This window comes from Nocardia coffeae (assembly GCF_019890715.1).
Taxonomy (GTDB): Bacteria; Actinomycetota; Actinomycetes; order Mycobacteriales; family Mycobacteriaceae; genus Nocardia; species Nocardia jiangxiensis.
Map to the genome: position 1 here is coordinate 342451 of NZ_JAINZY010000003.1, position 57671 is coordinate 400121.

Annotated in this window: 26 protein-coding genes (2 of these 26 only partly in view); 9 read left to right on the forward strand and 17 right to left on the reverse strand. The window is 68.6% G+C overall.

Going from position 1 to position 57671, the window contains the following annotated elements; all coding sequences use genetic code 11:
* From K7711_RS15125 to K7711_RS15135, 3 genes are all read left to right on the forward strand, one after another.
* On the forward strand, nucleotides 1–37122 hold the 3' portion of the coding sequence (locus tag K7711_RS15125) for a non-ribosomal peptide synthase/polyketide synthase (protein ID WP_222969903.1). 13236 nt of this gene lie to the left of the window's left edge; only the last 37122 of its 50358 coding nucleotides appear in the window; the start codon falls outside the window, past its left edge; the stop codon is at nucleotides 37120–37122.
* 143 nt (nucleotides 37123–37265) lie between these two features.
* Nucleotides 37266–37865 (forward strand): Uma2 family endonuclease, encoded by a 600-nt coding sequence (locus K7711_RS15130; RefSeq protein ID WP_235747200.1) that lies wholly within the window; start codon nucleotides 37266–37268, stop codon nucleotides 37863–37865.
* 325 nt (nucleotides 37866–38190) lie between these two features.
* A complete protein-coding gene (locus K7711_RS15135) occupies nucleotides 38191–38589 on the forward strand; it encodes a hypothetical protein (RefSeq protein ID WP_222969905.1) in 399 nt (132 codons plus the stop codon).
* Nucleotide 38590: 1 nt separating this feature from the next.
* On the opposite strand, the gene K7711_RS15140 is transcribed toward K7711_RS15135, so the two are convergent.
* A complete protein-coding gene (locus tag K7711_RS15140) occupies nucleotides 38591–38908 on the reverse strand; it encodes a YbjQ family protein (RefSeq protein WP_222970361.1) in 318 nt (105 codons plus the stop codon).
* Nucleotides 38909–39213: 305 nt separating this feature from the next.
* Here K7711_RS15140 and K7711_RS15145 point away from each other — a divergent pair, with 305 nt between their 5' ends.
* The gene (locus K7711_RS15145; protein ID WP_222969906.1) at nucleotides 39214–40989 is read left to right on the forward strand and encodes an MFS transporter; all 1776 of its coding nucleotides are present in this window, start codon (nucleotides 39214–39216) and stop codon (nucleotides 40987–40989) included.
* Nucleotides 40990–41014: 25 nt separating this feature from the next.
* Here the strand turns inward: K7711_RS15145 and K7711_RS15150 are convergent, their stop codons facing one another.
* The 8 genes from K7711_RS15150 to K7711_RS15185 form a co-directional block, all read right to left on the reverse strand.
* Complete coding sequence (locus tag K7711_RS15150) at nucleotides 41015–41377, reverse strand: MerR family transcriptional regulator (protein ID WP_040819000.1); 363 nt, start codon at nucleotides 41375–41377, stop codon at nucleotides 41015–41017.
* Nucleotides 41378–41479: 102 nt separating this feature from the next.
* Nucleotides 41480–41878 (reverse strand): NUDIX hydrolase, encoded by a 399-nt coding sequence (locus K7711_RS15155; RefSeq protein WP_222969907.1) that lies wholly within the window; start codon nucleotides 41876–41878, stop codon nucleotides 41480–41482.
* A gap of 25 nt (nucleotides 41879–41903) precedes the next feature.
* Nucleotides 41904–42431, reverse strand: a complete 528-nt coding sequence (locus K7711_RS15160; RefSeq protein WP_222969908.1) for a hypothetical protein — start codon at nucleotides 42429–42431, stop codon at nucleotides 41904–41906.
* Nucleotides 42432–42495: 64 nt separating this feature from the next.
* Nucleotides 42496–43296 carry a family 1 encapsulin nanocompartment shell protein gene (locus tag K7711_RS15165; RefSeq protein ID WP_222970362.1) on the reverse strand — a complete coding sequence of 267 codons (801 nt, stop codon included), beginning with the start codon at nucleotides 43294–43296 and terminating at the stop codon, nucleotides 42496–42498.
* A 47-nt stretch (nucleotides 43297–43343) separates the two neighbouring features.
* Nucleotides 43344–44363 (reverse strand): Dyp-type peroxidase, encoded by a 1020-nt coding sequence (locus K7711_RS15170; protein WP_222969909.1) that lies wholly within the window; start codon nucleotides 44361–44363, stop codon nucleotides 43344–43346.
* A 56-nt stretch (nucleotides 44364–44419) separates the two neighbouring features.
* Entirely contained in the window at nucleotides 44420–44746 is a 327-nt protein-coding gene (locus tag K7711_RS15175; protein ID WP_222969910.1) for a cupin domain-containing protein, read from the reverse strand.
* 121 nt (nucleotides 44747–44867) lie between these two features.
* Entirely contained in the window at nucleotides 44868–45359 is a 492-nt protein-coding gene (locus tag K7711_RS15180; protein WP_222969911.1) for a dihydrofolate reductase, read from the reverse strand.
* Complete coding sequence (locus K7711_RS15185; RefSeq protein ID WP_222969912.1) at nucleotides 45356–46201, reverse strand: thymidylate synthase; 846 nt, start codon at nucleotides 46199–46201, stop codon at nucleotides 45356–45358. Before K7711_RS15185 ends, K7711_RS15180 begins: the two co-directional genes overlap by 4 nt.
* Nucleotides 46202–46369: 168 nt before the next feature.
* Between K7711_RS15185 and cobF the strand changes: the two genes are divergently transcribed.
* Together cobF and K7711_RS15195 are read left to right on the forward strand one after the other, a co-directional pair.
* Nucleotides 46370–47119, forward strand: coding sequence for a precorrin-6A synthase (deacetylating) (cobF, locus tag K7711_RS15190; RefSeq protein WP_222969913.1), 750 nt, complete (start codon nucleotides 46370–46372; stop codon nucleotides 47117–47119).
* A gap of 159 nt (nucleotides 47120–47278) precedes the next feature.
* Nucleotides 47279–48145 carry an Fpg/Nei family DNA glycosylase gene (locus K7711_RS15195; protein WP_222969914.1) on the forward strand — a complete coding sequence of 289 codons (867 nt, stop codon included), beginning with the start codon at nucleotides 47279–47281 and terminating at the stop codon, nucleotides 48143–48145.
* A 6-nt stretch (nucleotides 48146–48151) separates the two neighbouring features.
* On the opposite strand, the gene K7711_RS15200 is transcribed toward K7711_RS15195, so the two are convergent.
* Together K7711_RS15200 and K7711_RS15205 are read right to left on the reverse strand one after the other, a co-directional pair.
* Nucleotides 48152–49000: a glycoside hydrolase domain-containing protein gene (locus K7711_RS15200; protein WP_222969915.1), complete on the reverse strand. Its 849-nt coding sequence runs from the start codon at nucleotides 48998–49000 to the stop codon at nucleotides 48152–48154.
* Between the two features lie 262 nt (nucleotides 49001–49262).
* Entirely contained in the window at nucleotides 49263–50111 is an 849-nt protein-coding gene (locus K7711_RS15205; protein ID WP_235747202.1) for a class I SAM-dependent methyltransferase, read from the reverse strand.
* Between the two features lie 82 nt (nucleotides 50112–50193).
* Between K7711_RS15205 and K7711_RS15210 the strand changes: the two genes are divergently transcribed.
* Complete coding sequence (locus tag K7711_RS15210) at nucleotides 50194–50781, forward strand: TetR/AcrR family transcriptional regulator (RefSeq protein WP_222969916.1); 588 nt, start codon at nucleotides 50194–50196, stop codon at nucleotides 50779–50781.
* A 4-nt stretch (nucleotides 50782–50785) separates the two neighbouring features.
* Here K7711_RS15210 and K7711_RS15215 read toward each other — a convergent pair whose 3' ends face one another.
* The 6 genes from K7711_RS15215 to K7711_RS15240 form a co-directional block, all read right to left on the reverse strand.
* Nucleotides 50786–52285: a carboxylesterase/lipase family protein gene (locus K7711_RS15215; RefSeq protein WP_222969917.1), complete on the reverse strand. Its 1500-nt coding sequence runs from the start codon at nucleotides 52283–52285 to the stop codon at nucleotides 50786–50788.
* A gap of 17 nt (nucleotides 52286–52302) precedes the next feature.
* Nucleotides 52303–52548: a DUF2630 family protein gene (locus tag K7711_RS15220; RefSeq protein WP_222969918.1), complete on the reverse strand. Its 246-nt coding sequence runs from the start codon at nucleotides 52546–52548 to the stop codon at nucleotides 52303–52305.
* Nucleotides 52549–52558: 10 nt separating this feature from the next.
* The gene (locus tag K7711_RS15225; RefSeq protein WP_222969919.1) at nucleotides 52559–52945 is read right to left on the reverse strand and encodes an ArsR/SmtB family transcription factor; all 387 of its coding nucleotides are present in this window, start codon (nucleotides 52943–52945) and stop codon (nucleotides 52559–52561) included.
* Nucleotides 52946–53046: 101 nt separating this feature from the next.
* Entirely contained in the window at nucleotides 53047–53826 is a 780-nt protein-coding gene (locus tag K7711_RS15230) for an ABC transporter ATP-binding protein (protein WP_235747203.1), read from the reverse strand.
* Entirely contained in the window at nucleotides 53823–54902 is a 1080-nt protein-coding gene (locus tag K7711_RS15235; RefSeq protein ID WP_372460140.1) for a FecCD family ABC transporter permease, read from the reverse strand. Before K7711_RS15235 ends, K7711_RS15230 begins: the two co-directional genes overlap by 4 nt.
* Nucleotides 54899–56122: an ABC transporter substrate-binding protein gene (locus K7711_RS15240; protein ID WP_235747204.1), complete on the reverse strand. Its 1224-nt coding sequence runs from the start codon at nucleotides 56120–56122 to the stop codon at nucleotides 54899–54901. Before K7711_RS15240 ends, K7711_RS15235 begins: the two co-directional genes overlap by 4 nt.
* Nucleotides 56123–56318: 196 nt before the next feature.
* Between K7711_RS15240 and K7711_RS15245 the strand changes: the two genes are divergently transcribed.
* Together K7711_RS15245 and K7711_RS15250 are read left to right on the forward strand one after the other, a co-directional pair.
* Entirely contained in the window at nucleotides 56319–57281 is a 963-nt protein-coding gene (locus K7711_RS15245) for an ornithine cyclodeaminase (RefSeq protein ID WP_222969921.1), read from the forward strand.
* Nucleotides 57278–57671 carry the start of an alanine racemase gene (locus tag K7711_RS15250; RefSeq protein WP_222969922.1) on the forward strand. 944 nt of this gene lie beyond the right edge of the window, so 394 of the gene's 1338 nt are visible here — the first part of the coding sequence; the start codon lies at nucleotides 57278–57280; the stop codon falls past the right edge of the window. Before K7711_RS15245 ends, K7711_RS15250 begins: the two co-directional genes overlap by 4 nt.

Genomic DNA, 57671 nt, shown 5'->3' on the forward strand with positions numbered 1-57671 from the left:
GAGTTCGAACTCACCGCCGAACCGGTGACCGAGGCGGAACTGCCCGCGCGCATCCTGGAACTGGCGAGCGTGCACTTCGACGTCACCGCCGAGATCCCGTTCCGTGCGAGTCTGCTGAAGGTGACCAGCGCGGGCGCGCCGAACCGCAACGGCGACCGGCGTCGGCAGCTGCCCGACGAGCACGTCGTGGTGCTGGTGATGCACCACATCAGCGGTGACGGCTTCTCGCTGCGGCCGCTGCTGCGTGACGTGGTGGCCGCCTACTCCGAGCGTTCCCGCGGTGAGGCTCCCGCCTGGACGCCGCTGCCGGTGCAGTACGCGGACTACGCGCTGTGGCAGCACGAGGTGCTGGGCGCGCCGGAGGATTCCGCCTCGGCGGCCTCGCGCCAGATCGCCTACTGGTCCGAGCAACTGCGCGATCTGCCCGAGCAGATCGATCTGCCCGCGGATCGGCCGCGTCCGGAGGTGGCCACCAATTCCGGTGGTACACATAACTTCTCGATCGACGCCGAACTGCACGGCGCGCTGACCGAACTGGCCCGCGCGCACGGGGTCACGCTGTTCATGCTGATGCACGCGGTGCTGGCGACCTGGGCGGCGCGGCTGTCCGGCAGCCGGGACATCGCCATCGGCACGCCGATCGCGGGCCGTGGCGAACGCGCGCTCGACGACATGGTCGGCATGTTCGTCAATACCCTCGTGCTGCGCACCGACGTCCGCCCGGACGCGCGGTTCGCCGAACTGCTCGATGCGGTGCGTCGCACGGATCTGGCCGCGTTCGGCCATGCCGACGTGCCGTTCGAACATCTGGTGGACGTGCTGAGCCCGGTCCGCTCCCAGGCGCACCACCCGCTGTTCCAGGTCGTGCTGACCTTCGAGGCGACCGGTCAGCGGGACGCGGCCGCGGTGAGCCTGCCCGGCCTCGACCTCGAGGTCGTCGAATTCGACGCGGCCACAGCGAAGTTCGACATCCAGCTGACCGTCGGCGAGGCCGTTCCGGAGGATCCGGCCACGGCCGCCGGTGGGTTGTCGCTGTCCTGGAACTACGCCACCGATCTGTTCGACCCCGCGACGGTCGCCGCCTTCTCGGACCGGTTGCTGCGCATCCTGCACGCCGTGGTCGAGGATCCGGCGGCGGTGCTCGGCGATATCGATCTGCTCGGCGAGGCCGAGCGGCTCGACGTCACCAACCGCTGGGTGAGTTCCGGCGCCGACGACTCCGCGACCGCGCGTTTCGCCGATCGCGACCGCACCCTGTCGGACCTGTTCGACGAGATGGTCGTGGCGAATCCGGACCGGATCGCGGTGAAGTTCGGCGACGACCGGCTCACCTACGCCTCCCTGGATCAGCGCGCGAATCAGTTGGCGCGCAGGCTGATCGAGCAGGGGGCCCGACCCGGCTCGCTGGTCGCGGTGATCCTGCCGCGTTCGGCCGATCTGGTGGTGGCCCTGCTCGCGGTGGTCAAGTCCGGCGCCGGGTACGTGCCGGTCGATCCGAGCTATCCGGCCGAGCGGATCGCCTATGTGCTGGGTGATTCGGATCCGGCGGTGGCGATCATCGACAGCACCGTCGAGATCGACCTGGGCATGCGCGCGGACGGGACCACGCTGCCGATCGTGCTGATGGACCACTACGGCATCGATGTGCCCGATCTGCTGGACTCCGGCGAACATCCGGTCACCGACGTCGACCGTCTCGCGCCGCTGCGCGCCGAGGACGTCGCGTACGTCATCTACACCTCCGGGTCGACCGGGCGGCCCAAGGGCGTCGCGGTCGAGCACCGCAACGTGGTGCGGCTGTTCGCCAACACCGATCGGGACTTCGGTTTCGGCTCGGACGACGTGTGGACGCTGTTCCACTCCTTCGCCTTCGACTTCTCGGTGTGGGAGCTGTGGGGTCCGCTGCTGTTCGGCGGCACCCTGATCGTGGTCGACTACTACACCTCGCGTTCGCCCGAACAGTTCCTGGAACTGCTGCGGCGCGAACGGGTCACGGTGCTCAACCAGACGCCCTCGGCGTTCTACCAACTCGCCGAGGCGGACCGCAACGCGGTCTCCGATCCGCGGACCGCGGCGCGGCCGCTGTCGCTGCGGTACATCGTCTTCGGTGGTGAGGCGCTGGAACTGCGCCGCTTGGCGGACTGGGTCGCGCGGTACGGCGCGGGTGCGGACGGCAGCACGCCGGGTAATCCGCAGCTGGTCAACATGTACGGCATCACCGAGACCACGGTGCACGTGTCGTATCGGCCGATCGACGCCGAAACCGTCTCCGCCGCAACGGGTTCGGTGGTCGGCCGGGCGATCGCCGGGCTGAGCGTGCGGGTGCTGGACGACCGCCTGCACCCGGTGCCGGTCGGTGTGGCCGGTGAGATGTACGTCTCGGGGCCGCAGCTCTCCCGCGGATATCTGGGCCGCCCGGATCTGACCGCGGCGCGGTTCGTTCCGGATCCCTTCGGGGACGAGGCCGGGGCCGGTGCCCGGATGTACCGCACCGGTGACGTGGCCCGCTGGAATCGGCACGGCGAGCTGGAGTATCTGGGCCGCGCCGACGATCAGGTCAAGGTGCGCGGTTTCCGCATCGAACTCGGCGAGATCGAGTCCGCGGTGCTGGCCCAGCCGGGTATCGCGCAGACCGCCGTGATCGTGCGCGAGGACCAGCCCGGGGATCAGCGCATCGTCGCCTATGTGGTGCCCGAACCGGGTACCGCGCCGGCGCTGGACGTCGTGCGGGACGGCGCGGCCGAGCGGCTGCCCTCCTACATGGTGCCCGCGGCCTTCGTGGTGCTGGACCGAATCCCGTTGACCGTCAACGGAAAATTGGATCGCCGCGCGCTGCCCGCACCCGCGGTGCAGGCACGTGCCTACCGTGCGCCGGAGACACCGGTGCAGGAAGCGGTGGCCGCGGTCTTCGCCGAGGTGCTGGGCATCGAGCGGTCCGCCGGACGCGGCGTCGGCCTGGACGACGACTTCTTCGAACTGGGCGGCAACTCGCTGATCGCGACCCGCGTGGTGGCGCGGATCGGCGCGGCGCTGGGCACCACGGTGGCCGTGCGCGCGCTGTTCGAGGCGCCGACGGTGGAAGCCCTGGCCGCCCGGGTGGAATCGCACACCGGTGACGACGCCGGGCCGCGGCTGGCCCCGCGCCCGCGCACCGGCACCGATCTGGTGCCGCTGTCGTTCGCGCAGCAGCGGATGTGGTTCCTGAACCAGTACGACAAGTCCTCGGCGGCCTACAACCTGCCGCTGGCCATCCGCTTGTCCGGCGAACTCGACACCGCCGCACTGCAATTGGCGATCTTCGACGTGGTGCGGCGGCACGAGTCGCTGCGCACCCGCTATCCCGAGCACGGCGGCGCGCCGACCCAGCTGGTGGTGGCGGCCGAGCAGATCGCACTGGACCTGCGCGCCTACCCGATCGGCGCGGACGAGCTGGCCGCCGCGCTCGCGGAGTTCGCGTCCATCGGATTCGATGTGGCCGAACAGGTTCCCCTGCGCGCCCGGCTGTTCCGGGTGCAGCCCGACGAGCACGTGCTGGTCGTGGTGGTGCACCACATCGCCGGTGACGCCATCTCGATGACGCCGCTGGCCCGCGACCTGATGACCGCCTATACCGCGCGCACCCAGGGCAGCGCCCCCGGCTGGGCGCCGCTGCCGGTGCAGTACGCCGATTTCGCGATCTGGCAGCGCGAGGCGCTGGGCACCGAGGACGATCCGGACTCGCTGCTGTCGCGTCAGCTCGGCTACTGGCAGGGCGCGTTGGCCGGTATTCCGGACGAGCTGACCCTGCCCGCGGATCGCCCGCGGCCCGCGGTCGCCTCGCATCGCGGCGCGACGCTGTGGCGCACGCTGTCCCCGGAGCTGGTCTCGAAGCTGGAGGAGGTTGCCCGCCAGCGCGGTTCGTCACTGTTCATGGTGATGCACGGCGCGCTGTCGGTGCTGCTGGCCCGGCTGTCCGGCGGCGACGACATCGCCGTGGGCACCCCGGTCGCCGGACGCGGTGAGGCCGCGCTCGACGATCTGGTCGGCATGTTCGTCAACACCCTGGTGCTGCGCACCGAGGTCGATCGCGCCGAATCGTTCGGCACACTGCTCGAGCGGGTGCGGCACACCGATCTGGAGGCGTTCGGCAACGCCGACGTCCCGTTCGAGCGGCTGGTCGAGCTGCTCGCGCCGGAGCGGTCGCAGGCCCGCAATCCGCTGTTCCAGGTGGCGCTGTCGTTCCAGAACATGGAACGCGCCGGACTCGAGCTGCCGGGCCTGACGGTCTCGGCGCTGGATCTTGACGAGAACATCGCCCGCTTCGATCTGCAGTTCACGCTGTCCGAGCGGGATGCGTCCGGGATGTCCCTGGCGCTGACCTACGCGACCGAACTGTTCGACGAGGCCACGGCCGCCCAGGTCGTCACCCGCTGGCAGTGGGTGCTCGAGGCGATCGCCGCCGATCCGGAGGTGGTCGTCGGGACCATCGAGATCATGGAGCCGGCCGAGCGCACCGAGATCGTCTCCCGCACAGGGGGTCCCGCGCTCGCGCCGAGCACGCTGCCCGAGCTGCTGGCCGCGGCCGTCTCGCGTGATCCGGCCGCGCCCGCGGTGGTGTTCCGGGACATCCGGCTGACCTACGGTGAACTCGACGAACGCTCGAATCGCCTGGCGCGCTTGCTGATCGATCGCGGCCTGGGCACCGAGGACCTGATCGCGATCGCGATTCCGCGTTCGGCGGACTCGTATTTCGCGGAATGGGGCGTGACCAAGTCGGGTGCGGCCTTCGTGCCGATCGACCCGTCCTATCCGGCCGACCGCATCGAGCACATGATCACCGATTCGGGCACCCCGATCGGCCTGACCGTGGCCTCGGTGCGCGCGGATCTGCCGGATTCGGTGCAGTGGCTCGTGCTGGACGAGCTGGACCTCGACGCGTTCGACGGCGCGGCGGTCACCGATGCGGACCGGGTGCGCCCGCTGCGGCCGTACAACCTCGCGTACGTCATCTACACCTCCGGTTCCACCGGTGTGCCCAAGGGCGTGGTGGTGCCGCACGCGGGTCTGGCCAACTTCAGCGCCGAGCAGGTCGCGCGCTACCGGCTCGACTCCGATTCGCGCACACTGCATTTCTCCTCGCCGAGCTTCGACGCCTCGCTGATGGAGCTGCTGTTCGCGGTCGGTCCCTCCGGCACACTGGTGATCGTGCCCACCGGCGTGTTCGGTGGTGAGGAGCTGTACGAGCTGATCCGGCGCGAGCAGGTCAGCCATCTGTTCATCACTCCGGCGGCGCTGGCGACATTGGATCCGGCCGGACTGGACAGCCTGCGGGTGCTGGCGGTCGGTGGTGAGGCGTATTCACCGGAACTGCTGGCCAAGTGGGCGATTCCGCTGGGCGGCCCGGACGGGCCGATCCGCAGCTTCCACAACATCTACGGCCCGACCGAGACCCAGATCGTGGTCAACATCGGTGAGCCGCTGCTGCCCGGCGACGCGCTCACCATGGGCGGGCCGAACCGCGGCGTGGGTTCGCTGGTGCTGGACAACCGGCTGCAGCCGGTGCCCGACGGCGTCGCCGGTGAGCTGTACGTCTCGGGTATCCAGGTCACCCGTGGTTATCACGAGCGGGCGAGCCTGACCGCGGACAAGTTCGTGGCGAACCCGTTCGCGCCGGGGCAGCGGATGTACCGCACCGGTGACGTGGTGCGCTGGACCTCGCGGCAGCTGCCGGACGGCGCGCAGGAGCACCGTCTGGAATATGTGGGCCGCTCGGACTTCCAGGTGAAGGTCCGCGGTTTCCGCATCGAACTCGGTGAGATCGACGCCGCGCTGACCTCGCACGAGGCCGTCGACTTCGCCGCGACGATCGGCCATCGCAGTGCGGCGGGCGCGACCTCGCTGGTGTCCTATGTCGTTGCGGCACAGGGACATGCGATCGACGTCGCGGCGCTGACCGAGCACATCGGCAAGCGGCTGCCCGCCTACATGGTGCCCGCGTCGGTGATGGTGCTGGATCACATCCCGCTGACTCCGGTCGGCAAGCTGGACCGCCGGGCGCTGCCCGAGCCGGTCTTCGCCTCCGAGGCCGCCTTCACCGCACCGCGCACTCCGCTCGAGCACACCCTCGCCGAGGTCTTCGCCGAGGTGCTGGGCATCGAGCGGGTCGGCATCGAGGATTCGTTCTTCGCGCTGGGCGGCGACAGCATCGTGTCCATCCAGCTGGTCGCGCGGGCCAAGGCGCGCGGGGTGGTGTTCTCCCCGCGCGATGTCTTCGAACAGCGCACCGTGGCCGCCCTCGCCGAGGTCGCCACCACCACCGACGCCCAGGGCGACATGGTGGCGCGACTGGCCGAACTGCCCGGCGGCGGCGTCGGCACGATGCCGCTGACTCCGGTGGTGCGGTTCATGGTGGAGCGGTCCGGCGGTATCGGGCGCTTCAATCAGACGCTGGGGCTGGAACTTCCGATCGGCATCGACCGCGCGGGCATCGCCGCGACCGTGGCCGCGGTCATCGACCGGCACGACATGCTGCGCGCACGGCTGCGGCGGCACGCGGGCGCGGAATGGATCATCGAGACTGCCGAACCCGGCACGGTCGATGCGGACGCGCTGATCGACCGGGTGGAATTCGACGCCTCGGCCGACGAGGACGCGATCTTCGAGATCGCCCGCACCGCACTGGATGCCACGCTGGACCGGCTGGATCCCGAAGCGGGCGTGGTGATCCGGTTCGTCTGGCTCGAACCGGTCTCCGACTCGGGCGCCGAGCGCGCCGGACGACTCGTCGTCGCCGCGCACCACATGATCATCGACGGTGTGTCCTGGCGAATCCTGGTGCCGGACTTCGTCACCGCCTGGGGACAGCTGTCCGCCGGACAGACTCCGGAGCTGGCCGAACCGGGTACCAGCATGCGCACCTGGGCTCATGCTCTCGAACAGGTCGCGACCGAGCGCACCGGTGAACTGGAGCGCTGGCGTGCCGCGGTCGAGGGGCCGGACCCGCTGCTGACCGCGCGTCCGATGGATCCGGCCATCGACGTGTCCGGGGTCATCGCCCGGCATCACGTGGAGGTCTCCGCCGAGGTCACCCGCGCTCTGCTGACCACGGTTCCGGCGCTGTTCCACGGTGGCGTCAACGATGCCCTGGTGACCGCCCTGGTGCTGGCGACGGCCGCGTGGCGCGCCGAACGTCTCGGCGAGGCCGGCGCGGAGGGCACCGATTCGCTGCTGATCCGGTTGGAAGGCCATGGGCGCGAAGAGGATCTGGTGCCGGGCGCGGATCTGTCCCGGACCGTCGGCTGGTTCACCGCGATCTACCCGGTTCGGGTGGATCTGTCCGACATCGATCTTGCGGCCGCGCTGACCGGCGGTCCCGCCATGGGCCGCGCGATCAAGGCGGTCAAGGAACAGCTGCGCGAGGTCCCGGACAAGGGCGTGGGCTACGGCCTGCTGCGCTACATGAACGCGGACACCGCCGCACAGCTTCCGGCGCAGTTGCCGGGCCAGGTGAGCTTCAACTACCTGGGCCGGGTCTCCGAGGGCGGCGTGCCCGAGGCGCTGCGCGGCTTCGGCTGGGTTCCCGCACCCGAACTGGGTGCCCTCGGCGGCGACTACGACGCCGATATGCCCGCGATGGCGCCCCTGGACATCAATGCCATCGTGGTCGGCGATCAGCTCACCGCCAACATCGGCTATCCGACCACGCTGCTCGGCGACGAGGCGGTCGCGGGCTTCGGTAAGTTGTGGATCGAGGCCGTGGAAGCGGTTGCGCGCCACGCGGATTCCGCGCAGGCGGGTGGGCACACCCCGTCCGACTTCGCCCTCGTGCACAGCACCCAGCAGGACGTGGACGACTGGGAACGCCGGTTCCCGGCGCTGACCCAAACGGGTGAGCGCCGCTCCCCGGTACTCATCGAGGTGTGGCCGCTCTCGGCCCTGCAGGCCGGTCTGCTGTTCCACGCTCAGCTCGCCGCCACCTCCGTCGACGTGTACACCGCGCAGGCGGTGCTCACGCTGACCGGCCGGGTGAACGCGGATCGCCTGCGCGCGGCCGCGCAGGCGCTGGTGGATCGCTACGAGAATCTGCGCACCGCCTTCGTCACCGACGCCCAGGGCAATCCGGTGCAGCTGGTTCTGGACGGTGTGCGGGTGGCCTGGGCCGAACACGACGGCCGTCCGGCGCACGCGCGTCCGGGCGCGACGGCGAGCGAGATCATCGAAGCCGACCGGACGCAGCGGTTCGATCTCACCGAGCCGCCGCTGATCCGGTTCACGCTGATCCGGGTGGGCGAGGCCGAATGGCAGCTCGCGGTGTCCAACCACCACATCCTGCTGGACGGCTGGTCGATGCCGCTGCTCATGCGGGATCTGCTGGTGCTGTACGCGACGCACGCCGACACCGCCGCGATGCCCACCGTGCGCTCCTACCGGCACTTCCTGGAATGGGTTGCGCAGCAGGATCATTCGGCGTCGGTCGCGGCCTGGGCCGCGGCGCTGTCCGGGGTGTCCGAGCCGACCCTGCTGACCCGTCCCGACTCCGGTCGCGAGATCACCTCGCTGTCCGGTGAATACCTGTTCGAGCTGGACCAGGCCGCCACCGCGCGGCTCACCGAGCTGGCGACCCGGCTGGGCGTCACCCCGAACACGGTGCTGCAGGTCGCGTGGGGAATCCTGCTGGGCCGCACCACCGGTCGCGACGACGTGCTGTTCGGCACCACGGTCTCGGGACGTCCGGCGCAGCTGCCGGGCGTGGAGTCCATGGTGGGTCTGTTCATCAACACCGTTCCGGTGCGGGTGGACATCGACCCGACCGAATCGGTGCGCGCACTGCTCACCCGGACCCAGGGCGAGCAGGCCGACCTGCTCGATCACCACTACGTCGGCCTGGCCGACATCCAGCAGGCCGCCGGAATGGGCGGGCTGTTCGACACCCTCGTCGTGTTCGAGTCCTATCCGATGGACTCCGAGGGGATCCGGGCGCAGGCCGCCGATATCGACGGTATGGCCGTCACCGGGCTCGAGGCCGCCGATGCCACGCACTACCCGCTGACGCTGATCGCGCAGCTGGACACCCGGGCCGGCGACGCCGGGCAGAGCCTGCGGATCCGTGCCGGATATCTGCAGGATCTGTTCTCCGAGACCGCCGTTCGCCGCATCGCGGCCCGGTTGATTCGCGTGCTGACCGCGATCACCGACGCTCCGGAGGCGCCGGTGGGCGATATCGCCCTGCTGGACGACGCCGAACGCGATCTGGTGGTCACGCGGTGGAACGACACCGCGTACCCGCTGCCCGATCCGGCCGCGACGCTGGTGTCGATGTTCGAGGCACAGGCCGCCCGCACGCCGGAGGAGCCCGCGCTCACGTTCGAGGAGACAACTCTTTCCTACGCCGAGTTCACCGCCCGCGTGCACCGCTTGGCGCGCTGGCTGGTGGAACGCGGTGTGGGTGCGGAATCCTTCGTCGCCCTGGGCATGCGCCGCTCGATCGATCTGGTCGTCGGCATGTACGCCGTCGCCGCGGCCGGTGGTGCGTATGTGCCGCTGGATCCGGATCATCCCGCCGAGCGCACCGAATACATCCTGCGCACCGCGGATCCGGTCTGCGTGCTCACCTCGGGTGACGACCTGGAGATCGACACCGCGCAGGTGCGCATCGATCTGCTGGATCTGTCCGGCTACGCGATCGAGCCGCTCACCGACGACGACCGCCGTTACCCGTTGCGCGCGGCCGACACCGCGTACGTCATCTTCACCTCCGGCTCGACCGGGCGCCCGAAGGGTGTCGCGGTGCCGCATTCGGCGATCGTGAACCGCCTGGTGTGGATGCAGTCCGAGTACGGTCTCACCGCCGACGACGTGGTGTTGCAGAAGACGCCGTCGACGTTCGACGTGTCGGTGTGGGAGTTCTTCTGGCCGTTGCAGATCGGTGCGCGCTTGGTGGTGGCCAAGCCCGACGGTCATCGCGATCCGGCGTATCTGGCGGAGCTGATCGCGGCCGAGGGCGTGACGGTGGCGCACTTCGTGCCGTCCATGCTGTCCGTCTTCGTCGCCGAATCCGCTGTGGCGCAGTGCCGTTCGCTGCGGATGGTGTTCTCCTCGGGTGAGGCGCTGGCGCCCCGGTCCGCGCATCGGTTGCGTGAGCTGACCGGTTCCGCCGTGCACAACCTGTACGGCCCGACCGAGGCCGCGGTCGACGTGACCTACCACCAGGTCACCGCGGCCGATCAGGAATCGGTGCCGATCGGCCGTCCGGTGTTCAACACCCGTGCGTACGTGCTGGATTCGCGATTGCAGCCGACTCCGGTGGGTGTCGCGGGTGAGCTGTATCTGGCGGGCACGCAGCTGGCGCACGGTTACGTCCGCCGGTCCGATCTGTCCGCGGATCGGTTCGTGGCCAACCCGTTCGGTGACGGTGAGCGGATGTACCGCACCGGCGACCTGGTCTACTGGACCGGCGACGGTGAACTGGAATACCTGGGCCGCACCGACTTCCAGGTGAAACTGCGCGGTCTGCGCATCGAACTCGGCGAGATCGAATCCGCGCTGACCGCCCTGCCCGAGATCGGCCAGGCCGTGGCCGTGGTCCGCCACGACGTGCACACCGGCGATCAGCTGGTGGCGTATGTCGTTGCGGCCGGGTCGATCCTGGACACCGACGAGGTGCGCGAGGAACTCGGCCGCCGCCTGCCCGCCTACATGGTGCCCGCGCTGGTGATGGTGCTGGACGAGCTGCCGCTCAACGCCTCGGGCAAATTGGACCGCAAGGCGCTGCCCGCGCCGGTGTTCGAGGCCGCGGTGTTCCGCGCGCCGACCACGCCGGTGGAGGAGATCGTCGCCGAGATCTTCGCCGAGACACTGGGTGTCGCGCGCGTCGGCCTGGACGACGACTTCTTCGCCCTGGGCGGCAACTCGCTGATCGCCACCCAGGTCGCGGCCCGGCTGTCGGCCGCGCTCGACACCGACCTGAGCGTCCGCGAGATCTTCGAGGCGTCAACGGTGTCCGCGCTGGCCGCGCGCGCCGAATCCGGGACCGGTGGCTCCACCCGCAAACCGCTTGTGCCGCAATCGCGTCCGGAGCGAATTCCGCTGTCACTGGCGCAGCAGCGGATGTGGTTCCTGAACCGCTTCGACCCGGAGTCCGCGGTCGACAACATCCCGGTCGTGGTCCGGATGTCCGGTCTGCTGGACCGGCAGGCGCTGCATATCGCGGTCGCCGACGTGCTGGCGCGGCACGAATCGCTGCGCACCCGGTATCCCGAGGCGGCGCTGGACTCCCGCGAGCCGGCGCTGGCGGCGTACCAGGAGATCGTGCCGACCAGCCGGGTGATCCCGGATCTGACGCCGATCGAGATCACCGAGGCCGAACTGCCGGGCCAGCTGTCCGAGCTGGTGCTCACCGGTTTCGACGTCACCGCCGAGGTGCCGCTGCGGGCCCGCCTGTTCGAGGTGAGCCCGACCGAACACGTGCTGGCCGTGGTGGTGCACCACATCTCCGGTGACGGTTTCTCCATGGGCCCGTTCGCTCGCGACGTGATGACCGCCTACGGCGCCCGCGTCGACGGCGGCGAGCCCGCCTGGCAGCCGTTGACGGTGCAGTACGCGGACTACGCACTGTGGCAGCGCGAGGTGCTCGGTTCCGAGGGCGACTCGGAATCGCTGATCGCCCAGCAGATCTCGTACTGGACCGAGACGCTGCGCGGTCTGCCCGAGCAGCTGGACCTGCCGTCCGACCGGCCGCGTCCCGCGGTGGCCTCGGGCCGCGGCACGATCCACACCTTCGAGATCGACGCCGAAACCCAGGCCCGTCTGGCCGAGCTGGGCCGTCCGCACGGCGCGACCATGTTCATGGTCGTGCACGCGGCCCTGGCGGTGCTGCTGTCCCGGTTGAGCGGTGAAACCGATATCGCGATCGGTACGCCGGTCGCGGGCCGCGGTGAACGCGCGCTCGACGACATGATCGGCATGTTCGTCAACACGCTGGTGCTGCGCACGGAGGTCGAGGCGCAGTCGAGCTTCGCCGACGTGCTGCGCGCGGTCCGCAGTGGCGATATCGCCGCCTTCGGACATGCGGACCTGCCGTTCGAGCGGTTGGTGGAAATCCTCAATCCGACGCGTTCGCAGGCCCGGCATCCGCTGTTCCAGGTGATGCTGTCGCTGCAGAACACCGGCCGGACCACGCTGGAGTTGCCCGGCCTGACCATCCACGGCGTCGAATTGCCCATCGAGACGGCCAAATTCGATCTGCAGCTGGAGCTGACCGAACGGATGCAGGCCCCCGAGGGGGCCGGTAGCGGCATCCCCGCGCCCGCGGGGATGAGCGCCAAGTTCATCTACGCCACCGACCTTTTCGACGCCGACACCATCGCCCAGTTCGCGCGGCGCTTCGTGCGGCTGCTCAAGGCCGTTGCGGTGACCCCGGATCGGCCGGTCGGCGATCTGCCGCTGCTGGATGCGCGGGAGGCCGAACTCGAACTGCGCGTGTGGAACGACACGCGTTTCGATCTGGCCGCCGCGCTCGCGGGACGTGCCGCGACGCTGCCGTCGATGTTCGCCGGACAGGCGGCGAGCACGCCGGACGAGCCCGCGCTCACGTTCGAGGGGACAACTCTCTCTTACGCCGAGTTCGCCTCGCGCGTGCGTCGTCTCGCTCGCCGGTTGATCGAGGCGGGCGTCGGCCCCGACGTGCCGGTGGCCCTGGGCCTGCGGCGTTCGCTCGAACTGGTCGTGGCCATCCACGCGGTGGTCGAGGCCGGTGGCGCGTACGTGCCGCTGGATCTGGAACAGCCTGCCGAACGCATCGCCCACGTGCTCGACACCGCGCGCCCGGCATGCGTACTCACCACTGCCGCAGACGAATTCGCGCCCGAGAGTGTGCCGGTACTGCTGCTCGACGAGCTGGATACCGCCGGCTACTCCGACGCGCCGGTCACCGATGCGGAGCGGATCAGCCCGCTGCTGCCGCAGCACATCGCGTACGTCATCTTCACCTCCGGTTCGACGGGTCGTCCGAAGGGTGTGGCGGTTTCGCACGGGGCGATCGTGAACCGTCTGGTGTGGATGCAGTCCGAATACGGGCTCACCGCTGACGATGTCGTACTGCAGAAGACGCCGTCGACCTTCGACGTGTCGGTCTGGGAGTTCTTCTGGCCCTTCCAGATCGGCGCCCGGCTGGTCGTGGCCAAGCCCGACGGTCATCGCGATCCGGCGTACCTGGCGGAGCTGATCGCGGCCGAGAGTGTGTCGGTGGCGCACTTCGTGCCGTCGATGCTGTCGGTGTTCGTCGCCGAATCCGCTGTGGTGCAGTGTGGTTCGCTGCGGATGGTGTTCGCCTCCGGTGAGGCGCTCGGCCCGGAGGCCGCGCATCGGTTGCGCGAGCTGACCGGTTCGGCGGTGCACAACCTGTACGGCCCGACCGAGGCCGCGGTCGACGTCACCTATCACGAGGTGACCGATGCGGACGTCGACCTCGTGCCGATCGGCCGTCCGGTGTTCAACACCCGTGCGTACGTGCTGGATTCGCGGCTGCGGCCGGTTCCGGTGGGTGTCGCGGGTGAGCTGTATCTGGCGGGCGCGCAGCTCGCGCGCGGCTATGTGGGCCGCACCGACCTGACCTCGGATCGGTTCGTGGCCGATCCATTCGGTGAGGGCGGTCGGATGTACCGCACCGGCGACCTGGTCGCCCGTGCCGCCGACGGTGAGCTGATCTACCGCGGCCGTACCGATTTCCAGGTCAAGCTGCGCGGTCTGCGTATCGAACTCGGCGAGATCGAGGTCGCGCTGCGGGCGCACGAGACCGTCGCGCAGGCGGTGGCCATGGTGCGCTCCGACGACCGTACCGGTGCCCGGCTCGTCGCGTACGTCGTGCCCGCCGAGCAGCCGGGTGCCGAATTCGATTCCGCCGGATACGATCTGGCCCTTCGGACGCATCTGACCGGACTGCTGCCGTCCTACATGGTGCCCTCGGCGATCATCGTGCTCGACGCGCTTCCGTTGAGCCCCAACGGCAAACTGGACCGTCGCGCGCTGCCCGCGCCGTCGTTCGAGGTACGCGAATTCCGTGCCCCGTCCACGCCGATCGAGGAGATCGTCGCGCACACCTATGCCGACGTGCTCGGTCTGGGCACGATGGTCGGCGTCGACGACGACTTCTTCGAACTCGGCGGCAACTCGCTGATCGCGACCCAGGTGGCGGCCCGCCTGTCCGCCGCGCTCGACACCCGGGTTCCGGTCCGGCTGCTGTTCGAGGCGTCCACGGTGGGCGTGCTGGCCGCACGCGTGGAACGTCAGGCCGGGTCCGGTCACCGCGCACTGGTGGCGGGCCCACGGCCGGAACGGATTCCGCTGTCGCTGGCGCAGCAGCGGATGTGGTTCCTGAACCGGTTCGACCAGTCCTCGGCGGCGTACAACGTGCCGATGGCGGTGCGGCTGCGCGGTGCGGTGAACGTCGATGCGCTGCGATCGGCGATCGGCGACCTGGTGGCTCGCCACGAGGTCCTGCGCACGGTGTACCCGGAGGTCACCGCGAGCGGTGCGCAGGCCGGCGGCCCGGTGCAGGTGATCCTGCCCGTCGGGCAGGCCGTGCCGGAGCTGGAGGTCACCGCGGTCGCCGCGGACGAGATCGAGGCGGCGATGGCCGGGCTGATCTCGACGAGTTTCGATGTCACCGGCCAGGTTCCGCTGCGGGTCGCGCTGTTCGAGATCACCGGCACGGATTCGGTGGAATACCTGCTGGCGATGGTGGTACACCACATCGCCGCCGACGGTTCCTCCATCGGCCCGCTGACGCGGGATCTGATGTCGGCGTACGTCGCTCGCGCGATGGGCGAGGCGCCGGGCTGGGCGCCGCTGTCCGTGCAGTACGCGGACTACAGCATCTGGCAGCGCGAGCTGCTGGGCTCGGAGGACGATCCGGAATCGTTGGCCGCCAAGCAGATCGCGTACTGGCGCACGGCCCTGGCGGATCTGCCCGATCAGCTGGACCTGCCCGCGGATCGGCCGAGGCCCGCGGCGCAGACCTTCGCCGGTGGCCGGGTCGAGGTGCGGATCGATGCCGAGATCCACCGGGCGCTGGCCGAACTGGCGCGCACCGAGGGCACGACGCTGTTCATGGTCGTGCACACCGCGTTCGCGGTGCTGCTGGCGCGCCTGTCCGGCACCGACGACGTGGCCATCGGTACGCCGATGGCCGGTCGCGGCGAGGCGGCACTGGACGACATGATCGGCATGTTCGTGAACACGCTGGTGTTCCGGACGCGGATCGATCTCGGCGAATCCTTCACGGATCTGCTGGCGCGGCAACGGGAAACCGATATCGCGGCCTTCGCGCACGCCGACGTGCCGTTCGAGCGGCTGGTCGAGGTGCTCAACCCGGTCCGCTCGACCGCGCGGCATCCGCTGTTCCAGGTCGGCCTGTCGTTCCAGAACCTGGCCCAGGCCGGACTCGAACTGCCCGGCCTGACCGTGTCGGCGCTCGAGCTGGACACTCGGCAGTCGCAATTCGATCTGAACCTGATCGTCGCGGACGCCTACGGCGAATCCGGTGCTTCCCAGGGCATCAGCGGTTACCTGACCTATTCCACCGATCTGTTCGACCACGCCACGGTGCAGGGCTTCGTCGATCGCTTCGTGCGGATGCTGGGTGAGATCACCGCCGATCCCGCTGCGGCGGTCGGCGATATCGATCTGCTCGACGGCACCGAGCGCAGCCGGATCCTGGTGCAGCGCAACGCGACCGATCACGCGGTGGACTTCTCCGCGACGCTGGCCTCGCTGCTGGCCGCGACCCTGGGTGCCCGCTCCGACGCGGTGGCCCTGATCGGCCCCGACGGCGGCCGGATCACCTTCGACGAGCTCGATCGCCGGGTGAATCGCCTTGCGCGCCATCTGATCTCGCTCGGCGTGGGTCCGGAGTCGCGGGTGGCGCTGGCCTTCGACCGGTCGGTGGATCTGGTCGTGGCCATGTACGCGGTGGTGACCGCCGGTGGCGCGTACGTGCCGCTGGGCCCGGATCAGCCCGCCGAACGTACCGGCTACATCCTCGAGACCGCGGCGCCGGTCTGTGTGCTGACCAATGCGGAGACCGCGTTCGGCACCGAGGTCGCGCCGGTGGTGCGCATCGATGAGCTGGATCTGTCGGACCTCTCGGATGCGGCGATCGACGCCGGTGAGCGGACCGGACGACTGCGTCCGGACAACACCGCGTACGTGATCTTCACCTCCGGCTCGACCGGCCGGCCCAAGGGTGTGGCCGTCTCGCACGGCGCGATCGTGAACCAGATGCTCTGGGAGGTCGCCGAATTCGGCCTCGACGACAACGACGTGATGCTGCTGCAGACCGCGGCCACCTTCGACGTCTCGACGTGGGAATTCTGGGCAGGTGCGCTGACCGGCGGCCGCCTGGTGATCGCCGCGCCCGGCGGGCATCGCGACGCGGCATACATGAACGACCTGATGGCCCGCGAGGGCGTGACCACGCTGGGCACCGTGCCCTCGATGCTGGACGGTCTGCTGACCGAATCCGCGGACGCACTGTCGAGTTCGCTGCGACGAGTGCTGGCGATCGGCGAGGCGCTGCCGGGCTCGGTGGCGCAGCGCTTCCTGCGTGCCAACGCTTCGGGTCTGTTCAACGTGTACGGCCCGACCGAGGCGGCGGTCTCGATCACCAACCACGAGGTCACCCACGACGAGGCGACCTCGGTCTCGATCGGTGTGCCGGAGTGGAATTCCCGTGTCTACGTACTGGATTCGCGGTTGCGTCCGGTGCCGGACGGGGTGGCCGGTGAACTGTATCTGGCCGGTGTGCAGCTCGCACGCGGGTATCTGGGCCGCGCCGATCTGACCTCGGATCGGTTCGTGGCGAACCCGTTCGGTATGGGCGAGCGGATGTACCGCACCGGTGACCTGGTGGTGTGGAATGCCTCGGGTGAGCTGGATTACCGGGGCCGCACCGACTTCCAGGTGAAGATTCGTGGTTTCCGGATCGAGCTGGGTGAGATCGAGGCGGCGCTGCTCACGCTGCCGCAGGTCGCCCGCGCCGCGGTGGTGGCGCGCGCGGATCAGCGCCTCGGCGACACCCTGGTCGCCTACCTGATCCCGGCCGACGGCGCACTGGACATCGCGGAGGTGAAGGCCGCGCTCACCGCGAGCCTGCCCTCGTACATGGTGCCCGCGGCATTCGTGGTGCTGGCCGAGTTCCCGTTGAACGTCAGCGGCAAGCTGGATCGAAAGGCCCTGCCGGAACCGGAATTCGAGACCACCGAGTTCCGCGCGCCGACGACGCCGATCGAGCAGATCGTGGCGGGCGTGTTCGCCGACGTGCTCGGCGTCGAGCGGATCGGCCTGGACGACGACTTCTTCACCCTCGGCGGCAACTCGCTGCTGGCCACCCAGGTGGCCGCGCGGCTGGGCGCCGCACTCGACGCCCGGGTGCCGGTGCGCACCGTATTCGAGAATTCGACGGTCGAGGGACTGGCGACCCGGGTCGAGCGGCACACCGGCGGCCGTCCCGCACTGCGTGCGACGCAGCGTCCGGAGCGGATCCCGCTGTCGCTGGCGCAGCAGCGGATGTGGTTCCTGAACCGGTTCGACCAGCAGTCCGCGGCCTACAACGTGCCGATCGCGGTCCGGCTCACCGGCGACCTCGACGTCGCCGCGCTGGGCGAGGCCGTCGCCGACGTGGTGGCCCGGCACGAGGTGCTGCGCACGGTCTACCCCGAGACCGAGACCGGTCCGGTGCAGGTCGTCCTGCCGCCGGGACAGTCGGTGCCCGAACTGACGGTGCGCGAGGCCGCGGCCGGCGACATCGAGGCGCTGCTGCTCGAATTCTTCTCGGCCACCTTCGATGTGACGGCCGAGGTGCCGTTGCGGGTGACGTTGTTCGAGACCGGTTCGGGTGAGTACGTGCTGGCGATGGTGGTGCACCACATCTCCGGTGACGGCTCCTCGATGGCCCCGATGACGCGCGATCTGATGACCGCCTACGCGGCTCGCTCCACCGGCCACGCCCCCGGCTGGGCCCCGCTGGAGGTGCAGTACGCGGACTTCAGCATCTGGCAGCGCGCGCTGCTGGGCAACGAGGACGATCCGGAATCGTTGCTGGCCAAGCAGACCGCCTACTGGACGAATGCGCTGGCGGATCTGCCCGATCAGCTGGATCTGCCCGCGGACCGGCCGCGTCCGGCGGTGCAGTCCTTCGCCGGTCGCAAGGCCGCGCTGCGGATCGACGCCGAATTGCACCGCGCGCTGGTCGATCTGGCCCGTGAGCAGGGTGCGACGCTGTTCATGGTCGTGCACACCGCGCTGGCGGTTTTGCTGGCTCGTTTGTCGGGTACCGAGGACATCGCGATCGGTACGCCGATGGCGGGTCGCGGTGAGGCCGCGTTGGACGACATGATCGGCATGTTCGTGAACACGCTGGTGTTCCGCACACAGGTCGATGCCGCGACGACGTTCGCCGATCTGCTGGAAACCCAGCGCGAGACCGACATCCAGGCGTTCGCCAACGCCGACGTGCCGTTCGAGCGGCTGGTCGAGACGCTGAACCCGGTCCGCTCGACCGCGCGTCATCCGCTGTTCCAGGTGGGTCTGTCCTTCCAGAACATGGGCGTGACGAATCTGGAACTGCCGGGTCTGACGCTGTCCGGGATCGAGGTCGACACCGAGATCTCCCAGTTCGACCTGCACCTGTTCCTGGCCGACGGCTACGACGACGCCGGTCAGCCGAACGGTATCGACGGCCACTTCACCTACGCGACGGATCTGTTCGACGCCGCGACGGTCGAGGGCTTCGCGAGCCGGTTCCTGCGCCTGCTGGGCGAGATCGCCGCGGCCCCGGCCACACCCGCCGGTGAGTTCGAACTCGTCGACGAGGCCGAGCGCGCGCTGATCCTGCGGGACTGGAACGACACCGGGCATCGGGTCGAGGCGACCTCGCTGCTGGACGGGTATCGCCGCACGGTGGCTGCGCATCCGGATCGGGTGGCGGTGGCCTTCGAGGGCGAGGAGCTGACCTATCGGGAGTTCGACGAGCGGGTCAATCTGCTTGCGCGCCGGTTGATCTGGGCTGGTGTGGGTCCGGAATCGCTTGTGGCGCTGTCGATTCGTCGTTCGGTCGATTTGGTTGTGAGCATGTACGCGGTGATTACCGCGGGTGGTGCGTATGTGCCGTTGGATCCGGATCATCCGGCGGAGCGGATCGCGCATGTGCTCGAGACCGCGCAGCCGGTGTGTGTGCTGACTCGTGCTGCGGATGCGGTGTCGGTGCCCGAGGGTATCGAGGTGCTGGATCTGGAGACCATCGATCTGGATGGTTTCGAGGTCACGCCGTTGGAGGCGGACGAGCTGGAGGGTCCGGTGCTGCCGGAGAACCCGGCGTACGTGATCTTCACGTCCGGTTCGACGGGTCGCCCGAAGGGTGTGGCGGTGCCCGGCTCCGCCGTGACGAACCAGATCGCCTGGATCACCGGTGAATACGGCATCGGCCAGGACGACGTGGTGCTGTTCAAGACCCCCGCGACGTTCGACGTGTCGGTGTGGGAGTTGTTCGCCCCCTTGGCCGTCGGCGCGCGCATGGTGATCGCGAGCCCGGACGGTCATCGCGATCCGCGGTACCTCGCCGACGTGATCGCCGCCGAGCGCGTCACCATGACCTCGTTCGTGCCCTCGATGCTGCGGGTGTTCTCCGACAGCGCATCGGCACAGGCGCTCGAGACGCTGCGCATCCTGTTCGTCGCGGGCGAGGCGCTCACCCCGGACACCGTGGCGGCGTTCGGCCGCCTGGGCGTGTCCGCGCGGCTGCACAACCTCTACGGCCCCACGGAATTCACGGTGCACGCGACCTACGCGCCGGTCGCCGAGAACGTCAGCACCGCGGTGCCGATCGGCTCGCCGGTGTGGAACGCCCAGGCGTACGTGCTGGATTCGCGGCTGCACCCGGTGCCGGTGGGCGTCGCGGGTGAGCTGTATCTGGCGGGCGCGCAGACCGCGCGCGGCTATCTGGGCCGCGCCGATCTGACCGCCGACCGGTTCGTGGCGAATCCCTTCGGGGGCGGGTCCGGGGGCGATGGTGCAGCGGGCAATGGTTCCCGGATGTACCGCACGGGTGACCTGGTCCGGTACACCGGTGACGGTGCGATCGTCTACATGGGCCGCACCGACTTCCAGGTGAAGCTGCGCGGTCAGCGCATCGAACTCGGCGAAATCGAATCCGAGCTCACCGCAACCGATTCCGTCGCGCAGGCGGTCGCGATCGTGCACTCCGACGAGCGCGCCGGTGATCGGCTGGTCGCCTATGTGGTGCCCGCCGCCGGAAGTGTGGACCTCGAGGCGCTGCGTGCCCGTCTGGTCGGGCAACTGCCCTCGTACATGGTGCCCTCGGCATTCGTCGTGCTGGATGTGTTGCCGCTCAACGCGAACGGCAAGCTGGACCGCCGGGCGCTGCCGGAGCCGGAGTTCGAGACGGCGGCCTTCCGCGCGCCGTCCACGCCGATCGAGGAGATCGTGGCGAGCGTGTTCGCCGACGTGCTCGGCGTCGAGCGGATCGGTGTCGACGACGACTTCTTCGCCCTCGGCGGCAACTCGCTGCTGGCCACCCAGGTGACCGCCCGCATCGGCGCGGCGCTGGATGCGCAGGTGCCGGTGCGCGCGATCTTCGAGTCCTCGACGGTGGCGGGCCTGGCGGTCAAGGTCGAGCAGGATTCCGCTGCCGCCGACCGTCCCGCCCTGGTCGCGCGGCCGCGGCCGGAGCTGGTGCCGTTGTCGCTGGCCCAGCAGCGGATGTGGTTCCTGAACCGGTTCGACCAGCAGTCCGCGGCCTACCACGTGCCCGTCGCGGTGCGGTTGACCGGCGAGCTGGACACCGCGGCGCTGCAGGCCGCGGTGCGGGACGTCATCGAGCGGCACGAGGTGCTGCGCACGATCTACCCGGAGCGCGACGGCCTCGCGCATCAGGTGGTTCTGCCGGTGGCACAGGCGGTTCCGGATCTGGAGCCGATCACGGTGCGGCCGGATGCGTTGCCGGACACCGTCGCCGAACTGGTCTCCGCGGGCTTCGACGTGACTGCCGAAGTGCCGCTGCGGGTCCGGTTGCTGCGCGTGGCGACCGAGGACGCTTCGATCGAACACGTCCTGGTCGTCGTGGCGCACCACATCACCGCGGACGGCTGGTCGATGGGCCCGCTGACCCGCGACGTGATGCTCGCCTACGCGTCCCGCTGCACCGGTGAGGCCCCCGCGTGGTCGCCGCTGCCGGTGCAGTACGCGGACTTCAGCATCTGGCAGCGCGAGGCGCTGGGCGCGGAGGACGATCCGAGCAGTGTGCTGGCCGCGCAGGCCGACTACTGGCGCGGCGCGCTCGCGGGCCTGCCCGACGAGCTGAATCTGCCCGTCGACCGGCCGCGCCCGGGTGTGCCGACCTATCGCGGCGGGCGGGTGCCGTTCGCCATCGATGCCGATCTGCACGCCGCACTACAGCGCCTGGCCCGCGAGCAGCACACGACACTGTTCATGGTCGTGCACGCCGCGCTCGCGACGTTCCTGGCGAAGCTGTCCGGAACCGAGGACATCGCGGTCGGCACCCCGGTCGCCGGGCGTGGCCGGGCGGAACTGGACAACGTGGTCGGCATGTTCGTCAACACCCTGGTGTTGCGGACCGACGTGCGGCCCGAGTCGAGCTTCGAGGCCCTGCTCGCACAGGCCCGGGAGACCGATCTGCAGGCGTTCGCGCATGCGGATATCCCGTTCGAACGCCTGGTGGAGATGATCTCGCCGGAGCGGTCCACGGTGCGCAATCCGCTGTTCCAGGTCGGACTGTCGTTCGAGAACATGCCCGAGACCGCTTTCGAGCTGCCCGGCCTGCGGGTCGGCGCGGTCGAGTTCGAGTCCGGGATCGAGAAGTTCGATCTGTCGCTGACCCTGCGCGAGTCGCTCGACGACTCCGGTATGCAGGCCGAATTCTCCTTCGCGCGTGACCTTTTCGACGACGACACGGTCGAGGTGCTGGCCCGTCGGTTCGTGCGTCTGCTCAGCGTGCTGGCCGCCGACCCGCATGCCTCGATCGGTGATGTGTCGCTGCTGACCGCGCCGGAGTTCGAGCTGCTCACCCAGGTGCACGACGACGACGTCATGGCCACGGGCCTGCTGCCGGACCTGCTGAGCCGCGGCGTGGAGCTGGGCCGCGACCGGATCGCGGTGCGCTACGACGGACGTTCGATCACCTACGGTGAACTCGACGAGCGGTCCTCGCGCCTGGCGCGCGTGCTGATCGATCGCGGTGTGGGCCCGGAAAAGCTGGTGGCCCTGGCCTTCCCGCGGTCCTACGAGATGGTGCTGGCCGTGCTGGCGGTCAGCAAGGCCGGTGGCGCGCACGTGCCGGTGGACCCGAACTATCCCGAGGATCGCGTAGCGCACATGCTCACCGATTCCGGTGCGGTACTGGGCATCACGGGTTCGGCGCAGGTGGCGGACCTGTCCGCCGAGGTGGACTGGCTGGTTCTGGACGACGCGTCGACCGAAAAGCTGTGCGCCGCACATTCGGCCGAGCCGATCACCGATGCGGACCGGCTGACCCCGCTGCGCATGCGGCACCCGGCGTACGTGATCTACACCTCCGGTTCGACCGGACGGCCCAAGGGCGTCACCGTGACCCACGCGGGTCTGGGCGGCCTGGTCGATGTCGCGGTGGGTCACTACCAGCTGGAGTCGCAGCACCGCATGCTGCACATCTGCTCGCCGAGTTTCGACCCGTCGGTGCTGGAATGGCTGTGTGCCTTCTCCACCGGCGCGACGCTGGTGATCGCGCCCGCGCACGTCATCGGTGGTCCGGATCTGGCCGAGCTGCTGCACACCGAGCAGGTGACGCACAGCATCATCACCCCGGCCGTGCTGGGCACCGTGGATCCGGCCGGACAGGAACAGCTGCTGGTCGCCTCGGTCGGTGGCGATGTCACCACGCCGGAACTGCTGGCCAAGTGGCAGCCCGGCCGCAAGTACTTCAACGCCTACGGTCCGACCGAGACCACGATCATCTCCTCCTACGCACGGCTGTTCCCGGGCCGCCACATCACCATCGGCGAGCCGGTGCACGGCATGTCGGCCCTGGTGCTGGACGCGCGGTTGCATCCGGTGCCGCCGGGTGTCGCGGGTGAGCTGTATCTGGCGGGCGGCGGCGTGGCCCGCGGGTACCGGAACCGGCCCGATCTGACCGCGGATCGGTTCGTGCCCAACCCGTTCGGCGCGCCGGGTTCGCGGATGTACCGCACCGGTGACGTGGTGCGCTGGTTCGCCGAACCGGGCGAGCGCGCCGGTAACGAGGCGCTGGCGTCGGTTCGCTGGGAACTGGACTACGTGGGCCGCTCGGACTTCCAGGTGAAGATCCGCGGCTTCCGCATCGAACTGGGTGAGATCGACGCCGTCCTGGGCACCCACCCGGACGTCGAGTTCGCCTTCACCATGGGGCGCGAAACCGCTGCCGGGGCAACGATTCTGGTGGCCTACATCCTGGGCGTCCCGGGTCGCGCGGTCGATCCGGCCGAGGTGAGCGCCCACGTCGCGCGGACCCTGCCGCCGCATATGGTCCCTTCGGCGATCGTGGTGCTCGACGAGATTCCGCTGACGCCGGTGGGCAAGCTGGATCGCAAGGCGCTGCCCGAACCCGAACTCGCGCCGCGGGAATTCCGCGCTCCGGTCGGTGAGATCGAGACGGTCATCGCCGCGGTGTTCGCCGAGGTGCTGGGCGTCGACCAGGTGGGCGTGGACGATTCGTTCTTCTCCCTGGGCGGCGACTCGATCCTGTCGATCCAGCTGGTGTCGCGGACCAAGGCGCGCGGCGTGGTGTTCTCCCCGCGCGACGTCTTCGAACGGCGCACCGTGGCATCGCTGGCCGAAATCGCCACGCGCGGTGACGCTTCCGAGCGCAAGAAGCTGGCCGAGCTGCCCGGCGGCGGCGTCGGCGAGATCCCGCTGACCCCGATCATGACGCAGCTGCTGGCCGGCGGCTCGTCGTACGAGCGGTTCTCGCAGTCGATGACGGTGCGCCTGCCCGAGGGCATCGATCGGGCGACGCTGGTCGCGACGATCGGCGCGGTCTTCGACCACCACGACGTGCTGCGGTCGCGTTTGCGCGGCGATGCCGAGACCGGCTGGGCCTTCGAGGCACTCGAGCCCGGCGCGGTCGATGTGGACGCACTGCTGCATCGCGTCGAGCTGCCCGGCGATCTCGACGCCGAGGCGCTGAACCGCCTGGCGACCACGGAACTCGATGCGGCACTGGGACATCTGGATCCGGCGAACGCGGCCATGATGCAGTTCGTGTGGTTCGCCGCCGAGGCGGGCAGCACACGACGCGACGCGCTGTTGATCGTCGGCCATCACTTCGTGGTGGACGGCGTGTCCTGGCGCATCCTGCTGCCGGACTTCGCGATGGCCTGGTCGCAGCTGGCGGCCGGGCAGCCGGTGGCGTTGCCCGCCAACGGCACCTCGATGCGGCGTTGGGCGCACGCGCTCACCGAGGCCGCGTCCGATGCCGAGCGTCTGGCGGAACTGCCGTTCTGGCAGCGGGTTTCGGCGACGCCGGATCCGCAGCTGGGTGCGCGTCCGTTCGATCCGGCCGTGGACACCAATGCGACGGTGGAGCAGGTGCGCGTCAGCGTGCCCGCCGACGTCACCGAGGCCGTGCTGACCACCCTGCCGGGCCTGTACCACGGCGGCGTCAACGACGGACTGCTCTCGGCGCTGGCACTGGCCGTGGCGCGGTGGCGTCCGCGCACCGGTGGCGCCTCGCTGATCCGCGTCGAGGGCCACGGCCGCGAAGAGGACGTCGTGCCGGGTGCGGACCTGTCCCGCACCGTGGGCTGGTTCACCACCGCCTATCCGGTGCGGCTGGATCCGGTCGGCGCCGATCTGGACGACGCGTTCGCCGGTGGACCCGCACTGGGCGCGGTGGTCAAGGCGATCAAGGAGCAGTTGCTGGCCGTGCCCGACAAGGGCCTGGGCTACGGTCTGCTGCGCCGGTTGAACTCCGAAACCGCTGCGCAGCTGGGCGATCCCGGTCAGATCAGCTTCAACTATCTGGGCCGGATCTCCGCCGGTGAGGTGCCCGAGGGCCTGGCCGAACTGGGCTGGGTGCCGGTGGACGATCTGGGCGATCTGTCCGTGGGCCAGGACGCGGATATGCCCGCCAACGGCGCGGTCGACATCAACGCGATCGTCACCGACGGCGAGCAGGGTCTGCGCCTGGGCGCCTCGTTCACCTATCCGACCGGTCTGCTGGACCGGGAGCAGGTGCAGGAGTTCGCCGACCTGTGGGTCGAGGCGCTGACCGCGCTGGCGCGGCACGCCCGCCGCCCGGACGCCGGTGGCCTCACGCCGTCGGATCTGCCGCTGGTGCCCGCCACCCAGACCGATATCGCGATCTGGGAGCGGAACTATCCGGCGCTGATCGACGTGTGGCCGCTCTCGACGCTGCAGTCGGGTCTGCTGTTCCACGCGCTGCTGGCGCAGAGCGGCGTCGACGTCTACACCGTGCAGTCCACCGTCGGACTGAGCGGCACGGTCGACATCGCGCGGCTGCGCGCGGCCGCCCAGGGCATCCTGGTGCGGTACCCGAACCTGCGCACCGCGTTCGTCACCGATGCCGACGGCCGCTCGGTGCAGGTCGTGCTGGATCGGGTCGAGGCGCCGTGGCGCGAGGTGGATCTCACCGATCTGCCTGCGGCACAACGCGACACCGAACTGAAGCGGCTGATGGCCGCGGATCGGGCCGAGCACTTCGACCTGTCCGCACCGCCGCTGCTGCGCTTCACCCTCTACCGCACCGACGCGCGGGAATGGCAGATCGTCATCACCACGCACCACATCCTGCTGGACGGCTGGTCGATGCCGCCGCTGCTGCGGGATCTGCTGATGCTGTACGCGGTGCGCGGTGACGCGAGCGTGCTGCCGCGCGTCGCGCCCTACCGGAACTACCTGGCCTGGCTGGCCGGTCGCGATCGGGACGCCTCGCTGCGCGCCTGGCAGACCGCGCTGTCCGGCGTCCAGGAGCCGACGCTGCTCGCGCCGCAGGTCGTGGTCGAGGAGCAGACCTACGAGATCGGCCGGCAGGTCACCGAGATCGATGCCGCGCGGACCGAGCAGATCAAGCGGTACTGCGCCGAGCTGGGCATCACCGTCAACACGCTGATCCAAGCGGCGTGGGGTGTGCTGCTGGGCCGGATGACCGGCCAGGACGACGTGGTATTCGGCGCCACGGTCTCGGGTCGCCCGGCCGAACTGCCGGGTGTCGAATCGATGGTCGGCCTGTTCATCAACACCCTGCCGGTGCGGGTGCGGGTCGACGACGCGACGTCGGTGGGGCAGTTGCTGTCCGGTCTGCAGGCGGACCAGGCCGATCTGCTCGATCACCACTACGTGGGCCTGACCGACATCCAGCGGGTGGCGGGCACCGGCGTCGGATTCGATTCGCTCGTGATCTTCGAGTCGTATCCGGTGGACAAGGATGCGATCGAGGCGACCAGTTCCATCGACGGCATGTCGGTGACCGGCGCGGGCATGTACGACGACACGCATTACCCGATGACGGTGATGGTCAGCGCCGAGGCGACCGTCGTGCTGGCGATGAAGTACCTGGTGAGCCACTTCACCGATGATCAGGTCGAGGAACTGTCGGCGCGACTGCTGCACGTGCTGGACGTGCTGGTGGACCGGCCGGATCGGCGCGTGGGCGAGATCGAACTGCTCGACGACGCCGAACGTGAACGAATCCTGGTGCGCTGGAACGACACTCGGCACGAGGTCGCACCGGAGCTGCTGCTGGACGGATACCGTCGCACGGTGGCCGCGCATCCGGATCGGGTGGCGGTGAGCTTCGAGGGCGAGGAGCTGACCTATCGGGAGTTCGACGAGCGGGTCAATCTGCTTGCGCGCCGGTTGATCTGGGCCGGTGTCGGTCCGGAATCGCTTGTCGCGCTGGCGATCCGTCGTTCGATCGACTTGGTTGTGAGCATGTACGCGGTGATCACCGCGGGTGGTGCGTATGTGCCGTTGGATCCGGATCATCCGGCCGAGCGGATCGCGCATGTGCTCGAGACCGCGCAGCCGGTGTGCGTGCTGACCCGTACCGCCGCCGCGGTGCCGGTGCCCGAGGGTATCGAGGTGCTGGATCTGGAAACTGTCGACCTGGACGGATTCGACGTCACGCCGCTCGAGCCCGACGAGCTGGAAGGACCCGTACTCCCGGACAACCCGGCGTACGTGATCTTCACGTCCGGTTCGACCGGTCGCCCGAAGGGCGTCGCGGTCTCGCATGCCGCGATCCACAACCAGATCACCTGGATGCTCGCCGAGTATCCGATGGGTGCGGATGACGTCTACTTCCAGAAGACCGCGACGACGTTCGACGTCTCGCTCTGGGGCTACTTCATGCCGCTGCGCGCGGGATCGAAACTGGTCGTCGCCACCCACGACGGTCATCGCGATCCGGAATACCTCGCGGAAACCATTGCCGCGCAGGGTGTCACGGTCACCGACTTCGTGCCGTCGATGCTGACGGTGTTCGCCGCGCACACCTCGGCCGGTGCGGTGCGGACCTTGCGCGACGTGTTCGTCATCGGTGAGGCGCTGCCGCCGCAGACGGTCGCGGCGATGCGTGCGATCTCCGATGCGACGGTGCACAACCTGTACGGTCCGACCGAGGCCGCGGTCTCGATCACCTACTGGCCCGCGACCGAGGCCGAGCGCCTCAGCGTGCCGATCGGTGCGCCGCAGTGGAATTCCCAGGTGTACGTCCTGGATTCGCGGCTGCGGCCGGTTCCGGCCGGGGTGGCCGGTGAGCTGTATCTCGCCGGTGACCAGCTCGCGCGCGGTTATGTGGCGCGTCCGGATCTCACCTCGGACCGGTTCGTCGCCGACCCGTTCGGTACGGACGGCGCGCGGATGTACCGCACCGGTGACCTGGTGGCGTGGCGCGTCACCGATGGCACGCCGGTGCTGGATTACATCGGCCGCACCGACTTCCAGGTGAAATTCCGCGGTCAGCGCATCGAACTCGGCGAGATCGAAGCGGCGCTGCTGGCGCATCCGACGGTCAGCCAGGCCGTGGTGCTGGTGCTGTCCTCGGAGCTGGGTGATCAGCTGGTGGCCTACACGGTTCCCGCGCCCGGACAGTCGATCGATCAGCACGAACTGCTGGCCGCCGCCGCGGAATCGTTGCCCGCCTACATGATTCCCGCCGCGGTCGTCGAGTTGGCGGAGTTCCCGCTGAACACCAGCGGCAAGCTGGATCGAAAGGCGTTGCCGGAGCCGGAGTTCGCCCATCGCGAGTTCCGCGCGCCGTCCACGCCGATCGAGGAGATCGTGGCCGGTGTGTTCGCCGAGGTGCTCGGTGTGGACCGGGTCGGCGCGGACGACGACTTCTTCTCCCTCGGTGGTAACTCGCTGGTCGCGACGCAGGTCACCGCGCGACTGGGTACAGCCCTGCAGACGCGGGTGTCGGTGCGGGAGCTGTTCGAACGCTCCAGCGTGGCCGAACTGGCCGCGCGGGTGGCGCAGTACGCCGGTTCGGATGTCGCCCGGCCCGCGCTGGCCGCGACCGTGCGACCCGAGCAGGTGCCGCTGTCGCTGGCACAGCAGCGGATGTGGTTCCTGAACCGGTTCGATCCGACCTCCACCGCCTACCACGTGCCCGCTGCGGTGCGGTTGTCCGGCAACGTCGATCTGGACGCGTTGCAGGCAGCGGTGCGTGATCTGGTGGAGCGGCACGAGGTGCTGCGCACCATCTACCCGGAGCGCGAGGGTCTGGCGCAGCAGGTGATTCTGCCTGTCGCACAGGCGGTTCCGGATCTCACGCCGGTGCCGGTGCAGCCGGACGCGGTGCAGGACACCGTGATCGAACTGGTCACCGCCGCATTCGACGTGACGACAGAGGTTCCGTTGCGGGCCCGCCTGCTGCGGATCGACGCGTCGGGCGATGCCGAATACGTCCTGGTGTTCGTCGCGCACCACATCACCGCGGACGGCTGGTCGATGGGCCCGCTGACCCGGGATCTGATGCTCGCCTACGCGGCCCGCACCGCCGGTGACGCCCCGGGCTGGCCTGCGCTGCCGGTGCAGTACGCGGACTTCAGCGTCTGGCAGCGCGCGGTGCTGGGTTCGGAGGACGACCCGGACAGCGTCCTGTCGGCGCAGGCCGAATACTGGCGGACCACGCTGGCCGATCTGCCCGACGAGCTGAACCTGCCGGTGGACCGGCTGCGCCCGGCGGTGCCGTCGTATCGCGGTGGGCACGTGCTGTTCCCGATCGACGCCGAGGTGCACGAGGCGCTGCGGGAGATCGCCCGCGAGCAGAACACCACGTTGTTCATGGTCGTGCACGCCGCGCTGGCCGTGCTGCTGGCCAAGCTCAGCGGCTCGGAGGACATCGCCGTCGGCACGCCCGTCGCGGGCCGCGGCGAGGCCGAACTCGACGATCTGATCGGTATGTTCGTCAACACCCTGGTGTTGCGGACCGAGGTGAGCGGGCAGCGCAGCTTCCTGGAGTTGCTGGCCGAGGCTCGCGAGGTCGACCTGCAGGCGTTCGCGCACGCGGACATTCCGTTCGAGCGGCTGGTCGAACTGCTCGCCCCGGAGCGGTCCACCGCGCGCAATCCGCTGTTCCAGGTGGCGCTGTCGTTCGAGAACATGCCCGAGACGACGTTCGAACTGCCCGATCTGCGGGTCGGCGGGGTCGAATTCGATTCCGGCATCGAGAAGTTCGACCTGTCGCTGACCCTGCGCGAGTCGCACGTCGACTCGGGTATCTCGGCTCAGTTCTCCTTCGCCCGTGACCTTTTCGATCAGGCATCGGTCGAGGTGATCGCGGAGCGTTTCGTGCGGTTGCTGCGACAGATCGTGCAGCGGCCGGACATCTCGGTCGGCGATCTCGAGCTGATCGAGGACAGCGAGCGCGCGGACCTGATCTCGCGCACCGGACTGCCCGCCACCGCGCCGCGCACGCTGCCGGAGCTGCTGGCCGAGGCAGTGGCGCGCGATCCGCAGGCGATCGCCGTGGTGGAGGGGCACGCCCCCGTGGCGGGTCCGTCGTGGGGCCGGAGTCTGTCCTACGCCGAGCTGGACGAGCAGTCGAACCGGTTGGCGCGTTTGCTGATCGAGCGTGGCCTCGGGGCCGAGGATCTGGTGGCCGTCGCGATATCGCGATCGCTGGATTCGAACCTGGCGGAGTGGTCGGTGACCAAGTCGGGTGCGGCGTTCGTGCCGATCGATCCGACCTATCCGGCCGACCGCATCGCGCACATGCTCACCGATTCCGGCGCCCGGGTCGGCCTGACCGTGGCCGCGGTGCGCGAGCAGCTGCCCGATTCGGTGCAGTGGCTCGTGCTGGACGAGCTGGACACCGCCGGATTCGACGCCGCCGCGGTGACCGACGCGGATCGGGTGCGCCCGCTGGTTCCGGCGCATCCGGCCTACGTCATCTACACCTCCGGTTCCACCGGCGTCCCCAAGGGCGTCATGGTCACCCACGCGGGCCTGGCCAACTTCCGGGACGAGCAGCTCGAGCTCTACGGGCTCGACTCCGCTACGCGGGCACTGCATTTCGCCTCGCCGAGCTTCGACGCGTCGATCCTGGAACTGCTGCTCGCCGTCGGTGCGGGCGGCCGGCTGGTCATCGTCCCGCCGGGCGTCTACGGCGGTGCGGAGCTGGCCGATCTGATCCGCGCGGAGGGCGTCACCCACGCGTTCATCACCCCGGCCGCGCTGTCCACGGTCGACCCGACCGGTCTGGACAGCCTGCGGGTGCTGACCGCCGGTGGTGAGGCGGTGCCCGCGGATCTGGTCGCCAAGTGGGTCGTGCCGCTGGCCGACGGGACGATGCGCCGGATGCACAACGTCTACGGACCGACCGAGACCACCATCGCGACCACCCTCGGCGCCCTGGTGCCCGAGGAGCCGGTCACCCTCGGCGGTCCGATCCGCGGTATGCGCCTGCTGGTCCTGGACGAGCGGTTGCGGCCGGTGCCGGTGGGCGTCGCGGGTGAGCTGTACCTGTCCGGTGTCCAGCTCGCGCGGGGCTACCACGCGCGCAACGGCCTGACCGCGCAGCGGTTCGTGGCGGATCCGTACGTGCCCGGTGGGCGCGCGTACCGCACCGGTGATGTGGTCCGGTGGACCGCCGCCGGTTCGGTGGAGTACGTCGGCCGGTCCGACTTCCAGGTGAAGGTGCGTGGTTTCCGCATCGAGCTGGGGGAGATCGACGCCGCTCTCACCGCACACGAGACGGTCGGCTTCGCGGTCACCCTCGGCCACCGCGGTGCGGCGGGATCGACCGCGCTGGTGTCGTACGTCGTTGCCGCGCCGGAACATTCGGTCGACGTCGGCGCGCTGACCGCGCACCTGCAGGAACGCCTGCCGGCCTACATGGTGCCCGCGTCGATCATGGTGATCGACCGCGTCCCGCTGACCCCCGTGGGCAAGCTGGACCGGCGCGCCCTGCCCGAGCCGGTGTTCGAGGCCGAGACGCAGTTCCGCGCGCCGCGCACCCCGATCGAGGAGGTCGTGGCGGGCGTGTTCGCCGCGGTGCTCGGCGTGGATCGGGTCGGCGTGGACGACGATTTCTTCGCCCTCGGCGGTAACTCGCTGATCGCGACCCAGGTCACCGCGCGGATCGGCGCGGCCCTGGACACCACGGTCACGGTGCGTTCGCTGTTCGAGTCGCCGACGGTGGCCGGGCTCGCGGAGGCCGTGGCGGCGCAGAGCCGCGGCGACCGGGTCGAGATCGGCAGTCTGGAACGGCCGGAACGGATTCCGCTGTCGCTCGCGCAGCAGCGGATGTGGTTCCTGAACCGCTTCGATCCGGACTCCACCGCGTACAACGTGCCGATCGCGGTGCGGTTGACCGGTGCGCTGGACGTGCCCGCGCTGCGGGGCGCGATCGGTGATCTGGTGGCCCGGCACGAGGTGCTGCGCACGGTGTACCCGGAGACCGATCAGGGGCCGGTGCAGGTGATTCTGCCTGCGGTGCAGGCGATTCCGGCGCTGGATGTGCGGGTGACCGGGGCGGATCAGGTCGAATCGGCGGTGCTCGAGTTCTTCTCGGCCTCGTTCGATGTGACCGCCGAGGTGCCGTTGCGGGTGGCCGTGTTCGAGGTGTCCGCGGCGGGAGCCGACGGCACGGGCGAATACGTGCTGGCCATGGTGGTGCACCACATCTCCGGTGACGGTTCGTCGATGGGACCGCTGACGCGGGATCTGATGACCGCCTACGCGGCTCGCTCGGCGGGCGTGGCCCCGGACTGGGAGCCACTGGCCGCCCAGTACGCGGACTACAGCATCTGGCAGCGTGCGGTGCTGGGCTCGGAGGACGATCCGGAATCGTTGGCGGCCAAGCAGATCGCGTACTGGCGCAGGGCGCTGGCGGATCTGCCCGATCAGCTGGATCTGCCCGCGGACCGGCCGCGTCCGGCGATGCAGACCTTCGCCGGTGGCACGGTGAGCCTGCGGATCGACGCGGATACGCACGCCGCGCTGGTGAACGTGGCTCGCGAGCAGGGTGCGACGCTGTTCATGGTCGTGCACACCGCGCTCGCGGTGCTGCTGGCTCGTTTGTCGGGTACCGAGGACATCGCGATCGGTACGCCGATGGCGGGCCGCGGTGAGGCCGCGTTGGACGACATGATCGGCATGTTCGTGAACACCCTGGTGTTCCGCACGCAGGTCGAGCCCGGTGCGGCGTTCGCCGATCTGCTGGGGAGCCAGCGGGAGTCGGACATCCAGGCCTTCGCGCACGCCGACGTGCCGTTCGAGCGTCTGGTGGAGGTGCTCAACCCGGAGCGGTCCACTGCGCGGCATCCGCTGTTCCAGGTCGGCATGTCGTTCCAGAACCTGGCCCGGATCAGCCTGGAACTGCCCGGCCTGACCGTGTCCGGACTCGATGTGGACGTCGAGATCTCGCAGTTCGACCTGCATCTGATCGTGGGTGACGGGTACGACGAGTCGGGCACGCCGCTCGGCATCGCCGGTGACCTCACCTATGCGACCGATCTGTTCGACCGCGAGACGGCACAGGTGTTCGCGGACCGGTTCGTGCGGCTGCTCGGCGAGATCGTCGCCGCGCCGGACAAGCCCGTCGGCGATCTGGACTACCTGGACGCGGGCGAGGTCACCGAGCTGGTGTCGGATCGCAACGCGACCGCGCATGCGACCGATCGTTCGGCGACCCTGGTGTCGCTGCTCGAGCACACCGTCTCGGGCACGCCCGATGCGGCGGCGCTGATCGCCCCCGACGGCAGCACGATCACCTACGCCGAACTCGGTGCGCGGGTGAATCGTCTTGCGCGCCGGTTGATCTCGCTGGGCGTTGGGCCTGAGGCACGGGTCGCGCTGGCACTGCGCCGGTCGGTTGATCTGGTCGTGGCGATGTACGCGGTGGCGACCGCCGGTGGTGCGTATGTGCCGGTGGATCCGGATCAGGCCGCCGAGCGCACCGATTACATCCTCGACACCGCGGGCCCGGTCTGTGTGCTGACCAACGCCGAGACCGCGTTCGAGACCACGATCGCGCCGGTCGTGCGGATCGATGCGGAGCAGGACGGCGACGATGCGCCGATCGCGGACGCCGAGCGGCTCGGTGTCCTGCGCCCGGAGAACACCGCGTACGTCATCTTCACCTCCGGTTCGACGGGACGCCCGAAGGGCGTGGCCGTGCCGCATGCGGCGATCGTGAACCAGTTGCTGTGGGAGACCGCGGAATTCGGTCTGGGCGCGGAGGATTCGGTACTGCTGAAGACCGCCGCCACCTTCGACCTGTCGGTCTGGGAGTTCTGGACCGCCGCGGTCTGCGGCGGCCGGTTGGTCATCGCCACGGCCGACGGTCATCAGGATCCGGAGTATCTGAACGGGCTGATGGCGCGCGAGTCGGTGACCACGTTGCACGTGGTGCCCTCGATGCTCGATGCGCTGCTGACCGAATCCGACGGGGCACTGCCGGATTCGCTGCTGCGGGTGCTGGCGATCGGTGAGGCGCTGCCGGGCTCGGTGGCGCAGCGCTTCCGCACCGGCAATGCGGCCGGGCTGTTCAACCTGTACGGGCCCACCGAGGCCGCCGTGTCGATCACCAGCCATCAGGTCGGCGAGGCCGACGTGACGTCGGTGCCGATCGGTGTTCCGGAGTGGAATTCCCAGGTGTACGTGCTGGATTCGCGGTTGCGGCCGGTGCCCGCCGGGGTGCCCGGCGAGCTGTATCTGGCCGGTGCGCAGCTGGCGCGCGGCTACTTCGGCCGGGCGGAGCTGACCTCGGATCGGTTCGTGGCCAACCCGTTCGACGTCGGTGAGCGGATGTACCGCACCGGTGACCTGGCGGTGTGGAATGCCGCCGGTGAGCTGGATTACCGGGGCCGCACCGACTTCCAGGTGAAGATCCGTGGTTTCCGGATCGAGCTGGGTGAGATCGAGGCGGCGCTGCTGGCCCTGCCACAGATCACGCAGACCGCGGTGCTGGCCAAGTCGGATCCGCGCCTCGGTGACCGGCTGGTCGCCTATCTGGTGACCTCGGATACGGATCTCGATGTGGCGCAGGTGCGTTCGGAACTGTCCGCGAACCTGCCCTCGTACATGGTGCCCGCGGCATTCGTGACGCTCGATGCGCTGCCGTTGAACGTGAACGGCAAACTGGATCGAAAGGCGTTGCCGGAACCCGAATTCGAGTCCACCCCGTACCGCGCGCCGTCGACGCCGACCGAACAGGTGGTCGCCGAGGTGTTCGCCGACGTGCTCGGCCGGGAGGACATCGGCGTCGACGACGACTTCTTCGGAATCGGCGGTAACAGCATCCTGTCGATTCAGGTGGTGTCGCGGTCCAAGTCGCGCGGCGTGGTGTTCAGTGCACGCGAGGTGTTCGAGCGGCGCACCGTCGCCGGGATCGCCGCGGGTGCGGTGCTCGGCGGTTCCGAACCGGAACTGCCGACCGGTCCGCTGGTCGAGGTCGATCCGGCCGACCAGCGGGCGTGGGAGCAGACCTATCCGGCGATGACCGAGGTGTGGCCGCTCTCGCCGCTGCAGTCGGGGCTGTTCTTCCTCGCGATGATGTCCGAGTCGAGCATGGACGTCTACAGCCAGCAGGCGCGCCTGGACTTCACCGGAACACTGGACGCGGATCGGTTGCACGCGGCGGTCCAGGCGCTGGCGGATCGCTACGAGAATCTGCGGGTCGCCTTCACCACCGACACCGATGGCAAGGCGGTGCAGATCGTCCAGGAGCGCGTCGAGGTGCCCTGGCGGGAAGTGGATCTCACCGATCTGCCCGCCGAGCAGCGCGAGGCCGAACTGCACCGGCAGCTGGCGCAGGACCGCGGTGTGCAGTTCGACATGGCGGCGCCGCCGCTGATCCGGTTCGGGCTGTACAAGCTCGACACGGACGGTGATCCGAAGACGCAGCAGTGGCGGCTGGCGATCACCGCGCACCACATCCTGTTCGACGGCTGGTCGATGCCGCTGCTGATGCGGGATCTGCTGGTGCTGTACGCGGTGCACGGTGATGTGAGCGTGCTTCCGCACGTGGCGTCCTACCGGGACTTCCTGGCCTGGCTGTCGGTACGCGACCGTGAGGAGTCGCTGCAGGCGTGGGCGCGGGCGCTGGCCGGTATCGACGAGCCGACACTGATCGCGCCGCAACCGAAGGCGGTCGACAATTTCGAGATCGAGCACGTGGGCATCGAACTCGACGCCGAGCGGACGCAGCGCCTGAGCAAGTTCTGCGCCGATCTCGGGGTCACCGCGAACACGCTGGTGCAGGCGTCCTGGGGTCTGCTGGTCGGGCGCCTGACCGGCCGCGGTGACGTGGTGTTCGGCGCGACCGTATCCGGCCGTCCGGCCGAGCTGACCGGTATCGAGTCGATGGTCGGCCTGTTCATCAACACCCTGCCGGTGCGGGTGCGGGTCGACGACCATCGCACGGTCGCCGATCTGCTGACCGGATTGCAGGGCGAGCAGGCGGCGCTGATGGATCACCACTACGTCGGTCTGCCCGACATCCTGCGGGTGGCCGGACTCGGTGCGCAGTTCGACTCGCTGGTCGTGTTCGAGTCCTATCCGGTGGACCGGGAGGCGATCGCCGCCGCCAGCTCCATCGACGGCGTCGCGGTGACCGGTATCGATTTCAAGGGTGGTACGCACTATCCGCTGACCATCACGGTGACCGCCGATACCACCATCGCGGTGAATCTGGAGTATCTGACCAGCCGGTACAGCGAGGCCGAGGTGCGAACCCTGGCCGCGCGGCTGGAGCGGGTGCTCGAGGCGCTGATCGGTGATCCGGACGCGCTGGTGGCCGACATCGATATCCTCGACGCCGCCGAACGTGCCCGAATCCTGGTCGAATCCGGTGGCGCCGCAACCGAATCCGCGTCCGCGCGGGTCGGCGCTCGCACCGTGGCCACGACGCTGGGCGCGGTCGTCGAAGAGGATCCGCAGGCCCCGGCGCTGCTGGTCGGCGAGTCCGAAATCGGTTATCAGGTGGTCGATTCGCGGTCCTCGCAGCTGGCGCGGGTGCTGATCGAACGTGGGGTGGGCCCCGGCGACATCGTCGCGGTGGCGCTGCCGCGTTCGGTCGAGGCCGTGGTCTCGCTGTGGGCGGTGCAGAAGGCCGGTGCGGCGGCGTTGTTCGCGGACGGGTTGTCCTTCGGCGAGATCGTCTCGGCGGGAGCGGGATTCGGCATCACGCTGGAACCGGCGGCGAAGTCGATGCGCTGGCTGGTGCCGACCGATCCGAAGGTGCAGGCGGAACTCGCCGCGGCTCCGGCGCATCCGGTCTCCTACGCCGATCGCCTGCGCCCGCTGCACGAGGACCATCCGGCCCTCATCGCCCGCCGCGCCGACGGTTCCTGGTTCACCCTGACCCAGGAACAGGCTCTCGACCACGCCGAAACCCTGCGCGAGGACAACGGCATCGATTACGAGTCGACGACGTTCACCGCCGCTACGGCGGGCCCCGCGGCCCTGGCCGAATTCCTCACCTCGGCCACCGCGGGCGCCCTGTCGGTCCTGCCGAACGGCGGCGACCTCGCCGACGACCTCGCCGACGGCGAGGTCACCCACTGGTTCGTGACCTCGCAGGAGTCCACCGAAGCAGCGGACGACGAGATCCGGGTGGTGATCACCGACTAGCCCGACCACCGGTGCAGAGTGCCGCCTTGCCGGCACTCTCCACCGGTCCCGAGCAGGTCGCGCGTCATCTACACTTCACTCGAGTCGCTAGACTTCAGGAAAGTGTGGGCCTTTCCCGCTCTGCGAGGTCGGAGGTGGTGTTCATGTCGATGCCATTGTCCGAGTCGTCGATGGATTTTCCAGTGAAGCCGGATCGTTGGACCGCCGCTGACCTTGATCACCTGCCCGAGAACGGAATGCGGTACGAGGTACTGAATGGCCAGCTTGTCGTGAACGCTGCCCCCAAGCCGCGGCATCAACGCTTGATCAAGTGGCTGGATCGAACCCTCGATGATGTTGCGCCGAAGGGGTACTTCAGCATCGCGGGCGTCGGCGTTCTGATCGGTGAGGACGAGCCGATTCCGGATCTTGTTGTGGGAGTGGGCGACATCCCCATGGATGACAGAGGGATTCCTGTCTCGCAGGTCGTCCTTGCGGTTGAGGTCGTCTCGGCCTCGACGACGATGCAGGACCGCTTGGTCAAACCGCTCCTGTATGCCGAAGCCGGAATCCCGAACTACTGGCGTATCGAGATCAACCCTTTCAAGGGCCGTCTACCCGGCGAGGACTTGCCGGTTCTGTTCGCTTACGCTCGCGGCGACGACGGCGAGTACCAGCTCACCAACCGCGTAGCCGCCGGGACGTCGGTGACTTTCAAGTCGCCGTTCGAGTTCGCTGTGGATCCGGCTGCGTTGATGCGCTGACGTGGGACCTCGCTCCATGTCCGCCACGACGCCGAATGCCCTGTGCTGGTTTCGGTCAGGGGATGGCCGCAAATCCGGGTGCGGGCGACCTCATCGGCGATTCGGGTTCGAAAGTCACGTGACCTGTTCTGTAGCAGTCGGTTTCGGTGTGATTCATGATCGACGGGTACTCGGGTGGGTGTCCGGCGTCACACAGTGATACGGGTAGTGGAGTACTGCCGACATCTGCGCGGGATCGCGGGATCGTATAACCGGACGGATCGTCCGTCGGGCCGCGACGGTGCATACGCGCCTGTGCTGCGGTCAGCGAGGTAGGAAACAGACGGTGGATCAGATCCTGTATTGGAACCTTCAGGTGCTCGGTTCGGACAAACCGGGGCGCACCGATGCCGGATATCTGGCGCGTGCGCTCGCGATGACTCATCTGGCCATGTACGAGGCGTATCGCAGTATCGCCTCGTCCCCATATCGCAGCTATCTGGCCGATCCGCCGATCCCCGAACCGGGATCAGCGGCCGAAACGGCCATGGCGGTCGCCGCGCACACGGTGCTGACCGCGTTGTATCCGCAGTGGACCGCGCGGCTGGACACTGCCCTGCAACGGACCGGGTTGAGCGGTCCGGGCCGCACCGGCGGGACCGCGCACGGCCTGGCCGTCGCCCACGCCGTGCTGGCCGTGGACGACGGGACCGGGCCGGAGCTCTACGCGCAACAGGGCGCCTAGATCAGGCAGGGCTCACGACGCAGGCTGTGCCGTATGCGCAGATCTCCGTGCCGAGTTCACCGGCCGAGGTCTCGAAGCGCATCGCGAGAACCGCGTTGCCGCCCCGGGATGCGGCCTCCTCGGTCAACCGGCCCATGGCCTCGAGCCGGCTGTCCACCAGCATCTTGGTCTGGCCCTTGAGTTCGCCGCCCTTGAGCGATTTGACCGCCGAGCCGAGCGAACTGCCCACGTTCCGGGCGCGCACGGTGAGACCGAAGACCTCGCCGAGTACCCGTTCCACGCGAAAGCCGGGCAGATCGTTCATGGTGCTGACCAGCACGCCGGCATTGGGCTGTTGACCACCGCTGTATTCGTTGCTCATGGCCACAGGCTCTCACGCCGATTCGCCCGAAACATCGGACCAGCTGCGATTTCACCCGAAAGGATGACGCCCGTCGGCGATGGGTAGCACTGCCGGTCATCTCCTGGTCTGATGTTCGATCGGTCGCTGCGCATACCGTCCCGATCGCTGGTCCGCGCCGGTCGTCGGTGCACTTCCACCCATCGGATCAGGGGCAGCCAATTTTTGGCAAACGGGCCGTAGACTGAGTCTCCACGGTTGTCGGGTGACGGCGGGAGCGGCGCATGACGGACACCGAGGTCGAATCTGGACCGCTGCGGGGCAGGGCGCGCTGGATCGCGCTGGGGGTGCTCGCATTGGCGGCGGGCACGCTGGTGTTCGATGCCACCATCGTCAGCGTGTCGTTGCCCGCGATCATCGCCGGCACCGGACTCGGGTTTCCCGCCGCGCAGTGGGTGCTGAGCGCCTATTCGGTGGTGTTCACGGCACTGTTGATCACCGCCGGGCGGTTGGGCGATCGGGTGGGGATGCGCACACTCATGGCTATCGGTGTGGTGCTGGTCGTCGCAGGCAGTCTGCTCACCGCGGCCGCACACCATCCGGACCTGCTGATCTGGGGGCGGATCGTGCAGGGCGCCGGAGCGGCCTGCGTCCCGGCGGGAGTGTTCAGCGCCATCGACGCGGTGTTCCGCGGCCGGGACCGGACGCTCGCGCATACCGCCGGTGGCGTGGCGCTCGGCGTCGTCGCGGTACTCGGGGCGCTGCTGGGTGGATGGCTGACCACCGAGTTCACCTGGCCGTGGATCTTCCTGGTGAACGTGCCGATCGGCGCGGTGCTGCTGGCGGGCATCCTCGCCGTGGTTCCCGAGATCCACACCGAGGATCGCGGCCTGGACGTGGACGGATTCCTGCTCGGCGCAGCCGGTTTCGCGGTGGTCGTCTTCGCGCTGATCGAGGGGGCCGCCTACGGCTGGGGGCGGCCGCTGCGGACCTTCGCGGTGTTCGGACTGCACTGGTCGGTGCGCGCGGCGGCCTCGCCCGGTCCGGTGCTGCTGGTGCTCGGACTCGCGCTGCTGGTGCTGTTCGTACTCTGGGAACATCATCGAGCGCAGGTGAATCGACCTGCGCTGCTGGATCTTTCGCTGTTCTCCGGGCCCGCGTTCCGGTGGGGCGTGGCGGCCTCGTTCGCGAGCGCGCTGGGCGTGTTCGGGCTGTTGTTCGTGCTGCCGCTGTATCTGGTCGACGTACTGGACCTGTCCACGCTGCGCAGCGGCCTGGTCGTCGCGGTGGCCGCGCTGGGGACGTTGCTCGGCGCGCTCGTCGCCCGTGGCCCGGTGGCCGAACTGGGGCGGGTGCGGATCGCGCGGTTGGGGCTGGCCATCCAGACCGCCGCCATCGCGCTGGCCGCGCTGTTCATCACCGCGGACATCTCGCCCTGGTGGGTCGCGGTTCTGCTGGTCTGTTACGGCGTCGGCCTCGGCATGACCTGCGCACATCTCACCGCCATCACCCTCGACGGGACCCCGCCCGAACGGAGTTACCGACGCGCCCGCGCCGCCCAGGCCACCCTGGGCGGTTTCGGTGCGGCCCTGGGCGTGGCGATCCTCGGCGGCGCGCTGTCTCTCTCGCTCGGACACGCGCTGACCGACCGGCTGTCCGAGGTCCACGGCCTGCCGCAGCGCACGATCCGCGAGGTCACCATCGTCACCCACGATTCGGCCGGTGGCGCGATCTCCGCCCTGCGCGCCCACCACGCCGACGCCGCCGTCGTCGAGGCCCTCGCCCGCGGCTTCACCGACGCTACCCGGGCCGCCCTCCTGGTCGCCTGCGTGATCCTGCTCCTGGGCTTCTTCGCCACCACCCGCATCCCGATCGGCGCGGGAGGGACACGACGCACATCGCCCGCCGCACGAGTGCCGGACGACGCCGATCGGACCACGGACAGCGCGTCGGAGACCGAAGCGGCACCGAGTGCGAACGGTGCCGCTGACGGCGGTGCGAAATCTGCCGATGCCGAGGCCGACGGGAGCCGGGACGGTACGTCCAGCAGTACGGGTTGAGCGCGGGATACGAACGGTTCGCGCCTTACGGACGCAACGGAACTCCCGCATCGGTGAGCATCCGGGCGATCAGATCGCGGGAGTGGGTCAGTTCCGCGGCCAGTGCGTCCATCCGGCCCATTTCCGTGCGCAGGACCTCGACGAGTTCGGGACACCGTTCCAGGCGCGGTGTGGCGTTGCGGACGCAGGGCAGCGCCTGGCGGATGGTCTCGGTGGGCAGTCCGGCCGTCAGCAGTGCGCGGATCCGGCGCACGGTGTCGACGGCGGACTCCTCGTATTCGCGGTAGCCGTTGCCGCCGCGCAGCACCGTCAGCAGGCCCTGCTCCTCGTAGTACCGCAGGGATCGGCGGCTCACGCCGGTGCGCGCGGCCAGCTCCCCGATCAGCATGTTCACTCCTCGTGCCGGTCGCGGTCTCGACCTTGACGGTGGCGTCGAACTTCACCGTACCCGCATGACGAGTGATGCGCTGTGCCGCAACGATATCCGGTCTCACCAGTCGATGAGGCCGAGTTCGTGTAGATGGCGGAAGACCAGCATCGAGCCCGGGGCCACGTGTGACATGGCGGCGTATTCGCCGACGGTGAAATAGCGCAGCTCGGCGATCTCGCTGGTGGGGCGGGGATCGCCGCCGAGATCGGCGGTGAAGCAGGTCATGTGCAGCGCGGTGCCGGGGGTGTGGCCGTACGCCTCGCATTCGAAGACGCCGAGTTCGGCATAGTCGGTGACCTCGACGCCGAGTTCCTCGCGGACCTCGCGGTGCAGGGCCTGGACCGGGGTCTCGCCGGCATCGATCTTGCCGCCCGCCATGTAGAACACGTCCTTGCCCGTCGAACGTGCCTGCAGCAGACGGCGATCGCGGACGTATGCCAGCGCCGCGGTGCGAATCATGGTGGCCACCTTCGTATTCGGTTCGTCAGCGGGCGGTGGGCGGTGCCAGCTTCCAGTGTTCGTGCAGGGCGTTCGCGATCTCCGGTAGTACCGTCACCGGGACCCGCTTGTGCCGCAACATCTTCCGGATCTGCGCGACCTGTTCGCGCTTGCGGTGCTCGTAGGCGTTGGACACCGGGCGCACCACCGGCGGGATGGACAGCAGCAGCAGCTCGCCATGCTGCTCGTCGCCGCCGGACAGGTCCAGCGCCAACGCCCAGCGCGCCCGCTCGTCGAGGGTGAACCGCCCGGCCACTACCCGATCCCAGGCGATATCGCTCTCGTGCAGCGGGGTGCGCCGCGAGATCGCCCGATCGGTCAGCACCACCACATCGCGCCCGAACAGCGCGACCAGCACCGCGATGCCGACGGCGATACCCGCGAACAATCCGGTGAACACCCGGTTCAGCCCGAACGCGGCCACGGTCGCCCCGCAGATCAGCGCTGTCACCAGCACACCCAGCGTGCCGTAGATCAGCGCCCGCTGTCCGGGTACCACGCCCGCACGTACCATCGCCCTCGGTCCTTCCTGCCTCCGACAGCACCGTACCGGGCGTCGTGCGGCCGAGGAACCGAGGTCAGGGCCGCAGCGCGACCGCGGCCTCGGCGGTGTACACCAGGAAGGTCAGGCTCTCCTGGAAGTACAGCTGCACCGACTCCGCGTCGTGCGACAGGTAGCCGATCGAAAGATCCTGTCCCAGTTGCAGATCGAAGTCCCCGCCGCGAGTGGTCAGCACGAACGCGCCGTCGATGGCCGGCGCCCAGATGATGTCGCCGTCCGGGATCAGACGTTCGATATGGGTGCGGATCGGATAGCCGTGATCGGCGGTCTCGCTGACCGCGGTGTACAGATCGGCGTTCAGCAGCACCGAATACGGCCCGTCCACACCGGCCAGCCGCAGCTCGGTGACGGCCTGCGCGATGGCCTCCGGCGCCTGACGCGCGTCGGCGGGCGGGGCGATCGGCTCGTTGGACGAGGCCGCCCGGATCCCGGTGATGCCCGCGGCCGGATAACCCTCGAAGATCGCGCGATCCTCGGCGAAGGCGATCTTGCGCGCGGCGTCCTTGACCGCGTCCAGGTCCGTGTCGCGCCCGCCGCGCTCCACGTTGTCGAGCTCCTCGCGCGAGAGTGCGAACGGAACGCGCAACTCCACCACCGGCGCGACCTGCCGCTGCCGTGCCACGATGCCCTCGTCGGGCGCATCGATGACGGTGGTGCGGCCCAGTCCGACGGCGGAGAACGCGGTGCCGTGCGGGCCGGAGACGTCGACCACGCGACGTCCGGCGACATGCCGCTTGAACGTGCGCTTGGCCTCTTCCTCGATCGCCGACCACGCCTCGGAGGTGATCGGTGCGAGCTCGCGGTGCAGGTTGTTCATCGCTGGAGTCCTTTCGACGTGGCCGGACCGGTCGGGCCCTGACTCGGTCATGCTGTGCCCTTCCTCAATGTGCCGATGGCGAGAGAGCCGTTCCCGGAGCTCGCGACCGCGGGCGTGTCCACGGATTCGGCTGTCGCGGACGGGGGATCGGGCAGATCGTCCAGGAATCCCGCGGGCGGGGTGAAGAACAGTGTGCCGGTGACCGCGGTGGAGAAATCCAGGATGCGGTCGTAGGCGGCCTCGTCGCTGCCCAGGAACATCCGCTCGAGCATGCGCTCGGTGACGCTCGGCGTCGCGGCGTAGGCGATGTAGTACGTGCCGAATTCGCCCTCGCGCACACTGCCGAAGGGCATGTTCGCGCGCAGAATCTGACGTTGCGTACCGTCCGGGTCGTACAGCGTGTTGACCGCGACGTGCGAATTCGCGGGCTTGTCCGCATCGGACATCTCGTAATCGCCCAGCTTGGTCCGGCCGATCACCAGCTCCTGCTCGGACACCGGCAGCGCGTTCCAGGTTTCCAGATCGTGCAGATACTTCTGCACGATGACGTAACTGCCGCCCGCGAACGCCGGATCCTCCGCGCCGATCAACGCCGTCGAGGCCGCGAGCGCCCCCTCCGGATTCTCGGTGCCGTCCACGAAGCCGAGCAGGTCGCGCTGTTCGAAATAGCGGAAGCCCACCGTCTCGTCCACGATCGTGACCGCACCGCGCAGCCGGTCGCCGATCACCATCGCCAATTCGAAACAGGCGTCCGCGGATTCGGCCTTGATGTGGAACAGCAGATCTCCGGGAGTGGCCGGAGCCGTGTGTCTCGGGCCCTGGTAGGCGGGGAACTCGTGCAGTTCGGCCGGGCGCGGACCGGCGAACAACCTGTCCCAGGCGGCGGAACCGATGCTGACGATGCAGGCCAGATTTGCGCCCGGTAGCCGGAAGCCCACCGAACGACGGAGCCCCGGCAGGTCCGCGAGCAGATCGCGGACCGTGCTCTCACCGCCTTCGCCGATGGTGGCGACCAGGAACAGGGCGGCCGGGCTGAGCGGATCGAGGATCGGCTGCGATTCACTCATGATCGACAGCGTACGGGGGCGCACCGACATATGCGCCGAATGGGTCCGCGCGCTCGCTATTTCGCGACTGTGAGCAGGAAGGCGACGTCTTCGACGGCGGACACGCTGTGTCGGGCCGACGGCACGATCAGCAGATCACCCGGCGAGCCCTTCCACTCGTTGGCTCCGCTGAACAGGGTGAGTGTGCCGGAGAGCACCTGCAGGGTGGCCTCGCCTAGATTGTCGTGCTCGGCCAGGCTCTGTCCCGCAGTCAGCGCGATGACGGTCTGCCGCAGCGAATGCGTGTGGCCGCCGCAGAGCGTCTGGGAACTGCGCCCACTGGTATTGGCCGCGGCCAGCTTGAGCTGCTGGCGGGCCACTGCGGTCAGCGATTTCTTGTCCATGAACAGCCTTTCACGCCTGTGCCGTGCGAGTTGTCACGGGTTGAATAGTCGTGAGTATGCCGCAGCCGCCTGGCGATAACGTGCTGTTTCACATTGCAATTCGATGTTCGGCCGTGATCGGCTACGCCGCGCGCCTGGTGTAGTGCCGGATGCGGTAGCGCAGACCGGTGCTGGACTGCTCCCACGGCCCGTCCGCCGCGATCCATTCCGGGCCGATGGCTGGGGCGTAGGCGTCGCCATCGATCTCGGCGTCCACCTCGGTGACCATCAGTTCGGTCGCGTATTGCATTGCGGCACGGTAGATTTCGCCGCCACCCATCACCCACAGCGGATCCGGGCCGGACGTGCGCAGCGCCTGCTCCAGCGAGTCGGTGTACTCGGCGCCGACGGCGGAGAAGTCCGGCTGCCGGGTGATGACGATATTGCGGCGTCCGGGCAGCGGGCGGAAACGCTCCGGCAGCGAATCCCAGGTGCGACGTCCCATCACCACCGGATGACCGCCGGTGACCTTCCGGAAATGGGCCATATCCTCGGGAATGTGCCAGGGGATCGTATTGTCCCGGCCGATCACGCCGTTGTTCGCCTGCGCCCAGATCAAGCCGATGTGCGTCATACCGCGACCGGGGCCTTGATCGCCGGATGATGCTGGTATCCGACCAGTTCCACGTGGGAGTACTCGTAGTCGAACAGCGACGGCGCCGGGCGCAGATGCAGTTGCGGGAACGGATACGGCTCCCGGCCGAGCTGTTCGCGCACCTGCTCGACGTGGTTGTCGTAGATGTGGCAGTCTCCGCCGGTCCAGATGAACTCGCCGGGGGTCAGTTCGGTCTGCTGGGCGACCATCAGGGTCAGCAGCGCGTAGCTGGCGATGTTGAACGGCACCCCCAGGAACAGATCCGCGCTGCGCTGATACAGCTGGCAGGAGAGTTTGCCGTCGGCGACGTAGAACTGGAACAGCGCATGGCAGGGAGCCAGCGCCATCCGGTCCAGATCGGCGACGTTCCAGGCCGAGACGATCATCCGCCGCGAGTCCGGATTGGTCCGCAGGGTGTGCAGGACCTGTGAGATCTGATCGATCTGCGATCCGTCGGGGGTGGGCCAGGACCGCCACTGCACCCCGTAGACCGGGCCCAGTTCACCCTTCGCATCGGCCCATTCGTCCCAGATGCTCACCCCGTGCTCGTGCAGCCAGCCCACGTTCGAATCGCCGCGCAGGAACCACAGCAGCTCGTACGCGATCGATTTCAGATGCACTTTCTTGGTGGTGACCAGCGGGAAGGCCGTCGACAGGTCGTACCGCAACTGATGGCCGAACACACTGCGGGTGCCGGTGCCGGTGCGATCGGCCTTCGGCGTCCCCGAGGTCAGAACCAGCCGCAGCAGATCCTCGTACTGGGTATCGGGTGCGACGCCGGATACCGTGTCCGGCACCGTGACCAGGCGCGAGTCCTCCATAACTGGAAGCTTACGCACCTTACGCAGGGCGGGGCCGCGGGGTGAGCAGCCGTCGCGCGGGCGGTCGCCGAGCGGAGCCGTTGGGCCTGCGCGACGGCCGACCGTGCGTGCACCCGCAGGGCCTACCGGGGGAGCTGCTGGTCGGGGCGGTTTGGCAAGCTTGCCGATGTGCGGAAGCTCTATGTGATCGGGATCGGGGCCGGTGATCCGGACCAGGTGACGGTGCAGGCCGTCAAGGCGATGCGCCGGGCCGAGGTGTTCTATGTCATCGGCAAAGGTGAGGCCAAGCGGGAGCTGGTCGAGGTGCGGACCGCGATTCTGGCAGAGCATATGGATCGGGAGTATCGGATCGTGGAGATCGCCGATCCGCCGCGGGAGCGCACCGTCGCGGACGGGGAGTACCGCGATGTCGTGCTGGATTGGCACGAGCGACGGGCGGCGTTGCTGGGTGAGGCGTTCGCCGAGTACGACGGTGTCGGGGCGATCCTGGTGTGGGGGGATCCCTCGCTGTACGACAGCACGCTGCGGATGATCGAGCGGGTCGATGCCCGCACGCCGCTGGACTACGAGGTGATTCCGGGGGTGACCAGCGCACAGGCCCTGGCCGCTCGGCATCGGATCGTGCTGCACGAGATCGGCGAGCCGGTGCACATCACCACCGGTCGTCGTCTGCGCGAGGAAGGGCTGCTGCCCGGTGTGCCCACGGTGGTGATGCTGGACGGCGAAACCTCGTTCACCGGAGTTCCCGGCGACGACGTGCACATCTGGTGGGGCGCGTATCTGGGCATGCCCGACGAGGAGCTCATCGAGGGGCCGCTGCGTGCGGTGGAGTCACGAATCCTCCAGCGCCGCAACGAACTCCGTGAGAATAAGGGGTGGATAATGGATATCTACCTGCTGCGTCGCGAGGTCGGCTGAGTATCGAGAACACCGGTGCTCGCGGAGGGCGTGGCGCGCCCGGTGGCCTGGTCACGCGAGCGATGGCGACCCGGGCCGGTTTTCCTCGCTCGGCTCGTCCACAACGGTGATCCCGTGCTTCGGGCATGGATTGTCGGTGCTCGCCGGTAGTGTGCAGGGGTGCCCGAATTACCCGAGATCGTGGCGCTCGAGCGGTTCCTGGTCGAGCATGCGGTGGGTGCGGTGGTGGGGCGAGTGGATGTCGCGGCGCTGAGTGTGCTCAAGACATTCGATCCGCCGATCGCCGCACTGTCCGGTCGTGATGTCACCGGGGCGGGGCATTGGGGAAAGCATCTGGGGTTGGACTGCGGTGGGCTGTGGTTGATCACCCATCTGTCGCGGGGCGGTTGGCTGCGCTGGATCGATGAGCCGGGGCAGACCCCGCCCAAACCGGGCAAGGGACCGTTGGCGCTGCGGGTGCATCTGTTCACTCCCGAGGGGGCGACCCCGGCATTCGATCTGACCGAGGCGGGGACGAAGAAACGCCTCGCCGTGTGGATCGTCGAGGACCCGCGGAGCGTGCCCGGGATCGCCCGCCTGGGCCCGGACGCGCTGGAGGTCACCGGCGAGGAGTTCGCCGCCCTGCTGCACGGCACGGCCCAGCGACTCAAAACCGTGCTGGCCGATCAGGTGGTGATCGCCGGAATCGGCAACGCCTATTCCGACGAGATCTTGCATGCGGCAAAGCTTTCCCCGTTCGCCACGGCAAACCGCCTGACCCCCGAGGAGGTCGAGCGGCTGTACGCGGCGATGCGCGAGATCCTCACCGATGCCATCGATCGCTCGGTCGGCCAGGAGGCGGCGAAACTCAAGGGCGAGAAGCGATCCGGACTGCGTGTGCACGCCCGCACCGGGCTGCCCTGTCCGGTCTGCGGCGATACCGTGCGCGAGGTCGCGTACGCGGACAAGTCGTTCCAGTACTGCCCGACCTGTCAGACCGGCGGCAAGATTCTCGCCGACCGGCGCATGTCGCGGCTGCTGAAATAAGGCGGCTCAGGCCCCTGTGGAAGGCGGTTGATAGCCCGCGATACCGAGGTGCGCACCGATTTCCGCGAGTGCGTCCACGATCGTCCGGCCGTTCAACTGGGGCCATCCGGCGAATATCGCGGGCATCGCGTCCCGCGTGCCTTCGCCGCCGAGTTGATCGATCGTCAGATCCGTATGGTAGAGCAGCCATTTCAGGGCGTCGCCGACAGAGACCTGATTTCCGTATGCGTCGGTGATGGTGTCGCTCAACTGCATATCTCCTCCTAGGCTCCATTGGCCGAAATCAACTGTCAGGGATTGGTCGATATCGCATTCGACGCCATTGACGTAGGCGTATCCGAGCGAGACGTTCTGCAGAATATTGATGCGCGGATCCTGATTTCCGCCGCTCCATGCCTGCGTCTGCCATCCCCAGGTGGCCACGCCCGCGTCCAGTGCCCGCGAGACGGGCCAGTAACCGCCGTAAATGCCCACGTTGTCCGTGCCGAGAACGGTTGCCGCGCCTTGGAGGTAGGCGTTGATCGGGGTCTGCTGTTCGGGTGTGGCGTCGAAATCGGCCGAGAAATAGATCGGGCGGCTCGCCGAACCGCCGCAGGCGAGTGCCTGATTCAGTGCCGCCTGCGCATCGGAACGTCCGGCTTCGTATCCGTCCAGCATCCGATCGGCCGTGGTCTCCCAATTCGAGACTATGTCGATACCGTTGGCGCGCAGATCATCCGCTTCGGCCGGAGTGAGCAGTTTCCCGGGAAGTCCCGGACCGCCCGATGCGAGATAACGGCAGACGAATCGATATCCGGCGGCCGCGATGGCCGCGCCCCCGGGAATTCCTCCGGCGTAATCCAAGCCGTTGGCCATGTCAGTCCTCCCCGATCGACGACGAGCCTGATTCAGCCTCGGGCGGGTGGGATTTCATCATGAAAGAATTGGCGTGCATACGAATTCCTCACTCTTCCAAGGGAATCGAGAGACAGTACGCGAACCGTCCCTTCAATCTTGGCAGAGTGCGGCGCAACGGGCAAGCAAATCCGCCGCCGAAATCCGCTGCGGCACGACGGCGTGGAGAAAACGGACGTCCAGTTCGATGCGAATCGGTAAAACTGTTGCAGTACAACGGAATCTACATATCTTCGGCTTTCCGCACGGCGGTGGTCGCGGCGGTGGTGTACGCCATCGTGAAGCTGCCGCCCATGTCATCGATCACCGCGCCGACGCCGGCCAGGATCTCGGCCAGCCGATCCGGTTCGAGCCGGGTGAACAGACCCGTCGTCGGCAACTGGTCGAGCCATTCGGCACGGGTGTAGGTGCACTGCCACTCGAACTGCCACCGTTGCGGCTCCTCGAATAGGCCCCCGGCGCGAATACCGTCGGCGGCCATGTCGAAGAATCCCTGATAGGCGTCCATGGCCGGGCGGGCCGGCTGATCGGCGAACGGCGAGTCGGGGATCACCTGCCGGTAGACCGCGTGCACGCGCTCGGCCATCTCGGGCGGCAACTGGAAGACGTGGTTGAACGGTGCGAGCAGCCCGCCGGGACGCAGCACTCGCCCGGCCTGCGCGGCTCCGGCGATCGGATCCACCCAGTGCCACGCCGTCGCGGACACCACCGCGTCGAATCGCCGACCGCGCGATTCCCACTGCTCGAAAGTGGCCACCTCGGTGTCGATTCCGGTGCCGCGCGCGAATTCGGCCATCCGGGCATCGGGTTCCACGCCGAGCACCGTGCATCCCAGGTCCCGGAACTGCCGTGCGGCGATGCCGGTTCCGGAGCCGACGTCGAGGATCTCACCGCCGGGCGCGGCATCGCGGATTCGCTCGATCAGCTCCCTGGGGTAGGGCGGGCGGGCGCGGTCGTAGCGGGCGGCGTCCACGCCGAAGGATTCGGCCATGGCGCGGGCCTCGTGCGGGGTGGCCGCGGTCCGGTCCGGCTCGGGTCGGGATCGCGGCTGTTCGGGCGGTAGAGTGGGCATGCGCCCACGGTAGTGGGCACTTGCCCACTCGACAATGATCCGGGCGATCGATCGCGTTCGCCCTGAGCGGAAAGGAGTGCCGGTGCCCACGGGAGTGGCCCTGCGCGATGTGCGCGAGCAGTTGTTCGGTGCGGCCGAACGCATCCTGCTCCGAGACGGTCCCGACGCGCTGACCAGCCGGGCGGTCACGACGGAGGCGGGCTGCGCGAAGGGCGTACTGCACCGGCACTTCACGGATTTCGACGAATTCCTGGCCGAACTCGTCCAGGACCGGATCGCCCGGGTCGGCGCACAGGCGCACGCGCTCGAGCGGGCCGCCGGGACCGGAACGGTCGTCGCGAACCTCACCGGCGCGCTGACGGATCTGTTCGGCACCGTCGCCGTCTCGATCGTCAGCCTCGTCATCTTCCGCGACGAACTGCGGGCCCGGCTGCGTCGCACCCAGCCGACCGGAATCCCGTTGCTGCGCGAGGCGGGGGAGATGCTCGCGGCCTACCTGCGGCGTGAGCGCGAACTCGGGCGCATCGCCGCCGACGCCGATATCGACACGCTCGCACCGACATTGATCGGCGCGGCGCATATGCGCTTCGCCGACCGGTCCGCGGCACCGGAGCCCGAACAGGTCGCGAAGATGGTGACCACGGTCCTGGCCGCGGCGTTGCCGGGGTAGCGGCTCAGCTCGCCACCTGGACCCGAACCCCTTCCCAGGCAAGGCGTTTGGACTTGTCCGGATCAACCTCGAGTCGCGGCGGGGAGTCGATGACGCGGGTGGTGCGGCGCTGCTCGCTGTATTCGGGCCAGGACGACAACGGTGTGCCGGTCCGCGCGAAAGCCAGCCAGTTGTCCTGGAATTCGCGCTGTACCGCGCGGAAACCCCTGCGCCCGCCCGCGGCGGTGAGTGCCCGGCCGATCGCGGAGTCCACCCCGCCGAAGACCGGGATCAGATCCAGCGCGTGCGTCGCGCCGAAACCGGCCAGCCGGACCGCGCGCGGTGCGAAGTCGAAGCGGTAGGCGTAGGTCGGCGCGTAGCGGCTGTGCCCGGCCATCACCTCGAGCGAGGGCCGCCAGAACACGAAATCGCCGCCCGCGCGCACCGCGGTCTTCGGGGCCGGGTAACCGGGATAGGCTGCGGCGATACGGGATTCGGCGCCTTCGGAACCGGCCAGGACCTTGCGCATGCGCTCCGGAGTGGTCGGCAAGGTGTCGTCGAAGCGCGTGAACAGCGTCGCCTCGTTGCGATTGGTGCCGATGATCAGTGGCAGCCGATGGGCCGTGCCGTTCACGATCGCGTCGATCGGAGCCTCGGGCAGATAGTCGCCGTCCACGACCGGGGAGGTGGCGAAGGTGCCCGGATACTGCCGGGTCCACTTACTCAGCCGGGATTCCACCGCCTTGCGGATATCGTTGGCGCTGGCCTCGCCGAGTGCCTGCGCCGCGTTTTCCGGTGTGGCGCCGAGCTTTTCGACGCAGGTGCGGGCGAACAGCCGGGCCTGTTCGGCGGTGATCGCCCAGTCGGCGGGTGCGCTCTGGGCGATGGCGCGATGGAACAGGCCGCCCGCGGCGGGCGCGGCCAGCAGCGAGAGCACCGCGTGTGCACCCGCGGATTCGCCGAATATCGTGACGTTGTCCGGATCTCCGCCGAATGCGGCGATGTTGCGCTGCACCCACTCGAGCGCCGCCACCTGATCGCGCAGACCGAGGTTCGAGTCGAAAGGCCGTTCGGGCGTGGAGAATTCGCTGAAATCGACGTAGCCGAACGCGCCGAGCCGATAGTTGATCGATACGACGACGACGTCACCGCGAACCGCCAGGCCCGTACCCGAATACAGGCTCAGTGCCGAGGTGCCGATCAGGTACGCACCGCCGTGGATGAACACCATGACCGGACGCGGGGTGGACGACGGCTCCGCCGGGGCGACCACATTCAGCGTCAGGCAATCCTCGCCGGTCGGCTGTGTGGTGCGTGGGCCGATCCGGGCGCCCGAGCGATGCTGCATCGCGGCGAATCCGAATTCGGTGACATCACGCACCCCCTGCCACGGCTGCACCGGTTGCGGAGCCCGGAACCGCAGCTCGCCGACCGGAGCAGCCGCGTAGGGAATGGAACGCCAGCGCACCACGTGACGGCCGCGATGGCCGCGAACCACGCCGTCCGCGGTGGAAATCTCTGCCATGGGGACGATGGTAGCTGTTACTGCAGGTATCCCTCGACCTGCTTGGCGGGGTTGACCTGGGCATCATCGGGATCGCCACCCTGATCGATCCGGGCCCGCCGCTGCCGCAGCAGGTCCCAGCACTGGTCGAGCTGTACTTCCAGCTCGGCCAACTGCGCCCGCTCGGCCTCCTGGCCGAGCGCCCCCTCTGCCGCCTTGGACCGGAGCTGATGCTCCCGATCCACCAGTTCGGTGATCCGCGCGAGGACATCATGTTCGGACATGAGGCCGAGTTTAGTGGCCTCCGGTCTGTCGGGCGTGCACAGCGGGGATCCCGTGGGCGGTTCGGTCGGGGGACGGGCGCCGGTACTGGTGCCGACGCTGCGGAGCCTGGGGGGAGTGCAGATCCGGACGGGGCGGCTGGGGGAATTGCGACAGCCATGAGGTCAGCCGGTGGAGTCCATCGATATCGACGGTGTAGAACCGGTTCATCCCGGCCGGGCGCACCGTTGCCAGACCATTGTCGAGTAGTGCCTTGAGATGCTGTGATACCGCTGCTTCGGAAATTCCGCGTTGTTCGCTGATGGTCCGGGTGATCGCTCCGGAACTTTTTTCACCCGATGCGAGCAATTCGAGAATTTGTCGGCGAGCCGGGTTGCCGAGAACTCCAAAGGCGTCCATGTGGAAATAATAGAGAAATCTATATTAGAGGACGATGAGAAGGTGATGGACGTCCTGGTTTGCCCGGCCCGGCACGAGGGAACCGCCGCGTACGCGGCGGATCAGACCTCCGTGACGTATGCAGAGGTGGCCGCCAGCGCGAGCGTGTCGTCATCGCTGAAATGGATTCTCGCGTTGACCCGGTAGACCTCGCGCAGCATATCCTCGGTGATCACTTCGCGCGGTGCGCCGACGGTGTGCACGCTGCCATCGTGCAGCACCACGACATGGTCTGCGAACCGCGCCGCATGCGTCAGGTCGTGAATTGTGGTTATCACGACCGCGGGTTGTTCTTCGGCATATTGCCGGACGAGTTCGAGCATTTTCAGTTGATTGTGCAGGTCCAGACTGCTCGTCGGTTCGTCGAGCAACAACACCGACGGTCGTCGCACGATGGCCTGGGCCAGGCTGACCAATTGTCGTTGCCCGCCGGACAGATGTGCCATCCTGCGCCCGGCGAACTCGGTGAGGCCGACCTGTGCCAGGACGTCGGACACCAGATCCACGGTGGCGCGTTCGACCCGGAACCCGGCCCGCTGCTGATACGCCAGCAGCACATTCTCGAAGACGGTCAGCGTGGTGGCGGGCGGCGGATCCTGCGGCAGATACAGCACAGAGCCTTGCTGACCTGCGCCGTTGCCGTTGCCGTTGCCGTTGCCGAGGGTGATCGTGCCGGAATGCCGGTGCAGTCCCGCGATGCAGCGCAGCAGCGTGGACTTCCCGGCACCGTTGGGGCCCACGACCGCGTACATCTCACCGGGCCGGAACGCCGGCAGCGAGATCGACCGCAGGATGGGGGTGCGGCCGTAGGTGAAGTCGAGATTCTCGACGGTGAGGGTCATGTCCATGTCCGCTGTCGCCGGGTCATGATGATGAGCAGGAAGACCGGAACGCCGACCAGCGAGGTGATGACGCCGACCGGGATGATCACGCCCGGCACGACGATCTTGCTGACCATCGAGGCCCCGGTGAGCAGTGTCGCGCCGCTCAGGATCGAGGCGGTGAGGAAGTAGCGCTGATCCTCGCCGACCAGGATCCGCGCGATGTGCGGGCCGACGAGTCCGATGAAACCGATGGTGCCCGCGATCGATACGGCGGTGGCGGCCAGTAGTGAGACGCCCACCAGTGCGATGGTGCGCATCCGGTCGACCGGTACGCCCAGGGCGTTGGCGCGGTCGTCACCCATCCGGAACGCGGTCAATGTCCATGCCTGCCAATAGAAGAAGGGCAGCAGTACCGCGGTGACGACCGCGAGGGTGCCGATCTGCGGCCACGTCGCGCGGCTGAGACTGCCCAGCGTCCAGAACACCACCTGCTGCAGTTGCACCTCGGAGGCGACGTACTGCATCAGCGCGAGCAGTGCGTTGAACAGGAAGACGATGGCGATTCCCAGCAGGATCATGGTTTCCGCGCCGGTGCCGCGCAACCGGCTGAAGCCCAGGATGATCAGGCAGGCCCCGATCGCGAATATCCATGCGCTGCCTGCCATTCCGAGTTCGTTGCCCAGGGGCAGCAGGCTGGTGATCCCGGTGACGGCGGCCAGCGCCGCGCCGAAGCCCGCGGCGGCGGAGACGCCGAGCGTATAGGGCTCGGCGAGCGGATTGTTCAGGATCGTCTGCATCCCGGCGCCGGCCGCGGCCAGCGCGCCGCCGACCAGAATCCCGGTGACCGACATGGGAAGCCTTATGCCCCAGACGATCTGGTCGTCGACGGCGGGCGCGTGCCCCGGCGTCAAGGCCGCGCGGAGCAGATCACCCACGGGCATCGGCGCGCCGCCGATCATGACGTCACCGCAGAACACCACCACCGTGAGCAGTGCCAGTGCGGTGACGATCAGCATCCGGCGACGGTTCAGCGCGCGGTAGCCCTCCTGCGCGGAGACCGCTCGTTCGACCGGCGTCCGGTGCACGGTGGTCACGACAGGCCCGTCGAGAAGGTGCCGCCGGCGGAGATCGGCAGGAACTTCGTATGCAGTTCGGTCAGTTCGGCACCGGGGTCCACATCGCCGAACAGTTCGGGATGCAGCCATTTCGCCATCCACTCGATGGCCAGGTAGTTGTACGGCGAATCGTAGAAGTGGTGCCACAGCGCGAAGGTCCGATGGTCGCGGACCGCGGCGAGGGTGTCGAAGCCCGGCTGTTTCGATACGACCGACGCCAGCTGGCTGCGCGCCGCCTCGGGGGTCTCGTCGTAGCCGAGCGCCACGAAACCGCCCGCCTTGACCGGTGTCTTGCCCGGCGCCCAGTTGGCACCGGTGGCGATGATGACCGCGGGGTTGCGCTCGAGGATCTTCTCCGGCGAGAGCGTGCCCTGCGGGGTGGACAGCAGTTCGTCACCGAGGTTTGCCCCGCCCGCCGCGGCGAGGATCGCGGCGAGATTGCTGCGCGCGAAAGTCGAACAGCAGTCGTAATAACCGGGCGCTCGCCACAGGAAGGCCGGTGTCGGGGTCGCGTGCGCGGCGGCCAGCCGGTCGCGCACCATCGTGACTTTCGCCTGGTAGTAGTCGATGAATGCCTGGGCCTGCTGCTCGCGGCCGAAGATCTGGCCGAGTGCGCGAATGCTGGGCACGGTGTGCGCCACGGGGTCGACGAAGTAGTCGATCACGACCGTCGGGATACCGGCCTTGTCCAGCTTGCTGACGATTCCGGCGTCCTGCGCCGCCTTGAAACTCGCTGCGCTGACGACGAATACATCCGGACGCAGTTGCAACGCCTGTTCGGCGGACAGCGATCCGGCCGAGATCTCACCGGTGGTGGTGACCTTGTCGATCTGCGGGAAGCGCGCCCGGTACTTGTCGTACGTGTCGGGGTCGTTCTGCAGCAGATCGTCCGGCCAGCCCGCCACGTCGCGAGTGGGGTCGTCCTTGTTCAGGAACGCGGTGGTGTAGATCAGCCGCTGCCCGCCCAGGAGGACCCGGTGCGCCGGCAGCCGCACCTGGACCTTGCGCCCGAGCGCATCGGTGATCGTCGTCGTGCGCCCGTCCGACGCGGTGGTCGTGCTCGGACTGCAACCGCTGATCAACAGCACCAGGACCGTCGTGAGCAGAACCGCGATCGACAACGCTCGCCTGCGCGGGCGGGGCGGGGTCTGCGAGCTGCCCGGTTGCCGACCCGAGCCGGATGACATATAGCTGGACATATTTGGTTAGCCTTCCCTCATCTCTGGAAAGGCTAGGCATCCGGTTCGGATGATGTCAACGGCGACGGGCGAGCCCGAAAGTTGCCCTGACCAAGACTTTCCTTAAATCCTTGCAGTAGCTGATTAGGTAAGGCTAGCCTTCGAATCGCCGCGTCTTCTCAGCGGATTCCCAGCACCACGATTGGACCGCATCCCCATGCATATCCTCACCCGGAGCGATCTGGCGGACCTGCAGGTGTCCCCGTCGGATGTGATCAGTGCCGTCGAAGACGGCTACCTCGCCTTCGCGCGGGGCGAGTCCCGATGCCCGACCAAACTGATGATGCCGCTGCCCGACGAGCGGCGTGATTCGGTGTCGTATTCGATGCTCGGCTACGACGCCAACCTCGAACACCTCGGTTTCAAGACCTCGTATCGCCAGGGCAGCCAGACCAACGAGAAGTACTACACCACGATCACTCTGTACGACGACGCGACCGGACTCCCGTTCGCGCTGATGGATTGCCAGCGCATCGGCGCCTCGCGCACACCGGCCACCACCGCGTTGATCGCACGCTCGTGTGCCGCGCCCGGCGCGCGCTCGGCGTTGATGATCGGCACCGGGGTGCAGGGGGTGAACACCCTGCCGTATCTGCTGACGGTGCTGCCGGACCTGGCGACCGTCCGGCTGTTCGGCACCCACCCCGAGGGCATAGCCTCCTCGAAACGCACACTGCGCGAACACTTCCCGGACCGTGAACTGGAGATGGTCGAGGATGTGCAGGAGGCGGTCGCGGCCTCCGACATCGTCGTCGTCGCCTCCGGCCGCGCCGCGCATCCGCCGATCGATGTGCGGTGGCTGCCGCCCGGCGGGTTGATGATCTCGGTCGCCAGCAAGGGCGTCGCGGCCGGCGCGATGCGCGATTCGGACTACAACATCACCACGAGCATCGGCCAATTGGGCGTCACCGGAACACGATTGGCGTCCGGGGGAGAGGTGCGTGTCGACGCGGTACTGCCCGACATCCTCGCCGGGCAGTCACCGGGCCGTCGCACGCCGACCGACCGGGTGTTCGCATTCTCCAGTGGCATGATCATCACCGATATTCCGGTCGCGCACGCCTTCGCCACCCGTGCCATCGCCGCCGGACGAGGACAGAACGTCGAATTATGGACATGACAGTGTCGAATCAGATCACCGCGCCGAATATCGGCCCTGCCCTCGCGGCCCGGCAGTCGGAGTGGGCGTCGGCGATCCAGGCCGATCCCGCGCTGCTCGGTGATATCGCGCACGCGGTCGGCGGCCCGTTCCACGTCATCGACCCCGGCCGGTTCGCCGCCAATCTGGACGCGTTCCGCGCCGCCCTGCGCGCCGCGGGCGTGCAGGGCCGAATCTACTTCGGCAAGAAGGCCAACAAGGCCGGAGCCTGGCTGGACGAATGCGCGCGGCACGAGGGCGGGGTCGACGTCGCCAGCGCCCCGGAACTGGTGCACGCACTCGGTCACGGTGTGCGTGGTCGCGAGATCGTCGTGACCGGACCCGCCAAATCCACCGAACTGCTCTGGCTCG

What these genes read in the sequence shown, in the direction of transcription:
- K7711_RS15130 (WP_235747200.1), top strand. Translation starts at nt 37,266, where the DNA reads ATGTCGATGCCATTGTCCGAGTCGTCGATGGATTTTCCAGTGAAGCCG.
- K7711_RS15145 (WP_222969906.1), top strand. Translation starts at nt 39,214, where the DNA reads ATGACGGACACCGAGGTCGAATCTGGACCGCTGCGGGGCAGGGCGCGC.
- K7711_RS15150 (WP_040819000.1), bottom strand. Translation starts at nt 41,377, where the DNA reads ATGCTGATCGGGGAGCTGGCCGCGCGCACCGGCGTGAGCCGCCGATCC.
- K7711_RS15155 (WP_222969907.1), bottom strand. Translation starts at nt 41,878, where the DNA reads ATGATTCGCACCGCGGCGCTGGCATACGTCCGCGATCGCCGTCTGCTG.
- K7711_RS15160 (WP_222969908.1), bottom strand. Translation starts at nt 42,431, where the DNA reads ATGGTACGTGCGGGCGTGGTACCCGGACAGCGGGCGCTGATCTACGGC.
- K7711_RS15165 (WP_222970362.1), bottom strand. Translation starts at nt 43,296, where the DNA reads ATGAACAACCTGCACCGCGAGCTCGCACCGATCACCTCCGAGGCGTGG.
- K7711_RS15170 (WP_222969909.1), bottom strand. Translation starts at nt 44,363, where the DNA reads ATGAGTGAATCGCAGCCGATCCTCGATCCGCTCAGCCCGGCCGCCCTG.
- K7711_RS15175 (WP_222969910.1), bottom strand. Translation starts at nt 44,746, where the DNA reads ATGGACAAGAAATCGCTGACCGCAGTGGCCCGCCAGCAGCTCAAGCTG.
- K7711_RS15180 (WP_222969911.1), bottom strand. Translation starts at nt 45,359, where the DNA reads ATGACGCACATCGGCTTGATCTGGGCGCAGGCGAACAACGGCGTGATC.
- K7711_RS15185 (WP_222969912.1), bottom strand. Translation starts at nt 46,201, where the DNA reads ATGGAGGACTCGCGCCTGGTCACGGTGCCGGACACGGTATCCGGCGTC.
- K7711_RS15200 (WP_222969915.1), bottom strand. Translation starts at nt 49,000, where the DNA reads ATGGCCAACGGCTTGGATTACGCCGGAGGAATTCCCGGGGGCGCGGCC.
- K7711_RS15205 (WP_235747202.1), bottom strand. Translation starts at nt 50,111, where the DNA reads ATGCCCACTCTACCGCCCGAACAGCCGCGATCCCGACCCGAGCCGGAC.
- K7711_RS15215 (WP_222969917.1), bottom strand. Translation starts at nt 52,285, where the DNA reads ATGGCAGAGATTTCCACCGCGGACGGCGTGGTTCGCGGCCATCGCGGC.
- K7711_RS15220 (WP_222969918.1), bottom strand. Translation starts at nt 52,548, where the DNA reads ATGTCCGAACATGATGTCCTCGCGCGGATCACCGAACTGGTGGATCGG.
- K7711_RS15225 (WP_222969919.1), bottom strand. Translation starts at nt 52,945, where the DNA reads ATGGACGCCTTTGGAGTTCTCGGCAACCCGGCTCGCCGACAAATTCTC.
- K7711_RS15230 (WP_235747203.1), bottom strand. Translation starts at nt 53,826, where the DNA reads ATGACCCTCACCGTCGAGAATCTCGACTTCACCTACGGCCGCACCCCC.
- K7711_RS15240 (WP_235747204.1), bottom strand. Translation starts at nt 56,122, where the DNA reads ATGTCCAGCTATATGTCATCCGGCTCGGGTCGGCAACCGGGCAGCTCG.
- K7711_RS15245 (WP_222969921.1), top strand. Translation starts at nt 56,319, where the DNA reads ATGCATATCCTCACCCGGAGCGATCTGGCGGACCTGCAGGTGTCCCCG.